Origin of the sequence: Rahnella sp. JUb53, from assembly GCF_004346065.1 — a bacterium.
Lineage (GTDB): Bacteria > Pseudomonadota > Gammaproteobacteria > Enterobacterales > Enterobacteriaceae > Rahnella > Rahnella variigena.
Genome location: NZ_SLYT01000006.1, coordinates 288,358 through 341,241 on the forward strand (window position 1 = coordinate 288,358; position 52,884 = coordinate 341,241).

Sequence of the window (52,884 nt, forward strand, 5' to 3'; positions counted from 1 at the left end):
GCCTGAAGACCGAAGGCTTCAGGACCGAGAGAAGGCACCGCGAAGCGGCAAGATTTCCAGCCTGTCGCTGCGATACCTGAAACATAGCCAGCGAGCGGAGCGCGCAGTAAAAGAGCCGGAGATTCCTAAGAGGCGCGGCGATAGGCGCCTCTTAGGGCCAGTTTGGGTGGCAACCCAAGGTGTTGACCTTTGCCCGTATGGGCCGACGCCCATAACCTTAAATCCGATTTTAAAAGCGCCCCAGGTCGCTCACCTGCAAAACCTGATATCCGAAGAAGGGCGCACTTGCTGCGCCCTGGATTAACCCGCTATTCAGAGGTAGCCGCTCTTTTGTATGCAGGCCTTAACGGCCTATCAACAAACTCCATTGTGACTGGATTAAAGTAACGACTAGGCCAAATCGTGGAGGGAGGAACTCCAATTGCCTGACCGATCAGCAATTCGCCTTTTGGCCACGGGCGGGACAAGGCATTTGACAAAGTGGATGAACCCAACCCTGCCGCGCGTGATACCGCAGCCAAAGTGGTACCTTTTTTGCGCAGTGCCGCAATGATGTCGGCAGGATGCCAGTCCTGAAAAGGAAAAGATATTTTGGGTGGATAGTTTGTGGTCATTTCGCAGTTTCCGTTGCAAAGCGATGAGATAGCTATCACAAGAGGTGCAAATCTCTGGGGGGTGATAGCTCAGACGGAGTTTGCACTACCGGGCACAACGGATGCCGGCCAGTCCGGAGACTGCCCCCTCTGAGCCACCATTGAGACGTGCATATTACACGAAAGCGTAATATGCAACAGGTGTGCAAAGGCCTCGACATATAACGTAAAGTATATATATCGACGTTGTGACATCCGGGGTGCAAATCCCGGCCACGGATTTTGCCGTAGCAAATCCACTATAGCGTAAATAGGTAGCGTAAACCAAGCGGATAAAAACGGGCATAAATGTTGATTTAATTAGGGTTTTTAGCTGTTCAGCTAATAGCAAAAAAAGCCTCCCGCATCAGGGGAGGCTGTATCCATTGCTATCAGCGGGTTGGATGATTTACTTCTACCGCACGCAAATCAAACAATAATACTTCTGCCTGATCTCCGTCGGTAAAGGTCAGTTTATCTTCCTGACGAACCCGCGCACCGTCACCGGTTCTGAACTCAATACCGTTCACTTTAATGCTGCCGCGAGCCACATGGATGTAGGCATAACGGTTCGGGTCAAGATTAACTGTCGCCTGTTCCGCGCCATCGAAGAAACCGGCGTAAATCTTCATATCCTGACGAACGGTCAGCGAGCCTGCGTCACCTTTTGGCGAAACGATCAGGCGGAACTGACCACGTTTGTCCGCTTCAGGCACAGACACCTGCTGATAACCTGGTTCGGTGCCGTTTTCCGCTGGCACAATCCAGATTTGCAGGAAATGCACGCTGTCGTCGCCGGAATGGTTGAACTCACTGTGCGTCACGCCGGAGCCTGCGCTCATCAGCTGTACATCTCCCGGGACGATCACTGAGCCGGTACCCATTGAATCTTTATGCGCCAGTGCGCCTTCCAGCACGTAAGAAATGATTTCCATGTTGCTGTGCGGATGTGCGCCAAAGCCGCGTCCGGCTGCGACCTGATCATCGTTGATGACCAGCAGGTCTGAGAAACCGACCTGTTTTGGATCCCAGTAGCTGGCGAAAGAGAAGGTGTGACGGGAATGCAACCAGCCGTGGTCACCTAAGCCGCGTTGTTCAGAGAGACGTTGTTCGATCATGGTGTACTCCTCAGTGTGTCAGGGAGGAAGTGCGTTTGCGCTTCCGATGAACAGAGAATACACGTAAACTAATTTGCTCAACAATGCGGTGATTTGACTATCACTGTCACGTTTCAGTTGACAATAATGCGGCGTGCAAAAGAGAGGGAGAAGTGATGCAGATAGAAGATCTTCGTATTTTCGTCGCGGTGATAAAAGCCGGAAGTTTCACTGCCGCTGCCGAACAGCTGTTGTTGTCGAAACAGTACGTCAGCCGCCGCATGGCCGCACTGGAAGCGGGGCTGAATGCCCGTCTGCTTAACCGCAATACCCGCAAACTGTCGGTGACCGAATCCGGTCAGTTGTTTGCCGGACACGCACAGCGCATCCTCGACGATATAGCAGAAGCAGAACGGGCGGTGTCGCAAAAGCGCCAGGTGTTGCAGGGTTCTTACCGCCTGAGTATTCCGATGTCATTTGGTATCAGCCATCTTTCACCGCTGATTGCTGAATTTCTGGGGCAGCATCCGGCCATTCAGTTTCAGGTGGATCTGGTGGACCGGTATGTCGATCTGGTCGGTGAAGGCTTTGATATTGCGCTGCGTATCGGCAATCTGGCCGATTCTTCGCTGGTGGCACGCCGTCTAGGTGAGCTGAAACGGGTGATATGTTGCAGCCCGCAGTATCTGGAACGCATGGGGACGCCGCAAACGCCGGAAGACCTGCTGCAACATCAGTGTCTGCGTTATGGCCGTGAAGGGCAGACGGGCTGGGAGCTGGATCATAACGGCAAGCGCCGGTTATTCGAGGTGCGGGGGCCAATTGTCAGCAACAACGGTGAAGTGCTGCGCGATGCAGCCGTGGCCGGACTCGGGCTGGTGTTATTGCCAGAATTCATCGTCGGACCGGCGTTGCAGTATGGCGCACTGGTGCGGGTGCTGGACGATTTCCACCCCGGCGCGCTGGATCTGCATGCCATTTATCCGCAGCACCGCCAGCGCAGCGAAGTCACCCGCGTGTTTCTGGACTTTTTACAGGAGCGGCTTAAAGCGCAGCGCGTCTCTGCGGCATGATTTGCCTGATAAAGACCGCCCGGAACGAAAACCCTGCTCAGGCAAGTTGGCAGGATCAGGCAAGAAATAAAGAGAACTGTGGCTTGCTGCTGCGGGCTTTAAATCTATAGTAAATGGGTCATTAACATTTCAGGAGCTGACTGATGAAAACTGTTGGATTTGCGGCCTACGATCCTAAAAAACCGCTTGCCCCGTTCGCCTTTGAGCGTCGCGGCCTGCGTGATAACGATGTGGCAATGGAAATTCTGTACTGCGGTGTCTGCCATTCAGATTTGCATACGGCGAGAAATGACTGGGGCTGGAGCTATTATCCGATTGTTCCCGGCCATGAAATTGTCGGACGCGTAACGCAGACTGGCAGCCAGGTCAGCCGGTACAAGATTGGCGATCATGTCGCGGTTGGTTGCATGGTGGACAGCTGTCAGGAATGCGATCAGTGTAAAAAAGGCGAAGAACAGCTGTGTCGTGAAGGGAATACCGGAACGTACGCCGGTTATGACCGTTTCACCAAAGAGCCGACACAGGGCGGATATTCCAAGCATTTAGTGGTGCGCGAAGAGTTCTGCCTGCGTATGCCGGAGGGGTTAGATCTCTCCAAAGCTGCGCCATTGCTGTGTGCCGGGATCACCACCTGGTCGCCGCTCAAAACCTGGAACGTCAAACCGGGCAGCCGTGTGGGCGTGATTGGTCTGGGCGGTCTGGGTCATATGGCGGTGAAACTGGCGGTCGGTCTGGGTGCGGATGTCACCGTGGTCAGCCGTTCGAATGCCAAAGAAGCCGACGCACTGGCCCTGGGTGCTAACCGTCTGCTGGTCAGCGCGGACAGCGACGCCATGGCGCAGGCACACGATCATTTCGATTTAATCATCGATACCGTGCCGGTAAAACATGACGTCACGCCGTACCTGCCGTTGCTGGATGTGGATGGCACGCTGGTGCTGGTCGGGCAGGTCGGACCGATGGACGAGTTCAACACCGTTCCGCTGCTTTTAGGTCGTCGTCGCGTGGCCGGTTCGCCAATCGGCGGGATCCGCGAAACTCAGGAAATGCTCGATTTCTGCGCTGAGAAAAACATTCTGCCGGATTGTGAAATGATCCGTATGGATGAAATCAACGAAGCGTTCGAGCGCATGGAAAAAGCGGACGTGCGTTATCGTTTCGTGATTGATATGGCTTCTCTGGATGCCCCTGCGACAGTCTGATCAGCAGGATCACTGAGCAGTAACAGAAACAACATTGGCTCCTGAATAAGGAGCCATTTTTTTATGCAGAAACGGGCAGCGATCCGCGTCTTTTCAGCGGCACGGTGATGAAAATCAGGCACAGCACCACCAGTCCGATACCCGTCCAGCCCAGCGCAGGCAATCTTTCGCCGACAATCAGCACCGCCAGTACTGCCGCCACAACCGGTTCCAGCAGGGTGATGGTGGTCGCCATACTCGCCGGGATCCGCGCCAGCGCATAGCCGAAACAGACGTACCCTACGAACATCGGGATCAGCGCCATGTAAACGCCGACCGCTGCATTATTCCACGACGCCAGCAGCGGGCCGCCGGTGATAAACAGCACCGGCATCAGGAACAGGCCGCCAAGTCCGAAAGTGGCGCCCATCGCGGCGCGGGAGCTTATTCCCCGCTGCATGAGATGGCGTGCCGCCCAGGAATAGAGTGCGTAAGTCAGACCGGCAAGCAGCCCGAGCCCGATCCCGGCAATGACGCCGGAACCCTGACCGGTTGCCGCATGACCGGCACTTTCGGCCACGCACAGTAAAATCATGCCCGCTACGCCGATGGCAGCGCCAGTCATCCAGCGGCGTGAAAGACGTTGCCCGTCGAGCGAATACTCAATCAGCGCCGACAACAGCGGGGCGGAACCGATAGAAATCACCGTACCCACCGTGACACCGGCCAGATGCATAGAGGCGTAAAATGCCAGCGGATAAATACCCACCGCCAGTGCGCCGGTCAGTAACATGCGCCAGTTCTGGCGAAACCGGTGGCGGCTGGCAATAATGCCTTTGGCGGAAATCAGCGCCTGCAATAATCCGCCCAGCCCCATCGCCACCGCACCAATCGCCAGCGGGCTGACGTCTGGCGCAAAGGTCGCGGCGGTCCCGGTCGAACCCCATAACACGGAAGCGAACAAAACGGCGAGGATCCCCAGCATGCGTTCCCTGCGGGCGACGATCATGACGCCTCCATCATTTCAGCGGCCATTGCCATTGCCTGACGCACGCACCGGCCATTGCCTTCCAGTCCGGCACGGGAAATCGCGCCTTCCAGAAGAAACGAGAAATGACGCGCCATCAGTTGCGCTCTGGCTTCATCAGCCGGGAACAGTTCGCAAAGATGCGCGGTCACGATCGCTTCCACCTGTTCTTTGTGTCCGCGTACGGCAACGCGTCCTGGCGCACCGGCGGGGAGTTCAGCCGCGGCGTTCAGCAATCCGCAGCCCCTGAATCCGCGTTCGTAAGAAAACTCCGCGTGATCGTCGTAAGCCTGAAAAACGGCCAGCACTTTCTCTTTCGGCGTGACCGCGTTTTTCAGTCTGCTGGCGTAAAGCTGTAACCATTCGTCGTGGCGGATTTCAATGTACGTTGCCACCAGTTCGGCCTTGGATTCGAAATTGTTGTAGAGGCTTTTTTTCGCCACTCCGGCTCTTTTGATAATGGCGTCGATACCGGTGGCGGCGATGCCGTCGTTATAAAACAGTACGCGTGCTGCGCCCAGAAGGCGGTCGCGGGCGCTTTGCGGTGAAGAGTCTGATGCGGACATAGGCTTTCTCGTCACAATGAATTTGCGGTAGGTATACCAGTCTACCTACTTGTTGTAAAGTCAGTGAATGATAAGAGAAAGTGACGATTTTGCCCGTGCCTTTATTGTGGGAAAGGGACATAATCCGGCAAAAGCCGTGGAGAGACAGCAGGTTGGACTCATCCGGCGGGCAGCATTGTCGTTAACTTTCGGAGAGAAAAATGATTCATGAATGGCTGAACACCTTACATCTTATTGCAGGCATGTTATGGACTGGCGGGTTGCTGGCGCTGGCATTGGTCAGCGTGGTGTTTCGCAGTGCGGGAACCGGCGCAAACGACGGGCTGCGGGCGCTGGCCGTCACCGTGCAAAAATGGAACCGCTGTATTACCAGTCCGGCGATGATCCTGCTGTGGGTGGCGGGGATCTGGATGATTGTCAGTCACGGCAAGTTCCCGCACGCCTGGTTGCTGATCAAAATGGTGGTGGTGCTGGTGCTTTCCGCGCTGCATGGTTTGCTTTCCGGCAACTTACGTCGTCTCGCCAGCGGTCAGCCAGCTAAAGATTTTGCGCTGGTGCGCAAAGCCGGAACCGTGATTGTCATTGGCGTCATCATCATCGGCATTATGGCTATCATCCGGCCTTTCTAAGATTCTGATTTTAATAAAGTCAGGCAGATGACAGAGCAGGAAATCCACGTGAAAGCGTGGATTTTTTTATGTAGGGAGGTACAGATTATCAGTGGTGATTAATAGTCAGGTATGTTTTGTTACAATCTTGAATCTGGTGCAAGAATTGGCAGCGTATAAAATGATGTTTTGAAACACGCTGAGCTGTTGATTTAACGATGAAATGGTTAACAAAAAATGCGCTCTTGTTCTCAGTCAAAACCTGTATTGCGGCATTTTTAGCCTTATATATAGCCCTTGAACTCAATCTCGATAAACCGGCCTGGTCGATGGTGTCGGTGTACGTCATCTCACAGCTTTATTCTGCGTCAACCCTTTCCAAAGCCACGTACCGCTTTCTCGGCACCGTGCTGGGCGGCGTTTTTATCTTTCTGGTCTATCCGTTTACGGTAACCGATCCGGTGCTGTTCAGCCTGAGCGTGTCGCTGTGGGTGGCGTTTTGCCTGTATCTTTCGCTGCATGACCGCACGCCCAAAGGCTACGTTTTTATGCTGGCGGGCTACAGCGCGGCGATCATGGGATTTGCCGACGTCGATACACCGATGTCGATCACTTATACGGTGATTTCGCGTGTCGAAGAAATCACCGTGGCGATTGTGTGCAGTACGCTGATCCACATGCTGGTGTTTCCGGTGCGCATGCGCAATTTGCTGGAGAACAGCGTCAACAACTGGTACGAAAGTGCCAAAAAGCTGTGCAATGAATTGCTGACCGTCACCGCTAAAGATCCCCTGCCGGAGCGTGAACATATTCTGGTGCAGATGGCTAACTATCCGCTTAGCGTGGAAACGCTGATTACCCACTGCGTGTTTGAAGGGGATTCTGCCCGCAGGCTGATCCGCCTGGTGATGGCACAGTATCAGCATTTGTCGTATCTGATCCCCACGCTGACGGCCATCGAAAAGCGTCTGAATCTGCTGGCCGAACAGCAAATCCCGTTTCCTGATTTTGTCTCAGGGACGTTCAGCCAGTTCCTGCTGTGGCTGAACAGCGCCGAACTCAGCGGCAATGCGCAGGGCATTCAGGCGGAAATCCGTGCGTCGCAGTCCCGCATCAAAAATCTTTATGAAAGTGGTGAAATGACACCGGAAGAAGGGCTGCTGTTCACCGGCCTGCTTGAGCGTTTGCAAAACTTTGTTCACATCACTGAATCGTATTACGGCGTAACCGAGCGGGTAACGCAGTTCAGTAAAGAGAAAAAGCGCAGCAAAATAAAACTGGGGCTCAGAAAGCATATCGATGAAGGGATGATCCTGCTTTCGGCGTTTTGCGCCTTCACCGCCACCATGATTGGCTGCCTGTTCTGGATAGGCACCGGCTGGCGCGACGGGGCATCTGCACCGATGATGGCAGCGGTTATCTGTTCGTTCTTTGCCTCGCTCGACAGCCCGATTGCTTCGATGAAAGTCTTTCTGAAAGGGGTGCTGATCGCCATCGTCATCAGCGTAATTTACGCGGTGATCTTTATCCCGATGGCGATCACCTTCGAGTCGCTGATTATCTGTCTGGCACCCGGTTTGCTGGCGCTTGGGCTGGTCATTGCTAATCCTTCGACCAATTTTATCGGCCTGATTATCGCCACGCAGATCCCGGGTTTTATCGGCATGGGGCATGATTTTAAACCTGACGTACTGGTGATTGTGAATGCGGCGATTTCGACGATTGTCGGGATAATGATTGCGCTGCTGACCACCGCGCTTATCCGTAATAAGCGGCCTTCATGGACGGCCAAACGTGCGTTGCGCAAAGGCATCAAAGAGCTATTACAGTTCACCAGCGAAATCAAAATCAATGCGTCTTCGCTGCGTGGAAGGCAGCAATACGTCGCCAGTATGCTGGATAAAGTGAACATTATTTTGCCGCGCAATAAAGCGGATCCGTCACCTAAAGTGGCGCTGGGCGGGAATCTGATCACTGAAATCTGGCTGGGCGTGAATTGCTATGATTTTTATGCCCGGCATCAGGACGTATTGAAAAATCATAACGTTGAAACGGAAGTGCTGATGTATGAGATTAATAATTACATCAAAATGCGGCTGAAAAATATCTACATCGGACCGCCGGATTCGTTGCTCAATACGCTGAATCAGGCGCTGCTCAGGCTTGAAGCGTTATGTCGTGCGGACATCGAACTGTTCACGCCGCTGTTCCATCTGTTCAACATCCGTATGGCGCTGTACCCGACCGCACGCTGGCCGGAACTGGCGTAACCCGTACCGAAACTGCCCGCGCCGCTGCTCCTTAAGATGAACCAGCGGCGCGGGTTTTTATGCTTCGTTTTGTACCAGTGCAATCAGCGTGCAGGGCACCGGCGGGGTATTGCCGTCCCTGAGCACCACCAGCGTGTCGTTTTCCCGCACCGCAAACAGAGGCAGCACGCCGCTGTTTTTCTCCAGGTAATCTATCCAGCCAAAACTTTCATTCAGCTGCGTGGCTTTGATCACCGCACCTTTCGCCAGCAAAGAGCTGAGCTTCGAGTAGGTCGCGTCGCTGTTGAACAGCACTTCATGACGCTGAAAACGACTGTTTTCCTGCGAGCGGGCACCTTTGAGCGCGGGCCCGGAGCGCACGGCAAACACCTTTTCCCGGCCGAAAATATGGCCGAAATGATACACCGCCAGCGCATTCTGATGACGGTTAGGTGAAAGCGCCAATACCTGCGATACGCCGCTCAGATCGAGAAAGTTTTCTGCATGTTCTGACCACGCATTACCGTAATAGGCCGGAATGCCGTCCATCCGCGCCTGCCGGTAATATTCCCAGCTGCTGTCGGTGAGGCGCACCGGAATATCCTGCTTCATCAGCACTTTCGCCAGCATCCGTGCCACGCTGTTCGCACCGACGATAAGCACGCCGCGCGGCGTTTTCTGCTGTACCCGCAGCGCACGGGCAATCGCCCGGCTGGTCAGGCTTTGCAGCACCACGGTGCCGATGATAATGGCAAAGACCACGGTCACCAGTTTGTCGGCCTGCGGATAATTCATCCGCTGCAGCGTCAGGGCAAACAGCGAGCTGACCGCCGCCGCCACGATGCCGCGGGGTGAAATCCAGCACAGCAGCAGACGGTCACGCCAGTGCAGGGAAGAACGCCACGTCGAGACGGCAATACACAGCGGGCGGGCGATAAACTGCACCACCAGCAGCAGGCCAATCAGCGGCCAGCCCATTTCCACCAGTGCATGAATATCGAGGCGTGCCGCAAGAATGATAAACAGCGCTGAAATCAGGATCGCCGAAAGTTCTTCTTTAAAGGCCAGAATGTCAGTGGTATCGACATCGCGCATGTTCGCCAGCCAGATGCCCATGACGGTGACGGTCAGCATACCGGATTCATCGGCAAGGGCGTTGGAAAGCCCGAACGCGGTCAGCATGACCGCCAGTACACCGAGGTTTTGCAGATAAGCGGGGATCCACACACGGCGCAGTGCGACGCCCAGCATGTAACCAAAAACTGAACCCAGTATCAGCCCGGCCGCGGCGGTTTCGCCCAGCGTCCAGATAAGGTGTGTCAGGGATTCGGCGTGTTCACGCAGGGTAATAAATTCAAACACCAGCAGGGTGAAAATCGCGCCTACCGGGTCGATCACAATCCCTTCCCAGCGCAGCACCTGGTTGATGGCCGCATTCGGACGCACCACGCGCATTAACGGCGCAATCACCGTCGGGCCGGTCACCACGGTTACCGCGCCGACCAGTGCGGCCAGTTCCGGCTCAAAACCAAGCAGCCACCAGCAGGCGAGGCTGATCACCGCGAACGTCACCAGCATCCCGATAGTGACGAGATTACGCACCACGCCGCCCAGCCCGCGCACTTCGTCCACACGCAGCGTCAGCGCGCCTTCAAACAAAATGATAGCAACCGAAATTGACACCAGCGGAAACAGCAAATTGCCAAACAGGGCATCAGGCTGGATGACATGCGTCACCGGGCCAAGTACGACGCCCAGTAACAGTAAAGGCAGGATGGCCGGGATTTTTAATAACCACGCCAGCCACTGCGCCAGCAAGGATCCCAGACCAATGATGACCAGCATCAGCGGGGCGGATAACAGCATAAAATTTCCCTTTTATTGAAAAGACACGAAAGACCAGCTGAAGGCCATAGACAAAGTTTTTTAATGAGCATAATCGGGCATCAAAAAGCCCGCAAATTTGCGGGCCTCTTTTTATTGCATAGAAACAAAATTATTGTATAGAAACTGATATGTTATTTTTTCTTATACACATCGGCATTGCCGTGAATTTTGTTTTTGGTGTTGCCTGAGGTTAATACGATAACATCACCGCCTTTTTTATCTGCCTTTTTGGACAGATCTTCCAGCGCGCCAGACTGAGACGTTTTATTCGAGGTGCTGACCGTACCGATTTTGGTGTACTCAGATTCTACTTTTTCGAAGTCGGCCTTTTTCATCAACTGAGCAGAAAAAGCGCTGGAAGAAATCAAGCCGGCCAGAGCCACTGCGATAACGACGCTAATTTTTTTCATGTATGCCTCAAATGTCAGAATGCCCGTTAAGGGAAGAAAATGTACTTGCCATAAGCGAATTTATAATTACCCTGTTGGCGACAAACCTTGCTGTAAAACAACGATTTATCGCTGACATTAAGTAATAGGCAAGGAAGTTAATAATTTCAAGGCTGAAATAAAATATTTAGCGATAAGTGCGTTTTTTGGCTTTTTATGCTACCTGATTTGGTACGGTGTCAGTCATTGCCCGCCAGCAGTCAGATTAATAAGGAAAGTATGTTTTCACTTGAATCTCTTGAAGCACTGATCAGAGCGCACGGGCTGCTGATTATGACGCCGCTGGCTATTCTGGAAGGGCCGGTAGTGACGGTCATCGCCGGTTATTTCGCACGTCTCGGTTATTTAAGCTTAACCGGGATTTTTGCTGTGGTCATGGCCGTGGAAGTGTTCGGGGATCTGCTCTTTTACTCGCTGGGGCGCTGGGTGATTGGCGCGGACGGCAAACCACCGCGCTGGCTTATCCGTCTCGGGCTGACGCAGGAACGGCTGGAAAAAGTGGTGAGCAGTTTTGAACGCAAAGCCGGACGATTGCTGGTGCTGGGTAAACTGACGCATTCCGCTGGCGCGCTGGTGCTGACCGCTGCGGGCATGGCGCGTATGCCGCTGGTGCCTTTTCTGTTCTATAACATTATTGCGGCCATCCCCAAGACCTTGTTTCTGCTGGCCATTGGCTGGTTGTTCGGCGATATCCTTGCCGAAGTGAATAACTGGCTCCTTTACGCCTCTTTCATCCTGCTGATTGTGGCGGGCGGGGTGATCGTGAACTGGCTGAAATCAAAACAATAAACGCGTTGATTTTCGTCTGCTTACAATTCACCCCAGTTTTTCAGCAAATTTACATTTCTCACGCAATCTGTTGCAAATCCACATACTCCAGTCCTTTCCAGCTATAGCGCCAACTGATATCAATTATCATTAATAATTTGATAATGCTTCTTGTTGCTGGAGTCGCCTTTGTTAGCCACCTTTATTATCGGTCTGCGTGAGGGTCTTGAAGCCGCACTGATTGTCGGCATTATTGCGGCCTTTTTACGTAAAAACGGCAAAAGTCTTTTTGCAATGTGGGTGGGCGTCGTGCTGGCGCTGGTGCTCTCCGTGATAGTCGGTATTGCGCTGGAAGTGACAGAGCGCGCTTTGCCGCAGGCCAGTCAGGAAGGGATGGAATCGGTTATCGGCGCGATCGCGGTGTTCTTTGTCACCGGCATGATCATGTGGATGAATACCCATGCTCACAACATGAAAAAAGAGCTGGAAAACGACGCCGCCGAGGCCATCAGCCAGTCCAGCGCCTGGGCGCTGGCCAGTATGGCGTTTCTGGCGGTGCTGAAAGAAGGTTTTGAAACCAGCGTATTTCTGCTGGCGACGTTCTCGGTGGCGCAGTCCGCGATGTGGGCCGCGGTCGGCGCAGTGATCGGCCTTATCGTAGCGGTGATCATCGGCTGCGGAATATATTTTGGCGGTATCCGCATCAACTTATCGCGTTTCTTCCGCTATACCGGTCTGTTCCTGATCCTCGTGGCAGGCGGACTGATCATCACTTCACTGCAAACCGCACACGAGGCGGGCTGGCTGAATATCGGTCAGCAACGTATCGCGGATCTCTCGTGGCTGGTGCCGCCGGGCACCATCCGTTCAGCACTGATCACCGGCGTGCTGGGCATTCCTCCTGATCCAAATCAGATCCAGACCGTGGCGTGGCTGCTGTATATCGGCATAGTTTCGGTGAGGGTGTACTGGCCAGCACATCGTCGTCCGGCACCGGAAAAAGCAGCGCGTCTTTCTCTGGCTTTCGCCGGTGTGATGGCGCTCGCCGCGCTGGGGCTGTTTCTGTTTTATCCCCCGTTTACCCTGCAATTGCCGGACAACGCGCCGCTGGTCAGCGACGCGCAGCAAACGCCTGCCGGTCAGGTGCAACTTCTGGTCACCGCCGGTAACGGCTATCAGCTCAGCCTGCAATCCGCCGCCGGGAAGATAACGCAGATAGCGCTTCCTGTGGAAAAAGCCACAACGGGTGAACGCGCAGGATTACCGACGCGTGAATGGAACACCAAAACGTCGCTGACGCCCGCCGGTGCGCCGGATGTCGTCTCGCTGGATCAGGTGGTGGCGCTTTACGGTAACCGTATTCCCATCGGGCTGAATCCGGCCATGCATCCGGGGCCATATCAGGCGCAGTGGACGGTGCATTGCAACGTTCAGGCGTCTGCTGCCGGTGACAGGTTACTCGACGCCAGCGGGCAGGCGGAAGAAGTCATCACGCTTTCGGGCAGCGGCCTGCAATCGCCGCGCACGGTCACGGTGCGCACACCCACTGCCGATGTTTCTGCCTGCAACTGGCAGGTGAGCAATGCGTATCAGCAGCACGTTTCTGACGCTCTGCAACAACGACAAACTTATCAGGACACTTATCGTTTCCGGGCTTACATGCTGCCTGCTTTGCTGGCGGTGCTGGCCCTGATTTTTGCTGTATCTGCACTGCGGGTTTTACTGCAATTCCGTCATGAACGGTCATCTGTCAGCCGGGAATATGACCTGTCATTCGGTTCCCAACCACACAAACATTTGCCAAAAAATAAAGGATAAGTAATTCATGCGTAAGAAGAATTTTAAGAAAAAAGAATCGCTGATGACCGCCGCGGGCCTGACCGCAATGTTGATGTTTTCGCTTGATGCGCCAGCCAGTGCCTCACAGGCACCGGTGACGAATGGCGTTTCGCAGGTGAATATCACCATGACCGGCGACAAGGGCGGCACCTGTGTGGTGGAACATAATTCGGCAAAAGCCGGTCCGGTAACATTTAACGTGGTCAATAAAACCGCGACTGCCATTACCGAACTGGAACTGCTGAGCAACAACCGGATTCTGGGCGAAAAAGAGAACCTGGCGCCGGGGCTTCCGGCGGTCAAATTCACCCTGACGCTGGATGGCGGCAAATATCAGATTTACTGTCCGGGCGCAGAACATGAGATGACGGATTTCACCGTGACCGGTAAAAGCGCCGCGCAACCGGCGGGCAGCACCGCAACCATTCTGGCGCAGGGCACCAAAGATTACGCCACCTACGTCAATGGCGTGGTGGATGCGATGGTGGTGGCGGTTAACCGCCTGAAAGCCGACATCGATGCTGGCGACCTGGCAACCGCTAAGGCAGATTACGCCAAAGCGCGTCCGTTCTATGAGCGTATCGAATCAGACGTGGACGGTTTTATTCTGCCGGGCTTTAAGGCGACAGATAACGCCGGCAACCTCGATTACCTGATCGACATGCGTGCTTCAAATCTCGATCCGAAAGCGGGCTGGCACGGTTTCCACGCCATCGAGCGTGACCTGTTCGGTCAGGGAAAAATTACCCCTGAAACCAAACAGCTGGCGGCTGAATTGCAGAAGAACGTCGCACAACTCGATACGCTGACCAAAGCCCTGACGTATAAACCGGAAGATCTGGCTAACGGCGCAGCAGACCTGCTGGAAGAAGTGCAGAACACCAAAATCAACGGCGAAGAAGAAGCGTTCAGTCACTTTGATCTGGTGGATTTCGCCGGTAACGTCGAAGGCGCACAACAGGCGTTTGCCTTCCTGCAACCGGGTCTGGAAAAAATCGATCCGGCGCTCACGAAGCAGGTCGCCGCGCAATTCGCAGCTGTTCATACGCTGCTGGAAACCTACCGTGATGCCAGCGTCCCTGGCGGATACAAATATTATACCGCTGAACTCAAAGCCTCTGACGCTGCGAAGCTGAGCCGTGCTATTCAGGCGTTGCAGGAACCCCTGTCTAAAATCGGTGAGAAAGTGGCAGCTAATAAGGGAGCTTGATGAATGAGTGAACAACGCGAACCGGCCAGGGAGGCCGGTAAGTTTTCCCGCCGTGATGTACTGAAAGGCGCGGTAGCCGGTGCCAGCGCCCTGGCGATCCCGACCGTTGCCCACGCCCACGGTCAGGCGGTGGCGGCACAGGATCCTGAAGACAGAATCGACCTGTCTCGTCAGTATCCGTTCTATGGTGACGGCGGGCAGGTGGGCGTCACCACGCCGCCGCAGCGCCATATTATGTACATGACTTTCGATCTGACCACCACCAGCCGTCAGGATTTACAGGTCTTGCTGGCACGCTGGTCATCGGCGATTGCGCAGTTAATGAAAGGCGGCATTATCGGTCAGGTGGAACCGGCGCGTGACAGCGGCGTGGGAATGGACACCGGAGAGGCGATGGATCTCGGTCCGGCGTCACTGACCGTTACCGTCGGACTAGGCCCGCGCGTGTTCACCGACACCTTCGGGCTGGCGAAACAAAAACCACCCCTCATGCGCGAGCTGATGAAGCTGCCTAGTGATGATATGCAGCCGGAACTGACCGGTGGCGATCTCTCGTTGCAGGCTTGTGCCGACGATCCACAGGTGGCGTATCATGCCATCCGCGATTTAGTGCGTATCGCCAAAAGCACCGGCGCGGCGGCGACCCGCTGGACGGTGATGGGCTTTGGCCGAGCATCTGCCGGTAAAGGCCAGTCCACGCCGCGTAATCTGTTCGGTTTTAAAGACGGCACCCGTAACATCACCGAGAAAGCAGATTTTGATAAATATGTCTGGATCAACGATGGCGGTCCGGCGTGGCAGCAGCAGGGCAGTTATCAGGTGGTGCGGAAAATCAAAATTCACATTGAAAGCTGGGATACAGACCGGGTCAGTGACCAGAATAACGTGTTCGGACGCCATAAAGTTTCCGGTGCGCCGCTGACCGGCACCAAAGAGTTTGATACCCCGCACTTCACCCAAAAGGATGCCGATGGCAACTTAGTTATTCCGGCAACGGCGCATATCAGTCTGGCGGCACATGAAAACAACGGCGGGATTAAAATCCTGCGCCGTTCTTATAATTACACCGACGGGCTGAATAATATGGCGCAACTTGATGCCGGATTGTTGTTCATCAGCTATCAGAAAGACCCGGCGCAGTTCGAAGCCTTGCAGACAAAACTCGGTGCATCGGACGCGCTGAATGAATACATCTCGCATATCGGTTCAGGGATCTTCTTCGTGCCACCGGCACCGAAAGAGGGCTCTTATATCGGGGCGGAGATGTTTGAGGTGTGACGGTGGAAAAGGTTTTACGCTGCATGGGTTGAGGGCAGCGTAAAACCGGTGTTGCACTCTGAGGGGCCGGTTTGTGCCAAAAGCGGACATTGATATGGGTTGCAATAAGCAAAATGCTAAGATAATTTTCTCATCTGAGATGCAGAAACTTTGTCCGATTCACAGAACCTCAACAACTTCAAACTCTTCTGCGACCAGCTCCATATCATCACAAAAAACGCACCAGTCGCTTCGAAGCCAATCTGATAAGGGGGTCATGGGCAAACCGTGAGAAAAATCATGTTAACGAGATAATTCATTGCTTTTCCTAGAATTTACCCCAGCTAAATTTTGTCCCTGTGAACGGTTGAAGATATTCCCACTTCGGCTCTTGTTGTGCCATGGTTAGCACGATTGGCATCTGTTGATACAACTCCCTTTCAAGAATACAGTCTGATTACTGTATTTAAATACAGTGTTTATTTTACTTTCTATGAGGGATTAATATGTCAGATACAGATCCGAATTCAGGACCAGGCTGGAATGATCATGATACGCCTTATGGCACTATTCATAGTTATAATGACCCTGGCACATTGGGCACCGGTGGGAATGCTGGTTCACATACCAACATCGGCCCAACAACAAGGTTGAGCATACCTTCGACTAAAACGTACAATGGTATCTATATGTCCATGTGCGCGAATAACCTGATGGCACATGAGGGGTTTGTAAATGCCATCTATGCTGACTCAAAAGGAAACCCAACAGTCGGAATAGGTCATTTACTTGCCAATATTGATGCTGCTTTAGGCATGCGATTTTCGAAAACGTATCATCAGTCATTAGGCCACGGGGACAGCACCAATATTGAAGTGGCAGCTACATCTACGGATGTCCGAAATGGTTATAATCAGGTTTTGAATCATCCTGGCAGCCGTGCAGCCGTGCATCTCAGCAATGATGATGCGATACAAGCCTGTATTGCGGATGTACAAGAAACTGAGAAAGGGTTGCGGGGATTGTATGCAAACTATGATCATTTTACCGATAACGCTAAAACTGGACTTGTAGATATGGGATTTAACTTGGGTATTCCACGCTTACGTAATGAATTCCCAAAATTTAATGCTGCGGTGAATCGGGGAGATTGGGGGACTGCCGCGACTGAATCGCATCGTACGGGAATTGGTGATAAGAGAAACGCCGATACTGCACACAATTTCCAACAGGCACTTGCTGGTCATTAATAAGAAAAAGGCGCTAATCAGCGCCTTTCTTCATCAAAGTGGGGAGTTTTCATTAATCTCCTGAATTGTCCACACCGGGTTGCTTTTGGAAAGAATCTCGTAAGTCGTGGACTCCCCCCATGTACCTTGGGTTACAAACTTGCCCAGTGTGATAAAATCGATAATCTTCCCGTCTTTATCCTTAAAAGTTCGGTGATTGCTTATCAGGTAGCCATCAGCAGATTTCGTAGAAACCATGCGTCCATTATTATCAGGTTTCAAATCCGGTTCTTTCTGTCGTATGGTTTTATTTTGGTAAAGTGATTTAACTTTAGCGACTTCTTCATTGCTAATCGCAATTGCAGCGGACGCAGGGAAATGATCTACTATTTCTTTCAGAGTCGGGGCTTGCGAAGCCGGTTTAATTTCAGTTAATCCATGATCTTTGGCGTAGGTCGTGAGATAGCAATTAGTCAATGAGCCTCTGGCCATATCAGTAAAGCGGTCGGGCAAATTCGGCAAGTCGGTCACCGTCTTACCCGCACGGCGAAGCGCGATAAAATCTTCGCAGGTATTTACCTCTTTCAAAGAATTATCACTTAATTTCAGCGATATAGGTTGACTATCTTCTTGTAAAGGTTCACTAAAAACACTACCGGAAACGCATGCAAGCAACACACCCACGATAATTTTATTATTCATAATCCCTCTTTAAACACGAAATGTAAGGTGCAAAGACACAATATACTTTACATCGAATTCTGATACCCGCTACCCCCAAAATTCATGGCGCGCTCAGAATACCTGTTTTATTTGTATGGCTGATTTTTATGCCCAGTTAGTAATTCCTCAATCAACTGAGAGATAAAATGCGTACTTCCGCTCCTCGCTCTTAGCAGACCTTCAGCATCAGGTGTTTGTCTGCTGTGTACCAGGAACGGACGTTATGCTAAACATTGATGAGATGATTCGGTTGGAGCGTACGCTTAGCCAGTTTCTTTTGCAGAATGATAACGACGATGGGGAACCCTGATGCGGATATTGCACAAACCCCCAGCAACGTGTTCATATTTTGTGGTGCTATGGCGTGCCCAGGTAATAGAAAAGCAGACAGAAAAAATGCGACAGTTGTGATCAGGTACATTATTGATGACTGCAATGAAGAGAATCCCGCTCGCTGCCTGTCATCAGGAAACTGAATGCTAACCGCCGAGGAGGAAACCAGACGACTGTAAGATGCACCGAGAAATAAAATAATAAATAGCGCCGGATGCGAATAGCCCATAACAGGTATTAGCAAAGCGAGTAAAAAAACGAAAGTTGACCCTGTAGCCAGACTCACAGCAGAAAAATGCGGAGTTAACGCGCCTGTCATTTTTGTTGACAGGTATCCTGCAACGCCCCCGGCGAAAAATAGCCATGGCAGCAGGTATTGAGAGGCCTCCAGTTGCTGGGTCATTAATGGTACCAGAACAGGAATGACCAGCATCGGGCTAAACTGTACCAGCGCATTACTGGAAGCGAACAGTAAAGTATTAACGTCGATAGGCATTGCGTGGGGTGTGTCGAAAGAGACTGGATCCTTAGGGATGATGGAAACAATCAGTGGCAATGCCAACAAACACAGCGTACTGATTAACCACAAAGCGACATGCCAGCCGTAATGAGCACACACAAATAGTATCGTGGGCGTTCCGACAATGCTTACCATCGAAAAAGATGCAATGACCGTCGCCAACATTTTTCCTCGCAAGTTAGCCGGGGCGAGATTTATCAATATACTGATACCCACCCCCATTGTTGTGCCTCCTACCAGTCCTGCGCAGAATCGTAATGCAAGAAGAAGGCTAAAGCTGGAGGTAAATGTCGTCAAAAGTGTCAGTAGGCAGAGTAGTGCCATATTGGCGATTAAAAAACGTTTCTTATTAAAACGACCAATCCAGTAAAAGGCGATAATTCCCGACAGGACCGCCCCGGAGGTATACATGCCGGATACGTAGCCTGAGAATGATACGGGAACGGCGAAGTCTGCTGCCATAAAAGCAAAAACAGGGTTGAACATCATATATTCCAGTGCATTTGTGAACTGGATAAACGCCATGACAACCGCTATCCGGATGAGGGCTTTATGATTAAACGTTGGTGTGATCAATGACATAGCAAGCGACCTGTAGATGAAAGATATCTGAGTTTAACTGCTATCAATGTTGTTCAGTAGATGGTAAAAATGGCACTTATTTTTATCATATATGGGATAATTCATGCGCCCAGCTCTTGATTTTAATACCCTGAAAGTTTTCATTGCGGTGGTTGAAAGAGACAGTTTTGTTGGGGCATCTAAAGTCCTTGAAATGCCGACATCAAACGTGAGTCGTTGTATTTCTCAGTTAGAAGACAGACTGAATCTTCAGCTCATTGAGCGCAGCACCCGACATATGAAACTCACCCAGGCGGGGCACCTGCTCTATACCCGGACGAAGCCATTACTGGAGGCGCTTGAGCAAACTGAAACAGAATTAACGTTGCGGCAGATGCAGATCAAGGGGCCACTACGTATCTGTATTCCCAATGAAATAGGTCCTGCACTGCTGGGTTCTGTGATTGCCGATTTCGCCTGCCAGCACCCGGATCTGGAAATTAGCTGTGTCACAAATTTGTCTGGTCTTGAATCCCTGCGAGACGATCTGGATTTAGCCATTATTGTGAGCCGTGGCCAACTGGATGACAGTGATTACATAGCCCGTCATCTGGTAACTATTCCTTGCACCATCGTTGCAGCCCCCTCCGTTATTCAGCGTTATGGCACCCCTTCTCGTATACAGCAATTTGAAACATTACCCTGTATTACCACGGTAAATGCACTTAAAGGTGCTCCCTGGCAGTTTGTGAATAAAAAGGGGGTATTCGAGACGATTAAGGTTAAAGGCCATTACCGGGTAAACAGCGGAGAGATGGCAGGACGCGCAGCGGTAGCGGGTGTAGGTTTTGCTATTCTATCAAAACAGGCCTGCCAACCCTACATCGACGATGGACGGCTGATCGAGATTAAGTTTGAACAACCGCCAGCCCCACTTCAATTGTTCGCACTTTATTCAGACAGGCGTTATTTGCCCGCTAAAACACGAGCGCTTATTGAATACATACATCAGAATTTGAGCAATACATCCTTAGCGACCTGAGGATACATTAAACAGCCACAGAGAGTCCCGGAGTTACAATGGTCTCTAAATGCGGAATGTCTGCTGTTCGCTCATAGCTGCCCGTCAACTTTGTGCCAGAAGCGGACAATGTCGCTGGTTTCCTGACCCACAAAATCATTATTAATACCCAGCCCTTGTATAATATAAGTCACATAGCACCTAGAGTAAGGTAATGCGTGGCGTTCGCCTGAATCGCTACCCGGGCGTAATAGGCGCTTATATGCGCTATGTGAGGCAAGATCCGACGTATAGGTTGGTTGTGTCTGTAGAGGGGCATTTTCACTCCTGACGGGCGCAGTCAGCTGCGCCCGTTATTTAGTCAATCATCAATGATGATTACTTCGCTGCATCACGTAGAGCCTTTTCAATAAAGGCGACTGAACTCTCAAGCGCCTGTACCGCTTCTGGCTGCAACGTGGAGAAGAAATGCCAGGCGTGGAACATGCCCGGCCAGACTTCCAGATTTACGCGTACGCGGTTATCCCCCAGATGAGTTGCCAGACGCATCGCGTCGGTCAACATCAGTTCGTTTTCACCTATCTGAACGAGCACCGGCGGCAGGCCCGTTACATCAGCAAACACCGGTGATGCCATTGGATGGTTAGGCAATGCATCGCCGAGGAACGTACGTGCGAGAAAATCAAGACCCGCTTTGGTGTTCAGAGGATCAAGGCCTTCTCTGTTGGTCATAGAGACACCCGTGTGCTCAAGGTTAGCCCAGGGTGAAATAGCGACCCCGCCGGCTGGAAGTGGCAGGCCCTTGTTGCGTGCAGCAACCATAACGGTAACCACCATCGCGCCGCCCGCAGACTCGCCTGCCAGCACGATTTTACTGGCGTCAAATCCCTGTTCAATCAACCACTCATATGCACGAACGGTATCGGTAACGGGCGTAGGGAAAGGATACTCTGGTGCCAGTCGGTAATCTGGCATGTAAACCCGGGCGCCCAGCATGCTGGCATAGTTGCCACCAATACCGTGATAGCCAGCAGATTCACCGACAATGTATGCCCCACCGTGGATGTACATGACGATGGCATCGGTTTTAAGATTTTCAGGAGTCACCAGCGTTCCCGGCACGCCCCCCATATTGACCTCAGTAAAGCCAACACCTGCAGGTGCAGGATTTTTAGCCAGCATACGGGTATAGGCGTCACGCACTTCACTCATTGGCGTTACGGTATCTTCACCCGTAAGGATTGGTCCCAGACCGGCCAGGCTTTCTGACCATTCTTTTACGGCTTTCTTTGTTTGTTGATTCATCATCGGTATTCCTGTTTGTATTTGCGCTAAATTGGAACAGGAATATATAATATAACAACATTTAGGGAATTTGCTTCCCATATAAGGGTACAACAACGACCATATTGGATGAGAAAATATAGTATGGAGATCAACAGCATTGGTGATATCGCCGCGTTCGTCGCGGCTGTAAAAGCCGGGAGTTACACACACGCCGCAAGTTCCCTTGGGCTTACACGTTCTGCGATTGGTAAAAGTATCGTCCGGCTCGAAACGCGTATGGGGGTTCGTCTTCTTAACCGTACCACCCGAAGTCTGAGTCTTACCGATGAAGGGAGGGTCATGTTTGATCGTTGCCGCCAGATACTTGAGGACCTGGAAGAAGTCGATGCCGCCATGGCCATGCGCAGGGGTAAGCCAACGGGGACTCTCCGGCTGAGTGCGCCGCTTTCTTTTGGGCAGCGACATATCCTTCCCATTCTGGATATTTATCTGAAAAAGTGGCCGGAAATTCGTGCCGAAGTGTCCTTTAGCGACAGGTTTGTTGACCTGATAGAGGAAGGCTTTGATATTGCCATTCGTATAGGTGAACCTCGCGATGACTCACGTATTCTTACCCGCACGATTGCTTCGCAGCATATTGTCACTTGTGCATCCCCCGAGTACTTATCTTCACGGGGCGTTCCGGAAACACCCGCAGACTTAACCAGGCATGACACTATTTTTCTTCTGAGTGCAGAAAAGAGACGCAGTTGGCGGTTTGCGACACCGGAAGGCACTTTTGTGTATGAAGGACCCGGGCGGTTAAACCTCGACAGTTCGGAAGCCATGCGGGCATCGGCAATTTCCGGATTCGGTATCGTTCACTTACCCACCTATATGCTTGGAGAAGATTTGCGTAGCGGTAAATTGATACCGGTGCTTGAGAAGTATCCTTTCCCTCCGGAACCTATTCGACTCATTTATCCCAGTAAACGACATTTATCCCCGCGAATCCGGGCCTTTATTGACCTGCTTGTGGAAAGCTGGGAGCAAGGTTTACCTTGGGAATAAAGTATATCCAAACGCAGTTGTCCGGCAGCATTTTCAGGCACAATGTCCGCTCTTCGCTCATAGCTGCCCGTCAACTTTGTGCCAAAAGGGGACATTTTCAAATCTCGTTCTATTCATAAATGGGTACCCGTTCTTTAACCCTCAAAGACTGTATTTTTTCATTTTTATACTTGTTTTTAAGAAAACTGTTGACCATGGAGAACGATCGTTCTACCCTCATCTCATGAATAAGAAGCCAACAGATACCCGCGAAAAAATCCTGACTACCGCTGAGCAATTGATTTATAGGAATGGAATTCATGCCACAGGCATGGACCTTCTGGTCAAGACCTCAGGCGTAGCAAGGAAAAGTATTTATCGCTATTTCGCGAACAAGGATGACGTGGCAGCAGCCGCGTTGAAAGAGCGTGATGAACGCTGGATGCACTGGTTCAGAACTGAATCTGATAAAGGTGATACTCCTCAGAAGCGCATTTTGAATATGTTCAGTGTGCTCAGGGGCTGGTTTGATTCAGAAGGCTTTCGTGGTTGTGCTTTTATAAATACAGCCGGAGAAGTTGGTGATCATAACGACCCCATTCGTCAGATAGCAAAGCTGCATAAACAAAAATTGCTGGATTACACGCTCGATCTCACGGAGCAATTAAACATTGAGCAACCTGTCGTTCTGGCCAAACAGTTGCTGATTCTGATAGAGGGCGCAATCACCATATCCTATGTGATGGGCGATAGCAGCGCCGCCGACAGTGCAAGGGAAGTTGCGGAACGTTTGCTGGAACAGGTCTCTCCTTAGGCCTGAGTAACAAAACTGTTTCTATTTATAGTTCCAATTTTACGGGAGGTTTTACCATGTCCGATACACACATTCGCCAGCCACTTCCACCTTTCACTCACGAATCGGCGACTGAGAAAGTTCGGCTCGCTGAAGATGGCTGGAACAGCCGCGATGCCGAAAAAGTATCGCTGGCGTACTCACTGGAGACCAAATGGCGGAATCGAACAGAGTTTGCAAATAATCGTGAAGAAGCCAAAGAATTCCTCACACGTAAGTGGAACAAAGAACTTGAGTATCGTCTCATTAAAGAGTTGTGGACGTTCGGTAGTAACCGCATTGCTGTTCGATACGCTTATGAATGGCGTGACGACTCAGGTAATTGGTTTCGTTCTTACGGGAATGAAAACTGGGAATTTGAAGCAGATGGCCTGATGCACCGTCGCTTCGCCTGTATCAATGACATGCCTATCAAAGAAGGTGACCGCAAGTTTCACTGGCCCCTGGGCCGTCGACCGGATGACCATCCCGGTCTGTCGGAGTTGGGTCTGTAAATTTGACGGTTATCTCGCCAGAAGCGGACCTACAGGGGTTTTAGATGGCCACCTCAAGAAGTGGCCAACTTTTATCGACCACTTCACTAATGATCCAGATAGAGGTAGTGCATCCAACTGGTCATACGCAGCAGTACTTTACGCATCACTGAAACATGGGCGAAATGGTCTGAGTACACGGCCACTTGTGCGTAAATACCATCAGGCAAAACGTCAATTTCATTGTTTGGCGCCAGTTCAATGATGGCAATCACGCTGTCGCTGCCCGCGACGTTACTCAGTGACTGAAGGGCGCCCTGAGCCTGATATGCCCCTCCTGGTACTACGGGAAGAATACTGGTTAATTTTCCAGAAAATACTTGCCCTGGGAGTGCATTGAATACAACTTCAGCCTCATCGCCAGCCTCCAGTCGTAGCAGCGAGTTTTGTCTGAACTGAGCTATGATTTGCCTTTTTTGCTGAGGAATAAATATCATTACCGGGCGCAGCGGAAGGGAAGCCGCATAAGTTCCAGGTCGAATCAATACCTGAGTTACATAACCGTTACTCGGGGCTCGAACGACGGTTTGCTCAAGATTATATTTAGCTTCTGCTAGCTGAGCTCTGATACTCACTATTTGCGATTGCTCCCCGTTCAGCACACTGTCTAACTGACTTCGAATCTGTGACTGCTCGGCAACCGATCCTTTCACAAGCGCATCCTGAGCCAGGTAGTTTTGCCGGGCATTATCAATATCGCTTTCAGAAAAAGGGTTTACACGCGCTTTGCTCCCGGTAAGGTAACGTTGATAGTCTTTATATAAACGATCGCGTTCGGCACTGACGCGAGATGTATTAGCTATAGCGCCCTCTAATTGTCCCTTGAGTACCTGATTATTGTGAATAGCCGTCACCAGATCAGCTTGTAATTTATCAACACGAGCCTGGAAGCGGGCTGGGTCGATCCTGAAAAGAAGGTCTCCTTTTTTCATTAACGTATTTTGTTTATTGGTTACCTCACTAACAATCCCCGTTACCTGAGGAGTAATAGGAATTGAAATAACCGCTTTCTGCGCCAAATCTGTATAGGGATGGTTGTAATTCATCAATAAAATGAGCGCGCCAATTAAAAAAACGCCACCTAAGGCCGCAGTGGGTATTGTCCATTTATTTACGGGTATTTTGAAAATCTTAAATATTGCCCACGCAAAGGCGACATAAGTCAGGATAATGAGTAAATCCATCGTGTTACTCCAATGGAGGAATGTTGGTGTTTACCAGTTTTTGTTCTAATTCCGTAACCCGTTGCTGCAACTGGGTCAAGGAAGCTTCCTGAGTTTGCATGCCCCATCCGCGTTCGGGACGATACAATGTGGCCCATATCCATAAAAACGGCCAAATAACATGTAGCGTAAATAAACTCACCCAGCCTGCCACGTGGATAGCATCAGCATGAGGATGATTTCTGGATTTGGCAATGAGATAAGGAATATCATGAAGAATAATAATCCCATAGAAGATAATGAGGAAGACTACAATAAGGACACCCAACGCAAAATAATTCAGGAACATAGCGGCCTGGAACCTTAATAAGTGGTGTTGAGTAAATAATAGACGTTAAATAACATTGCCGCCTTTTTTTTCTGTGCATTAATACACTATACTGAATGTTGACAGAGTACTTAAATTTAAATCCATGAAATTAATGCTGTTTTATTAAAGATGGACTGCTTTCCATAGTGCTTTCTCAGCACTTATTTGAAGAAAAAACATTTAATATAACTATATTCCACCAGCAAAGGGTTTTAAGGGAGCCAAGTATGGTGATGCGGTTCGCAATTTATCAGTTCAAAATGGTCATCTTATTAATACTATTACTGGTAAACGCGAAGACTTTTTCCGCCGGTGGGGACCTCATCAAGAAACGGGCCGATGCGGTTCTTTCACTGATGACCTATACGGTGGTGCCTGATATCACCGCCAGCGACCTCAATATCCGCAATACATCCAACGAGAGTACGGCGCTCTCTCTCACCCAGATCGGTGGCGGAGCTACGTTGAGTGAAACGGTCCCCATCTATCTGGAAGGTGTTCTGGGATATAGCCGATACGATCCGCAGTTTGTTGTCTCCAATGGCAGCGAGAGTCGTAATATCCCGGTCAAATGGAATAGCGTGACTGCCACCGGGGGCATTGGCTGGGACATCAGGCTACTCAAAGATAAATTGGGGGGTAACCTGGTATTACGCCCCATCGCTAACTTTTCGTTAGGTACCGTGGCGAGCGATTTACGCATCGGCGCCCGGGCGCTTGAACGCCAAAGGGGCGGTGAGTACGACTTCCTCGACGGTGGACGCCTTAATGCCTACGGATTGGGCGGAGCAATGATGCTTGACTACGAACTGTTCTCTAAGACCCAGGATATTGACCTGGAATTACGCTATTCCTATCAGCATTTGCAAAGTTTCGCCAATAGCCCGGACGTTGTCAGCGGCAACGCCGACGCGGAAAATATCGGGCTATATCTGCGCCGTAGAGCACCAATAGCCGACTGGACGCTATTGGGTAAACCAGTACGGTATGTAATGGAAGGTGCACGTACAGAATACCTTGGAAATCAACGAGGTCAGTTGGGTTTTGATAGCTTAAATTCGTTAGGACTGGGGCTGGAACTCGACAGCAGCAAGTATGATATTGTGATCAGCCGTACACGCGTGGTCGCACGCTACATGTTCGGAAATAACACCTCGGGTTACGGTATCGGCATGGCATTCAGTTTTTGATTGCGCAACTTCGTTTTCCACTATTTTTCAATAAACCGCGCAGGACTACCGTACGTCCATGCCGCAAACGCGGCTCACCGAAACTCCACTGATATTGAGGAATGAAAATGAGCAAATTACTGAGCGGAAAAATTGCACTGGTTACCGGCGGCACCAGCGGTATTGGTCTGGCAAGCGCAAAAGAACTGGCTGAGCAGGGCGCACAGGTGCCGCTGGGGCGTCTGGGTGAGCCGGAAGAAATTGGTAAAGTGGTGGCGTTTCTGGCTTCCGATTCTGCCAGCTTTATCAACGGGACTGAGCTGTTCGTAGACGGCGGTATGGCGCAGGTGTGATGCGCGATTAATACCAGGATAAAAAAAACCGGCCAGCGGTAATCCACAGGCCGGTTGTGCTTTTTCAGAAAGCGTATCAGAACATCAATACCATCCACGGATAGGCAATCAGCATCATGCCGCCGAGGAAGATTGCGCCGAAGATGGTGCCCAGACGCCAGTAGTCTTTGGTTGGCAGATAGCCGCTGCCGTAGTAAATCGGGCTCGGGCCGGTGCCGTACGGGGTGATGATCCCCATTACACCCAGCGATGTCACCATCATCAGGCAGTAAACCGGCATGTTGATGCCCGGAATGGCTGCGGCGATGGTCAGCATAGCCGGTAACAGCGCGGTGGTGTGCGCCGTGGTACTGGCGAATAAATAGTGCAGCAGGAAGAACGCAATCAGCAGCATGACGGCCGCCACCTGCGGGTCGAATCCGTTGAGCAGTTGTCCGCCTTCTTTACCCAGCCAGGCGATAAAGCCGACGCGGGCCAGACCATCCGCCAGTGCCACCAGCGTGGCAAACCATGCGAAAGTGTTCCAGGCCGGTTTATTACTGGTGATATCGTTCCAGTTCAGCACGCCGGTCCACAGCATCAGCACGACAACCAGCAGCGCAGCCATGGCAGGTTCAATCCACGATGCAGCAAAAATCCACATCAGCAGGGCAGAACAGACGAAGATCAGCAGCAGGATTTCGTTGCGTGACAGCTTACCCAGTTTGTCGAGTTCGCTTTTCGCCCAGCGCGGTACTTCATCATTGATCTTCACTTCCGGCGGATAGAACCAGTAGGCCAGCAGCGGCATGGTCAGGATCAACAGCACGCCCAGTGGCAGGAATGCCAGGAACCACATGCCCCAGGAGATGGTAAAGCCGGTGATGCTTTTGACTAACGCCAGCGCCAGCAGGTTCGGCGCAAGTGCAGAAAGAAACATCGAACTGGTGATACAGGCGGCGGTAATCGCTACCCACATCAGATAAGAACCGATTTTACGCGCACTCGGGTCATTGGGCTTGGAGCCGTATAACGGTGGCAGGTTGGCGATGATAGGGTAAATCGTCCCGCCGCTGCGCGCGGTGTTGGACGGCGTGAAGGGCGCCAGCAACAGGTCCGCAAAGGTAATGGCATAACCTAACGTCAGACTGCGGCGACCGAGATATTTCACCAGGATCAGCGCCAGACGGCGGCCAAACTGCGTTTTGTCATACCCTGCGGCAAACATAAACGCGCCAAAAATCAGCCAGACCGTTGAGTTACCGAAGCCGCTCACCGCCCATTTGAAGGCTTCGGTGGGCATCTTAAATTTAGGGTTAGCTATTTCTTCGGGACTGAATAACAGCCACTGGCTGAACAGGGCGATGACGACCACACCGGTCAGGCCAATTACCGCGCCCGGCAGGGGTTCGAAGATCAACCCGACAATCACGCCGACGAAGATGGCGAAGAAGTGCCATGCATAAGGTTCAAGCCCCGCAGGCACTGGCGTCAGCAGTAACAGCACCGCCACCAGCACCGGCAGGAATAGCATAATCAGATGTTTTTTTTGACTCGCGGCAGGCGGTGCGGCCTTGGCGGGATCATTCAGCGTGGATGTGGGTTTCATAAATTTTATCTGCCCGTAATTGAGAGTGAGCCTGATGCCCCGGTTATCGTGTCTTGGTTCAACGAACCCTTTATTATGCTTTATCAGAAATGTGTTGAGCGGTACGTAACGATGATGCAGCCTTTGTGAAGCAATTAAGACATTACTATTATTCTTAAGATAAATGACACGAGCCATTCACTTATATTTAAATGAATGTCATTACAAAAATTGTGGTTATTTATTTCCTGAAAGAGTCCGCTTATGTGAATGTAGAGTAAATTTGAGTAAACGCCAACATTCAATCCAACTTGCTGATTTTGCAGGTGAGATTTTTTATGTTAATCTAAAGTTGATTTTTGTCAACTCATCATTAACACTTGAAGGTGGTATTGGTTTTCATGTCGGGTAAATAAACAACTCCTGCTTCCAGCACGTTTATAACGCCAATTTCATCGCCTGATGCAAATAAATTAGCCAACAGATTTCTATATTCGCCTGCTTCGGATTGCTTAATTAATCGGTAGTTTTCTAACGATAAGTAATGCGGCCACGGAAAAATTCAAGACTTACATATTTCGGAGTTGATCATAATGAATAAGCTGACCCCGGTTCTAAATCCGCTCACGCTTCCTAACGGCGCGGTACTGAAAAACCGTCTGCTGATGGCACCCATGACCACCTGTACCGGCTTTTATGACGGTACCGTCACCAGTGAACTGGTGGAATATTACCGCGATCGTGCCGGCAGCATTGGCACTATCATCGTCGAATGTTGCTTCATAGATCGTATGGGCCCGGCGTTCCCCGGCGCTATCGCTATCGACAGCGACAACAAAATTTCCGGTCTGAAGAAAATTGCCGATGCCATTAAATCCAAAGGCTCGAAAGCGATTTTGCAGATTTACCACGGCGGCAGAATGGTGGAGCCGGAACTGATCGGCGGCCGTACGCCTGTCGCGCCAAGTGCTATCGCTGCTCCGCGTGAAGGCGCAACCCAGCCGAAAGAACTGACCGGTGAAGAAGTAGAAACCATGATCACCAAATTTGGTGATGCCGTTAACCGTGCGATTAAAGCAGGCTTCGACGGCGTGGAGATCCACGGCGCTAACACCTATCTGATCCAGCAATTCTATTCGCCGAACTCCAACCAGCGCACCGACCAATGGGGCGGTGACCGCGACAAACGCGCCCGTTTCCCGCTGGAAGTGCTGGAAATCACCCATAAGATGGCTGAACGTTTCGCCGACAACTCTTTCATTATCGGCTACCGTTTCTCGCCGGAAGAGCTGGAAGTGCCGGGCATCCGCTTCGACGACACCATGTATCTGCTGGAAAAACTCGCCGCGCGCGGGCTGGACTACGTGCATTTCTCTGTCGGTCAGTTGCTGCGTCCTTCCATCGTCGATACGCAGGATCCGACCCCGCTGATCACCAAATTCCGCGCCATGCGTTCTGAAACACTGGCCAAAGTGCCGGTAATTGGCGTCGGCGGCGTGATCAACAAAGCCGATGCCGAGAAAGGGCTGGAATACGGTTTTGACCTGATTGCCGTCGGTAAAGCCTGCATCGCCTATCCGGACTGGGCCGATCGCATCGTTAATAACGATCATCTCGAGCTGTTTATCGACAGCCACAAACGCGAAGAACTGAATATCCCTGAACCGTTGTGGCGCTTCTCACTGGTTGACGCCATGATCCGCGACACCAGCGTTACCGGCCGTAAATACAAAGCGGGCGTTTATCAGGAGAAAGTCGAAGCCGAAGCGCTGAAGCTGAAAATCAGCGTTACGCTCGACACCGACCGTATTACCGATATCGCACTGGTCAAAGACGATTCGCTGGACGTCGATTTCACCACCACGTTCGAGAGCCTGCGTACCCGTATGCTGGTCGCCAACAGTCCACACGTTGATGCGATCACCGGCGCGACCACCCAGAGTGAGGCGCTGAAAAAAGCCGTTTCCCGCGCACTGGCGACCTCCAGCAAAGAGCATGTGATTGAAGAAGGCGGCAATCCGCAGGCGCCGCAAAACTTTGACGTTGTGGTCATCGGCAGCGGCGGCGCAGGTCTGGCCGCGGCGATTCAGGCGCATGACGAAGGCGCGCATGTGGTGATTATCGAGAAGATGCCGACCATCGGCGGTAACACTATCAAAGCCTCAGTCGGGATGAACGCAGCAGAAACGCGTTTCCAGAAACTGAAAGGTATCGAAGACAGTAAAGAGCTGTTTTATGACGAAACGCTGAAAGGCGGCAAGTTCAAAAACAACCCGGTCTTGCTGCGTGAGTTTGTGGAACTGGCACCCGAAGCCGTCGAATGGCTGGCAGCGAAAGAAATTGAACTGAACGACATCACCATCACCGGCGGGATGAGCATCGACCGTACGCACCGTCCGGCGGATCGTTCCGCTGTCGGTGGCTTCCTGATCAGCGGTCTGGTGAAAAACATCAACAAGCGCGAAATCGAAGTGCTGCTTGAAACGTCAGTCGCGGAAATCCTGTCTGATAATGGCGTCGTGACAGGTGTGAAAGTGGTGGATGAATATAACGACAGCCGCATCCTGAATGCGAAAAGCGTGATAGTCGCCACCGGTGGTTTCAGTGCTAACCGTGAGATGGTGGTGAAATATCGCCCTGAACTCGATGGTTTTGTGACCACTAACCACGCGGGCGCGACCGGCAGCGGTATCGCCATGCTGCAAAAACTGGGCGCAGACACCGTGGATATGGGCGAGATTCAGATCCACCCGACGGTTGAGCAAACCACGTCCTATCTGATTTCCGAAGCTATCCGTGGCGGCGGGGCGATCCTGGTCAGTCAGGCCGGGAAGCGTTTCTACAACGAGATGGAAACCCGCGACAAAGTGTCTGCTGAAATCATCGCCTTACCGGAAAAAAGCGCGTGGGTTATTTTCGACGAACAGGTGCGGTCGAATAACAAAGCGGCCGATGAATATATCGCCAAAGGCTTTGTGATCAGCGCACCAACGCCGGAAGAACTGGCGGTGAAACTGAATATGGATCCTCAGACACTTTCTGAAACCCTGCTGCGCTACAACCTGTTTGTGGTGGAGAAAAAGGATGAAGACTTTGGCCGTACCACCGCGCTGCGTCATCCGCTCAATCAGGGACCGTTCTTTGCCATCCGCATCGCGCCGGGCGTGCATCACACCATGGGCGGTGTGACTATCAATCCGGATACCGCCGTGCTTGATGCGCAAAAACAGGTGATCACCGGTGCCTGGGCCGCAGGTGAAGTGGTCGGCGGTATCCACGGCGCGAACCGCATCGGTGGTAACGCTGTCGCCGACATTATTATCTTCGGCATTCTCGCCGGTAAGAATGCGGCGGCGCTGGCGAGGCAATAATCGTCAGAATGTGAAAAGCTATAAATGTGAAAACCCACGTGTGAGCGTGGGTTTTTTTATGGAGAAGGGATGCTTCAGCCAAATGTCTCACGCACGGCCTGAATAAAACTGCGGATTTTCACAGTTTGCCTTAATCCTGCCGGTGTCAGCACATGCATAGGTCGTGAAGGCCCGTCGTAATCCGGTAACACCTGCACCAGTCGTCCCGCCCTGATTTCTTCACTCAGCACATCTTCCGGCCCCAGCGTGACGCCATATCCGCTCACGGCGGCGTGCAGCAATGCCCGCCAGTCATTGGAGCGCAGACGGCCTGCAGGCTGGATTTCCTGCATTTTCCCGTCCTGGTAAAATTGCCAGCGGCAGGGTGCCTGCGGTGACCAGATACCGTAAACCAGACAGGAATGGGCGGCGAGCTCCGCCGGTGTTTCCGGCACGCCATTTTGCGTGAGATAACCGGGGGAGGCGCAGGCAATCAGCCGGTAGGGTCGCAGCGGATAGGCAATCATCTGGCTGTCGCTGAGTTCACCAATTCGCAGGATCACTTCGTAACCTTCTTCAACCGGATCGACCATCCGGTCACTGAGCGTCAGCTCCACCTGCGTTTCGGGAAATTGCGCCAGATACTGCGTAATAAACGGTGCCAGCGAGGACGTGCCAAAAGTCACGGGCGCATTCACGCGCAACGTGCCGGAGGGCGTGACTTTCATTTCCAGCGCGATAGCATCCGCCGCTTCGGCCTCAGAAAGCACGATCTTACAGCGTTCATAATAGCTGCGCCCGATGTCTGTCAGGTGCTGACGCCGCGTCGTGCGGTTAATCAGCGCTGTTCCCAGACGGGATTCGAGGCGCGCGATATGTTTCGCCACCATCTGCGGGGAAATGCGTAATGCTTCTGCCGCCGCTGCGAAAGAGCCCAGATCGGCAGTTCTGACGAACACATTCATGCTGGTTAAACGATCCACGATTCCCTCTTATTTGTTGTTTGTTTATGCCTGTGAAGGCGATTTATCAATAATGAGTGTGGAATTATTCTTAACCTATCGACAACAAAATGAAAGGTGAGAATCATGAAAATAGGCATTATTGGTGCAGGGTTTGTGGGCAGGGCGGTGGCTAAACTGGCGATCAAGGCCGGACATCAGGTTATGCTCAGTAATTCACGCGGCCCTCAGACGCTGTTCAGCCTGAAGCCGATGATCGGCTGTGAAATTGGTACCGCGGCAGACGCCGCTTCTTTTGGCGATATTGTGCTGATTGCCGTGCCACTGACGGCTATCGGGCAACTGCCGGTGGCGGAAATCGGTGGAAAACCGGTAATCGATGCAGTGAATTATTACCCTGAACGCGACGGTCAGATTGCTGAACTTGATGATCAGACGACGACTACCAGCGAATATCTCGCCGATTTTCTGCCACACTCCAAAATCACCAAAGCGTTCAATGCGATTCAGATGACGGATCTTGAGAGCGACGGTTTGCCTGCTGGCGATCCGCAACGTCGCGCGCTGCCCGTCGCCAGTGATGATGCGGAAACGAAAAAGGCAGTGATTGCGCTGTATGACGCCTTTGGTTTTGACGCTGTTGACGTCGGCGCACTTACAGAAGGTTGGCGCTTCCAGCGAGGCATGCCGACCTATTGTGTGCGGATGACGGAAAATGAATTAAAGGCAGCGCTGGAAAGGGCGGTAAGACCGAAACCCGCGGGCATATAAAAGAGGGGGCTTTACCTTGCTCGTCCCGCTTCGCAGGGGGACGAGCTGATCGCGCTGTCAGTCAGTTGTCGAAGAAATAATCCCGCTGCCGTATTGCAACGAACTCATCAGTGCAGACGCTGAACCGGCAATATTGACCGCAAACATGATTATTCTTATGAAGATGATGAAGAAGCGATGTTACCGGCAAATGGATGGGGGATAATCAGGTGAAATGGCATAAACGTTATGTATAGAATTCATGAATAAACTTCACTGTATTTATGCAAAGGGTTTGTTTTTCTTTTACAAACATGAAGATTATGTTGTCACATAAAACATATCCTCAATATTATTGTGATGCTGTCACCACGAAGGCGTTTACCTTTTTATTCTGCGTTCGTGAAAGGCAGTGATGGTATTCATCATCAAAATGTCAGCGGAGAAAATATTTAACTTTTGAATTAAATTAATTGATGACACTGTGTTTAAGCGAATAAAATAGAGTGCCGATCTACTCTCTTAAAGAGTATAATCACATTTTTATTTAGTGCGGGACTCTAAAAATAATGCATTTTGAAACAAAAAGAGATATCCTCAACGCGCATATTAAAATAATATTTGACTCTCTTATTCCATATTCGACCAAACTGGCAGTGATGGATAACAGTGAATTGTTGTATACTGATGATAAAAATATCTCATTTGTCTATTTAGTGAAGTCTGGACATTTCCTCGTCAAAGACCTCTCTGTAGGAATGAGCATTAAAACAGTATCAGCACCTTATATTTTTGGTATGGCACAAGGGTTATATCCGGAACAAATGGGTCTTTTGGCTATTGAGCATATTTCAGATGGTGTGATTTATCGGTTAGAAAGTGAGCTGGCCATTGAAATCATCTCAAAAAAACAATGCTGGAGTTCTCTGGCGCATTTTCTGGCATTTCAGGTCGGTTTCCTGTCCAGCCGGTACTATGATATTTCGCATAGAAGTAGCTATCTGGTGATTAAGTCATTATTGCTCGAAATGAACAATGAGCCTGATGAAATAATCCAAAATTACAGTATTGAAAAATATATCTCCGAAAGATGTTATCTTGGCAGAAGTGGAATAATGAAGATTCTTTCTGATCTGCGTAAGGGCGGATATGTTGAAATAAAAAGAGGCAAGCTGATAAAAATTAATAAACTCCCTGAGAAATACTGATGACTTATGAGGGAATCACCGATGACTCCCTCATAAAATATTAATCGTAGCGTATATTAAATGTCGCCTTACCATTGGCTTTACCCGCAACCACTTTCTCCATCATCTGGTAGTATTCAACACTGAATAATAACGAGGTTGTACCCATCACGTCTGATGTGAAGGGGATATCTTTCCTCAACTCAACTGGCTGACTGTTATGCTTGATTCTTAGACTGATCCCTTCGGCACTGCCTGAGGTTTTATCTAATGCAATCAGTCCATTGGAAGGTTTTGCTTCCGGCTCTGTGCCATCAAATACAATACTGTATTGCATTTGGGCATCACAATTGAGATCAATTCTGAAATTTCGCTCGCCTACGCTGCTACCCGGCCCTTTGAAATCTTTAACATCAAAGCGCCCTAAATCAACGTGAATATTTTCATCGGAAAGTGTACACGCAGAGGGTGCGATTATGGTACTGCCAATATTAATGTGAGTAATATCACTCCCGCCGTCAGTCATTAATTTAGCATAACGCCCTGCGGATAAAATGCCTGCCGTTGTCTTACGGTCATTAGTTTTGATTAACTCTAGTTTGTATTGTGTATTAACCGGGATATCTCGTTGGCAACTCGTACTGTCACATTTCAAATCAAGATCCCAGGGAAATGAATGTTCAGTTAATGATAAACGATATCCGACACCCGGAATGTTTGTACTGTAAATGTTGTTTTTTAATAAATTGCCTAAATTAATTCTGGCATTTATTTTACCGCCCCCCTGACAGTTGAGTATCTTACTGACTCCTCCACTGGAAGGATCGGTCAATACTTGTTCATAAAGTACGTAGCCCGCCGGACGATTGTGCGGGATCACGATGTGTCCGGGGGTAAATGTCAATTCACGCGCTTGCTCAGTCGATGTGCATTGAGCTTGGCTCTGTACAGGAAAAAAGAAGAGAAAAAACACCCCTGTAGTCGTGAGTAATAATGACATTTTTGTCACTGGCTTTCTTGTTGTTCCTGGGTGTAACATTATTTATCTCCTAAACACATAATCCATTTACTTCAACCATTGAGAATTTTTTTACTTTACTGTCTTTGGGAAGAGCGGGAAGTTCAAACGCTGCCTGACATTGCTCATCCTCTTCATCTCCCCACTTTACGGTCACTATTCCTTTTTTTGGCATACCAATTAAATACACTAAGCCATTATCCGCAACAATACTGTTGCCACTGTTTTCACCTGCTGTGGCTGTCGCGCCGAAAGGAATTTCATGATTGTCAGGGCGTGATAATGTCATTAATACACGTTCACCTGCTCGGACATTAAAGTCAGCTAATACTAATGCACCATCAGCAGGGATGACATTATTCATCGTTGTGGCAATCTCTAAATTACTGCCCAGAGTATCAGTGTCGAGCCCAATTGCGTTGACCTTGTAGGGCTGTATATTTGGCACGACGGCATATCCCCGGCTGTCGGTTTTGATGCCGACACCATTTGTAATCGAAATATTTTCCTGATCAGGTATTCTGACCAATGCAATAGGCGCATCGGAAGATAATGGCTGGGAGAGTGTTACCCCATAAGGATGTGCCAGTATGGCCCCCCGGATGCCATAACTTAAGCGTCTGTTTGATAACGACTCACTGTAATTACTGCTCAGTTCAGCAGATGATCCTTTATAGACCGCATTAATGCTGCCGCCATCACTATCGTTTCCCACAGTGGAATTGATACCATAATTCAGGTTGTTGTCTTCAAGAAGGGTGCCATTGATTCCTGCCGTCTGGGTAATGTGGTTGGAACTGTCTGATGTCATAGAATATGTCGCCCAGGTTTGCGGCAATAAACTTTCTAAAGGTATCTGAAGGTTTAAGGCGAGTTGTTTATCCGGTTTGCCGTTTTCGCTCTGTGTATAGTTATAGTTAATGCTTAGCGTCGTAGCACCATAACTACCACTATAGGAAACTGAAAAATAATTATCGGGTTCCTGATCCCAATAGTTTTGTCTGTAGGCATAGACTGAAATGGAACCATAATCTTTCAGTGGTTGGTTGAAGCTTACTTCATACCGGTTATTTTTTTTGCCAGTTGATGAATTTGAATCATTACTGATAATTTCCAGCGCATCTTCAAAAGAGTAATAATTTTTATCCGGAAACATAAAAGCGGATAAATTAATTTGTGTTCCCGTGCTGATAAGAGATTTTGCATACTTTAAGCGGTATGTCTCTCCTGAAAAAACTTTACCGTCAGTGCGCGTTTCCGAATGTGTCGCATCAAAAGACACAGAACCAAATGATCCTAATCCGAGGCCATAGCCAAGCTGTTGCGCTGTATATTTATCGCTGTTAGTTATGCCACCGTATACGGTCATATCATGTGGTAAACCATAAAGCCCGGTAATTAAAGCAACATTAGGATCTTGAGCGGATCCACTGTCATTGTTATATTTTCCCGCCATCACTTCGTATTTCAAATGTCCTTCCCGCTGCATGACTGGGACTGAACCAAAACTTTGCGTAAATTTGCGTTCACGACCGTCAGCTTCCTTAACGGTAACGTCGAGGTCTCCACCACCCGTACTGGGGAATAAATCAGTTATCTCAAACGGGCCCGCCGGCACATAGGTTTGATAAACCACATAGCCACCCTGACTGACCGTAACCTGAGCATTTGCGGTATTCGCTATGCCGCGAATAACAGGAGCAAAGCCACTTTCCCGGCTTGACATCATTCTGTCTTCGGAGGCAAGTTCCACCCCGCGAAAGGCTAAACTATCAAAAACATCACTTTGGGTTGAATCGTCACCCAGAGTTAATTTACCTTTTAGTGTAGCAATATCCTTTTGCAGGTAAGTATTGATATTATTCCACTTATCACCACTGGAATTATGACTCCAGGTTGTATAATTCCTTAATCGCCATGCTCCGAGATTTACGCCATTGTGTAAATTAAGATACTGGTCGCCTTCTTCAGAACCCATATTTTTATCATGGGTCTGGGCACCGCTAAAGTCATAGCTGGTAAAAACAGTTGTCAGTCCCTGACTCCATTGTTCTGGATCAATGTAATCGGAAGGAATATTTTTCATTAAAATTTGTGGGATGTTAATCGTAACGCGTTGTTGTTTGAAATTAAATTTTGCGTATGCCCCTTCAATTTTCTTATCAATATCTACAATGATGCTATCGTCTTTAATGTGCGAAAATGCAGGAATTTCATCAATTTTAACACCTGCTTTACGGTATTGGCTCAATGGGATCTCTGGTTCTAATTCTCCTTTTTCATTCTCTACAAAATTAATTTCATGTTGTCCGATGCTTTGTTCATTTATAAATATTTCGACGTGATATATACCAGGTAACTGTTTACCCGGCGTATTGAATCGAGAAAGGTCTACCTGCTGTTCACCCTCGGGACCATCTAATTCAAGTGCGCTTGCGTCATAATATTTTTCTGCGCTTAAGGCCAACGTCGGGTTCAGGATGATCAATAATTCAGCACACGTTATGCAGGCTATTTTACTCCAGGAATATTTTGGCCTTTTTGCGGCTTTTAGGTAGAACAATGTTGACATGATCAATCCTTTAATCTTACAGCTGCGCCTTCCTGAGATATGAATAAAAAGGGAGCAATTCTTACGTCTGGTCAGTGAGACTTCTTAAGCAAAAACACAAAAAACAAAATGCCGTCCTCATCAGTAAATGTGGACGGCATGGAAGAATTAACTTAAAAATCAGAGTTTCGATGATTCTGCAGGTGTTGTCTGGCCCTGATCGCCCAGCGTTGTCCATGAGACCGTTGCCGCGCTTGACGAATTTCCTAAGTCATAAGTCAATGACGAAGCTGGCGAAAGCATTGCTTTGTTTTTAATCACCAGTTCGTTGCCATCAACCTTGAGCGAGGAAAATGTCAGGTAATACGGGGTCGGATTCGTCGCAACGAGTTGGTTTCCCTGCTTTTTGAACGTGATTTTTTGATAGGCACGGGTTGCTTTATCCCCGGAGAGCGCCTCAGGACGATAGATAAGTTTCAACGTTGACTTGACTGAAAAAACCATCGTATTCGAGTCTTTCTTTTCAGTCTCAGGTATGGACTTAATATTCAGCCAGAAGACGGACTCGTGATCTGCGGGCAGGGCGGCACCATTATGAATAATACGCAACACATTTTCTTCGCCGGCAGAAAGGCTGAAGAGTGGAGGAGTCACGATAAAAGGAGATTTAACTTTAGATTTTGATTTTTTCTTTATGGCATCTGTTGCGGAAGGGGTGTCTGATAATGATTCAACCCATGACTGGATCAGATAATTGTTGCTTTTGTCTGGGTTTGATATCTTTATGACTGAATCCTGCCTCTGCTCCTCATAAATAACACGTGTTGCGCCGATTTGAATACCCGCAAAAACGAATGATGATTGGGTTAATAGAATGAGAGGCAACAGGGCCTTTTTCACAAATGACATAAAGAGATCCACAAATTGAAAAAAATAGTGAGCCTTATTTAATGAGACATCCTTTTCAGGCTGTCTCATAAACGACCATTATTTACGGCTATCTGTTATTCGTACAGAACAGAAATATTGGTGGCCATAACAAACTGACCGACTGCGGCTTCACCTTTGGTAGAGCGAATATTTGCAGTGAAAGGCAGTTCTATTTTTGCATCGCTACTGGCCGGTGCTGCCACCTGAATCGGGGTATTAGGTGATATCTGGCTGCCATTACTGTCTTTCAGTTCAATAACGATGCCGTCATCCTCTCCATGCGATACAGCAAAGTCGCCCGTTGAAGCATATTCATCACCAGAAAACTGGAACTGAAAACTGGAATAACCTGATGGGCAACCTGTCATATTGACTTTGAAATTAACTGCCGGCGAAGTTGCACCTACAGTACTGAGAGTATTAGCTTCAATAGTCCCCAGATCGATATTGCTACTGTCCTGGCCAGTATTATTGACATCAATTGTGCAGACACTGCCTGCTAAATTTCCTTTAAAATTAACGGTGCCGGTTGCCGAGGCAGTTTCCATTAGGCCCAAAGTAAGTAAGATACTCAAGGGAATTGCGATGATTTTTTTGTTCATAATATATCCGTATATTGGTGATGTTTATTAATGTTAATTAATTATGCGTAGTGGAAAAATCTGCATCAAAAATCATTCATAATGAACATTTATACCATTAGGCATAACGAAACTACCCTGATTAACTATTTGGTTTACTGCCAATAAGTTTACAGTGAAATGCATATCAGCAGATTGTTCATCTTTAGAGATATTGGTTGCGATTAACTCTTTAGATTTGACGTTACGACCTTCACTGTCTTTGATTTCATAGAATACACCGGAGCCCATTGACTCCGGAGCAGTGTAGTAATTTTCATTGAAAGAGGAGCTGGCTCCAGCAAATTCAATTGAATAAGATGAACCACCAGTGCAATTTTTAAGGCTTATAGTGAACGGAACGGCAGCCGAAGTTGCGCCGCCATTAGCGGTCAGCGAACTAACCGAAATGCTGCCCATATCCACGTCGCCTACCGTAGAACCACTGTTATTCACATCCAGGATGCAACTACTTGCCCCTATTGAACCGGTGAAAAGTATAGTTGCAGCGGAGGCAGTATTAATACCGCCAATCATCATTAATGCTGCAATGGATACAGGAAGTAATTTTTTGTTCATATTTAATCCTTTAATTTACGAGTAATGCCCGACGTATCTATCCGTATAAGGAATGTTTACCTGTCTAAATATAATAAATACATATTATAAAGAGCTTGATAACTATAGGGACAGTTTGATGTTATAGCCATAGCAATTTCATAATTGTCCAAATTCGGATTTTAAATAGGAATTAAATAATCGTACGGAAAGGATGCAATTAAAAATGGGGGAGGGCGTGTCAATTAAGTTTATTAATTAGATGAAGAGAGGTAAATCCCACCTTTCGCAATGCCATGTAATAATAAGGCGGCGCTACAAAAGATGGGACCGACGTGTGTATTATTTAATCTCAGTGACGAAGTTCTCCCGGCTGCGACGGACTTTTTTCAGGTTCACCAGCCAGTCGCCTTCGTGAGCGCGGTAGCCCAGTGGCAATATGATGACGCTGCGCAGGTTCTTCTCTTTCAGACCGAGAATTTCATCCACGGCGACAGGATCAAACCCTTCCATCGGTGTGGCATCGACTTCTTCAAAGGCGGCAGCAATCAGCGCAGCGCCCAGACCGATATAGGCCTGACGTGCGGCGGCCTGGTAATTCGCTTCGGTACCGCGTTCAGCCACGATGCCCAGCAGCATCTGGCGGTAGTTTTCCCAGCCTTCATTTTTAAAACCACGCACGTCATTGGTCAGGTCAAACATCATGTTCACGCGTTCCGGCGTGATGTCGTCCCAGGCCGCGAATACCAGCAGGTGAGAACAGTCGGTGACCTGCGCCTGATCCCAGGCAACGGTACGGATTTTGGCGCGGACATCCGGATTAGTGACCACAAACAGTTCGAACGGTTGCAGCCCGCTGGATGTCGGTGCCAGACGAATGGCTTCGAGAATGCGTTCCAGTTTTTCAGTTTCTACCGTTTTGCTGGCATCAAATTTTTTGGTGGCATAGCGCCACTCCAGGCGTTCATTTAAGGTCGTCATATTTTATTTCCGTGAAGGTGTGCAGGCGTGAATATTCGCATGATCGCGCACCACAGTTTTATGGATTTGAGCCCTGAGCTCAATAAGATTTCGCCACGTTTTTCAGCGCTTAGCCAGCGCTTCCATAAAGTGCTCAGAGAAAGCGGAAACCAGAGGCGCCGGGCGGTTGGGCAATCGCAACAAATGCATCGCTCTGGATACCGGCGCGTAATCAGGCAACACGCGGCGCAGCCTTCCGGCATCGATATCTTCCTGCAACATCACGCAGGAATGCATGACGATCCCCAGCCCGGATAAAGCGGACTGACGGATAGCTTCACCAGAATCGACGGTGAGTCTCGGGGAAACCTGTGCATCAACCAGCCCCTGCGGTCCGTTAAGCGACCAGAGATGATCAGCACGCCACTGGCTGAAACTGATGCAGTTATGAGCGGATAAATCAGCCGGAGTCACGGGTGTGCCGTGTTTATCCAGATACGCAGGCGATGCCGCCAGCAGCATTTCATACGGAGGAAGCGGCACGGCGATATAGCCTTCATCCTGCAAACTGCCAATGCGGATGGCTATCTGGAAGCGTTCCTCAATCATATCCACCCGCCGGTCGCTCAGCACCAGACAGGCATTCACGGCGGGATAACGCTGCAAAAAGGTCGACAATATCGGCGTCAGGATCCGTTGTCCGAACGAAACCGGTGCGCTGATACGCAACAGACCGGTGACTTCCTGGTTGAGATGCCGCGCCAGTGAATCCGCATCTTCCACCGTCGCGAGGATCTGCACGCCGTACAGATAAAAGCGGTGCCCGGCTTCTGTCAGCCCCTGACGGCGTGTCGTGCGGTTGATCAGCACGCAGCCGGTGCGTTTTTCCAGCATCTGGATATGTTTGCCTACCATCGCTGGCGTAATGCCCAGTTTATCGGCGGCTGCGGTAAAACTGCCGGACTCTGTCGCGCTGATAAAGGATTCAATACACTTTAAGTAATCCATTGTTTCGTCCGGTGAGAATAAAGAATTACATTATAAATTTTTATTATCGAATTAATAAAGCAGACATCACTTTATCTGCGCTGTCCACATGCCGATAATCGCCGCCATACCCGTAAAAATTAATGTTTAAGGAACGGCAATGCAGGCACTGGTTTTTGAAAGTACAGGCACGGCAGAAGTGTTACACATGCATGAAGCTGCGGATCCAATTCCGGCCGCTGATGAACTGCTGGTGGCGGTGACCGCTGCCGGACTGAACTTCGCCGATATTTATCGTCGTCAGGGGCGCTACCCGCTGGCAGGCAATTCACCGTATATCGCCGGTTATGAAGGTGCCGGGCGGGTTATTGCCGTCGGAGAAAACGTAAAAGGATGGAAAGCCGGCGATCGCGTCGGTTTCGCTGATGTCCCTCTGGCACATGCCAGTCACATTCGTGTCCCCGCTGAACACGCTATCCGTCTGCCGGAATGGTTGTCAGAATCTGACGCTGCAGCGGTGTTATTGCAGGGGCTGACCGCCGATTATCTGCTGCACGATGTGTTACCTCTGCGTGCAGGAATGCACGTCGCGGTACTGGCGGCGGCGGGGGGCGTTGGCCGCTTGTTGTTGCAGATGCTGAAACATCAGGGCATTCATGCGTTTGCTGTCGCGTCGAATCAGGACAAGCAGGCTGCCTGTCTGGAGCTCGGCGCAGAAGCCGCTGGCGGTTACGATACCTGGGCTAAAGAAGTCAGGGAATGGCAGGGCGGGGGGCTTGACGTCGTGTTTGATTCTGTCGGTACAACGCTCACCGAAAGTCTTGATTCGCTCAAAGACGGCGGGCGGGTGGTGTTGTTCGGTATGTCAGGCGGCGCGCTTTCTGCATGTGATCCCTCACGCCTTCAGCTAAATTCGCACGGCATACTGGGTGCCGATCTGTGGACGTATCTGACATCCGGTGAAGAGCGCCAGCGTCGCGCAGATCGTCTGTTTGCGCTGATCAAAGAAGGAAAGGTGACACTGCCGCCTGTAACCGAATTCGCATTATCGTCCGGTGCACAGGCTCACCGTTTGCTCGAAACCCGCAGTTTCAGTGGCAAAATCATTCTTAAACCCTAAAAGTCTGCTCCGGAGAATATTGTTAACACCGGTTGCCTGATGAGAAGAAAAATCCATGCCTTGCGTGGATTTTTTGTCTGTGTCTCCGCGCCTATTTTTTCTGAGAAAGTGTTCTAGAATTGAAGCACAACTTGTCTGGTAAATAGCTTCTTACTTTCTGATAAGACTTACTTAAAAGAACAATTATTCTCAAACATAAGTGGGTGCTGTTTATGGTTACGCGGCGTGACTTGATTACCTATACTTCATTTTCAATGGTGCTCTCCGCGCTGGGTTTCACGCCAGCCGTCTTTGCAGCACAAGGTTTAAAACTGGGAACTGATACACCTTTTAGCTTCGAAGGGCTCATCCAACAGGCAAAAGAAAGCGTCAAAAGTCCTTATGTTGCGCCCCAACAGGTGCCCGACAGTGCAGTGGCCAGCATCAATTACGACATCTACAGCAAGGTCATGTATAAGCCGGAATATGCGCTTTTTAATGAAGGCGTCAGTCGTTTTCCGGTGACCTTCTTTAGCGTCAGCAATTTGCATAAATTGCCGGTAAAAATGGCGGTGGTTGAAAACAAACGCGCCCGGGAAATCGTCCAGAGTGCGGATTATTTTATCTTCCCGGATAATAGTCAAAGTGCGCTGTCTGCCGTGAAAGGTAACGTTTTCAGCGGGTTTCGCGTGCTGGAGCATCGGCAACCCCTTAACAAGCCGCCAGTGAAAGACTGGGTATCATTTCTGGGGGCGTCTTATTTTCGTGCTGTGGGCGAACTCGGCCAGTTTGGGGTGTCTGCACGCGGCGTGGCAATTAACACCGTTTTTGGCGACACCAAAGAAGAGTTCCCCGACTTCACGCATTTCTGGTTCGAATCTCCGGAGAAAGACAGCGATCGTCTGGTGGTTTATGCACTGCTGGATGGGCCGAGTGTCTGTGGTGCCTACCGTTTTGACCTGCAGCGCACAAAAGGCGTGGTGATGGATGTCGACTGCGTCCTGTTTTTACGCCGTGACGTGGGTCGTTTGGGTATCGCCCCGCAAACTTCGATGTTTTGGTTTTCCGAAATGGCGAAAGGATCCGCTTCCGACTGGCGACCTGAAGTCCATGACTCCGACGGTTTAGCGATCCTGACCGGCAGTGCCGAACATATCTGGCGGCCACTGAACAATCCTTTGCAAATCAGAGTGTCAGCATTTAGTGACAATAATCCGCGGGGTTTTGGCCTCATGCAGAAACAACGTGATCCTGAGAGCTATCTTGGCTCAGCCGGATATGAGCGGCGCCCGGATTTGTGGGTTGAACCGAAAGGTGAGTGGGGCAAAGGCTCGGTACAGCTGATAGAAATCCCTACCGACGACGAGATTTTCGATAACATTGTTACGATGTGGGTACCTGAGCAGGAAGCCAAAGCCGGTAGTGAACATCAGTTTAGTTATCGTATGCACTGGCTGGCGGATGAGCCTTATCCTTCAAAACTGGCGCGCTGTGGGATAACCCGGCTGGGAAGAGGGGGCAATCCCGGCGCTTATACCGATCCTGCGGCACGCAAATTTATGGTTGAATTCCACGGCGACGTACTGGAGCAACTGCCCGCAGATGCACATATTGATGCGGTGGTCAGCGCATCACGCGGCACGCTGAAAGATATTAAGGTGAACAAACTCCCTTCAGATAAAGGCCACTGGCGGACATTTTTTGATTTGCACGTCGACGGCAAGGAACCGGTTGAACTCCGGCTCTACCTCAAATCCGGCGATAAAACACTGTCAGAAACCTGGATGTACCAGTATCTGCCGTTTACCTCATCACCAAAACCGATGCAGGGAGTTTGAGGGTTAAGACCACATAAAAAACGGGGATGCAGATTGCATCCCCGTTTTTATTACGTTCAGGATCAGAAATCGTAAGTCATGGAGACTTTCAGAGAACGCGGCTCGCCCTGATAGATATAGGTGCCGGTACTGTCGATATTTGACCAGTATTTTTCGTTGGTCACGTTATCCACCCCAGCACGCCAGACCATATCGTTCTGGTTGATTTTAGTCCGGTAACGCACGCCGAGATCCAGAACGGTGTACGAGTCAATTTTCTTCGTGTTAGCAGAATCAGCCCATTGTGAACCGGAATGATTAATCAGCGCGGTTGCGGTCAGGCCTTCCACCGGTTTGATGTCATATTCTGCGCCCAGCACCAGATTGTATCGCGGCACACCAATCGCATCTTTGCCGTTGTATGTGTCGTCTTCAGTTTTGGTCATCTTCGGATCAATCCAGGTCGCGCTGCCGTTCAGGCGCAGGCCCAGCACCGGTTCGCCAAACACGTTCAGCTCCACGCCACGGTTACGTTGTTCACCGTCCATGCCGTAATAGCCATCACTGTTCAGGATGCCGGAAGGTTTTTTGATTTCAAATAACGCCAGTGAACCTCCGATGCGACCAAAATCTGTTTTTACGCCCACTTCATTCTGTTTTGAATGCGCAATCCCGGTGGTTGTACCGTAGTTTTTCGCGGTATCCGGCGCAACATCGCCCGGCTGCAAAGACTCGGTGTGGTTGGCGTAGAGGGAAAGTACCTGCCACGGTTTATAGACCACGCCATACGTCGGCATCCAGCGACTGTCGTCGTAACGCGTTGAAACGTCTTCTGCGCCGGTGGCATTGCTGTAGTTACGCACAACCACTTTCTGATGACGGGCACCGACGGTGAACAATACGGTGTCATCGAGCACACCCATCGTATCGCTGAGTAAATAGCCCTGAGTGCGGTTACGTCCGGTCGTCAGCGGATCGTTGTAATTGCCGCCTGACAGATTAGGTGTCGGGTTCGGGACATTCGGGGTGTCATAAATATTGGTGTTTTCTGCGTTGGCACCGTAGGCCATACGCCAGGCGGTGTTATTGCGTGATGTCAGCGCGGAATAACCGAAGTTCACTTTGTGAGTGATAAATGCGGTATCGAAATTGCCGCGAATGCCTGCCATACCGCTGAAGTTGTTGATGATGCGGTTAGTGTCCAGACGGCCAATCGTCGCCGTTCCATCTTCATCTTTCAGCGCAGGGGACGCGTAGTCGCCGGTTTCCCGCGAATGCTGTGCGCCAACACCGCCATAGACGGTCCAGTTATCGGTGACATCGTATTCCGCTTTTGCCATCCCGAACTCAGATTCAATGTTGCTGTAAATCCAGTCCTGACTGTAGTTGTGACTGTTAGACGGCACTTTCGGAATGAAATCTACACCGCTGATATTTACGCCAAGGCGGGCGTCGTGGAAGGTCTTCTTCTGATAGCCCATATCCACGGAAGTGCGAAGACGATCGCCGCGATAATCAAGCCCGAGTGACGCTGCCGTGGTGCGTTTTTTCTCGCCATCAATATCGGTTTCACCCTCGCGGTTAACGGCATTGAGACGGACACCAAACTGGTTGTCATCGCCAAAACGACGCCCCAGATCCAATGTGCCGCCGACCTGAGAAGAGGAGGTGTAATCAACACCGACGCGGGTCAGTGGCGTGTCGTCCGCATGTTTAGGTTCGAGGTTGATCATGCCGCCGACGCCGGTCGCTGCCGCGCCGTTCATCAATCCGTTGGCACCTTTAAAAATTTCCACACGGTCGATTAACGAGGCATCCATCACCTGACGGGGAACGACGCCCGGCAGTCCGCCATAGGTCATGTCATCGCCATCGAGTTCAAAACCACGGATGCGGTAGGTTTCAGCAAAGTTGCCGTATCCCTGCACGTTCTGGACGGTGGCATCATTACGCACTACATCAGCGATGGTTTTTGCCTGCTGATCCTGCACCAGTTTCGAGGTGAAGCTCATCACGTTGAACGGCACATCCATCGCATTTTGTTCGCCGAGCATACCGAGACGGCCGCCATGCGCCACCTGTCCGTCGAGATAAGCCGGAACCAGATCATTTCCGCCTGGTTTGAATTCATTATCTGGCGCGCTGACGATGGTCATGGTATCGCCTGACGCTGCTGTCGAAGAGGTCGCCGGAGCAGGGGCGGTCGCCGCCATCGCCGGTATACAGGTGACGCTGACAAAGAGTGCCAGCAGGCTCGGTTTGAACCCTGTGAATGTAACTGAATCGCGCATAATGTAACCCTGATGTAAAAAGGACTGAGAATCATTATTATTTGGATTTGCGATTATGCTTGCGGCAATTTGGGATGCAAGGAAAATCTTAGGGGACTAACTTTTTTGGCTGGAATCGCCCCGTACATCATAAAAAAATCCACGGCATCGCGTGGATTTTGGTTAATGCCGAGGTTTTTAGTTTTGCTGAAGGAGCGTAATTGAATCTATTTCTTCTTATTAAGCATCGCCTGTAAATCGGCAAACGGGTTATAGGTGGCAGCGCCAACATCATCTTGTGCATCCTCACCGGCCACCACCGTTGAACCGTACTGGTCGGCTTCGGTGTACTTTGAATGCTCGTGGTCATGGCAATACAGACACAACAACTCCCAGTTACTGCCATCTGCCGGGTTATTGGTGTGATCGTGATCGATATGGTGAACCGTCAGCTCACGCAGGTTTGAATACACAAACTCCCGCGAACAGCGGCCGCACACCCACGGATAGATTTTGAGTGCTTTTTCACGATAGCCGCTTTCCAGCCGCTGGTAGTTTTTTGGGATCAGTGCCATTGAGATGTTACCTGTTACAAAGAGAAAATTTTATGAGAATGCCTCTAATATATCGCGTAATGAGGGAGAGGCGAAATGAAAGAGGGAGTCGGGCGCCTGCAGCCTGATCATAAAAAGAAAAACCCACGACAATGCGTGGGTTTTAAGTCAATGCAGAAACTAAAGTGCGGTTTAGACGTTGAACTGTGATTTTGTTTTTATTGTATTTATTTTTATTGTTTTATTTTATTTTTAATTTATTTGTACTCATGTTTATACTCATTTTCTAATTGGCTCACATTCGTAATGCGAAGGTCGTGGGCTCGGCTCTTATTATCAGTACTATTTCAAACACCAGATCATCGCCGTTCTGAAGTCCGTCGAAGCCGGACGCACCGTTAAAGACCTTTGCCGCGCCTGAGGCCTCGTACTACAACTGGAAAGCAAAGTTCGGCGGTATGGAATCCTCTGGTATCAAAAGATGAAAGACCTCGAGGATTAAAACCTCAGGCTGAAACAGATTTTTACGGACCTGAGTCTCGAGTGCCGCGCACTGAAAGATGTGATTGAAAAAAAGCCTTAAAATCAGCGATAAAGCGTGAGCTGGTCAGCTATCTGACCGCGCAGTTTGCCATGAGCTTACGTCAGGCATGCAGGACATTGTCGCTGAGCAGGACGGTATTTCGTTATCAGCCAGATACGCGACGTGATGAGCCGGTGATTATGGCGCTGACCGTGGCGGCTGAACGCTATCCACGATACGGATTTAAAAAGCTTTTTCAGGTGCTGCGCAGACAGGGCAATACATGGAACCATAAAAGGGTTCACCGTGTTTACTGCCTGCTGAAACTGAATTTTCGCCGTAAGGGAAAACAGCGCCTGCCGGTGCGTAATCCGGCTCCGCTGGCGACGCCAGAGGCGATGAACCAAAGCTGGTCCATCGATTTTATGCACAATGCGCTGGTGTGCGGCAGGCGCTTCAGGACCTTCAACGTGGTGGATGATTTTAACCGCGAAGCACTGGCGATCGAGATTGACCTGAATATCCCGGCGAAGCGGGTCGTGAGAGTGCTGGACAGGATCGTGGCAAACCGCGGATATCCGCTGAAAATGCGGATGGATAACGGTCCGGAGCTGATCTCGCTGACGCTGGCACAATGGGCAGAAGAACATGGTGTGATGCTGGAATTTATCAGGCCCGGCAAGCCCACGCAGAATGCCTTTATCGAACGGTTCAACCGTACGTACAGGACAGAAATACTGGATTTTTATCTGTTCAGAACGCTGAATGAAGCACGGGAAATTACAGAGCGCTGGCTGGCTGAATATAACAGCGAGCGCCCTCATGAATCCCTGAATAACCTGACGCCGGAAGAATACCGGCTGATAACTGAAAACCCGGAAATCTCAAAAAGTGCGTGGAACTAAAACGGGTGTACTTACAGAGCTTGTTAGGTTTACTCCATCCAAGGTGAGATTAATTCCTCTCCAATCAAGAGTTTCTCTAATGCTACTTGGAATGGCCTACGAAAAAGAAAACTGGAATTAATATATTGTTGTTCGATATCATTGGGGTCTTTAGGGGAGGTTTCTTTACCAGCTCTAATCTCCCATGAAAACCAGTTCCATGGGCAAAAATATATCTTTTGATAACCCAGTTCGCTGAGCTCAATAAATGGACACTCACCCTTGTAAGATGTTTTAGAAACAATAATAGAAGGGTTTTCTAATGTTTTCGCATCATATTTAATAGTTACTTCCACTTTTTCTTCTTTACTTAGTTTCAGCTTGGCAGATTGCTCTGAGACTGATTTCACAAATGTTTTTAGAAGAAAAAAATAACTGCTTTCCAGCCCCAGATCACGAATTGCAGATAATCTTGACTTATGATTTTTAACTGCTCTTAAGAAGTCTTCGTCATCAAAAAAATCTACACTGAAGCTTATACATTTTCCCATGGAAGACCCTTCATGTTGACTAATAACATCTGCATAGATGCTAAAGGCTTCTTCAGGATCGGAAGTTTTTAGGATGTTATTCATCCCATCAATAACCTCTTCAATATCAAACAGTGTAGATTGAAGGCGCTTCTTGTTTTTGAAGAACTCATCATGCAGGTCTGCATACCCATTATCTAATGGTAATAAAAAGTCATGCTCAATTTGCTCTGGGTCAAGTTTTATATAATTGGTTGCTCCTAGAAACATACGATTACGTTTAAAGTCTGATTGCTTAAGAGCATGATCGATTTTATTAAGTGCTAAACACTTGTTTAATATTTCAAATTTATTATTATCGAGTATCTTTTCCCCCCTAAGCTTTAGAATTGTCTTACCTTTAACTTCATTTTCTTCGAAATTATCTGAAACATCTTGTGAAGTCATCAAAAAGCTTTTTGCTTCATCTTCTTGACCGGAAAATACAAGCAAAAAGAATTCTCCATACGTTTCACCTGAGTTATTAATGACATAGTCTTTATTGATGCTGATATAAGTATTACCATCTTGTATGTATTTGACTTGAACAACACCAAGTTTTGGCGGTTCTTTGTCCATAAAGTTTTGGGAGGTGATCTTTCTCTGGATCAAGTAATCTGCACCCTGAATGTCAACAGAGCGCTCTAAAACCCAAAATCGTTCTAGCAAAAATGCCTTTGCTCTGGCTTCACCAAGACCCCCATTTTCCATTGATTTCAACCAAGGCTGACTGCTGCTCAATGTTTTCTCCTTGAAACCTAACGCCGCCTTAAGCGGTGAATAATTTTTGGCTAAAATGTGAAGCGAAACCGAGCCAACTGTTACGAATCTGACTTTAAGGCCTTGTTAGCAATCTTGTCGCGATTACAAGCGTACAATGACTCCATAATAAAAATGGAAATATTTCTGATTATATTCTCAAGAGAATCATCAATAACTAAGTATCCAGTCTTCTTGACTTGTGTTTCATGATTTTTAAAAACATTGAGAATCATGTTAATCGACAGCAAACAATCATCATTACCGTTATAGTGTTGCGCTAGGCTCTCAATTCTACGATTTAGTGAGCGTTTGGCTTTGTCATCATAAAATCCATTTGTATGAGCTATTTGATTCCTTATTAGATTCAAAAGGCTCCACATAATTTCTAGGGATCTAATATCGAAAAATATCTTACTCCTACCATACAACTCTTTTTGAAATTCCTGAACAATATCAGCCTTATATATGCTTTTTACTAAGCACACTTCGATTGTTTCCGAGCCTTTTATGAACTTATTGTGAGGATTTAACAAATCTATGTAGATATTTTTTAAACTATCTTCGATTAAAAAGAAGTAGTTTAAAAAGGTTGATGAATTCAAACCTCTTAAAATCATTTCTCTATTAGAGAGTGAGTGTTTTTTTGCATCTTGAGTAAATAACTCTGATGCAAAAGTCCTGTTTTCATTCTCTTGAACTGATTCTCCTGGATCAATTTGGGCACCTAAACAAAAAAATCGATACGCTTTTCGCTTTTCTTCAGAACCAGCAGGGAGACCTTGAACCATCCCATCAATATCTCTATCCATGTCTGCTTTTGTCATGCCTTCATAAGTTTCAGGTAACAAACTACATTGAGACACGATTGCAGTAACTGTAATTAATGAGTACCTAGATAAAAATGAATCATAATAAGGGAAAATACCTTCTCTAGGCTTCAATACATCGATAAGACAACTTTGCAACAATGTCATAACTATTCGTTCCCACCTATGATTGCTAACAGTTTATGAGTGCGCATGCGTGTTTACCTCGTTAGGCCAGTGAAAGCGCGCAAAATATACTATTTGTATGCAAATAACTTATCAGCTTTCGAAAAAATACACCATTCGGAAAAACGCGCATGCGCATTTTCCAAATGAATAGACCCGGGTTTCGTAGACACTTTTTTGCCTCATAATGGAGGCCTAATGAAGGAGTGTTTATGTCAGTCAAAACGTTCACAGAAGAATTCAAAATTGAAGCCGTAAAACAGATCACTGAGCAGGGGTACCCTGTGTCTGAGGTCTCCTCTCGACTTGGTGTATCCACTAATAGTCTTTACGCCTGGGTTAAGCGCTACCAGAAGCCCGAGCCGCAGCGTAAGCAGGACGATGCACTTCAGCATGAAGTAAAGCGCCTCAGGCAAGAACTTAAGCGAGTAACTGAAGAGCGGGATATCTTAAAAAAAGCCGCCGCGTACTTTGCAAGAACGTCAGGCTGAAGTACGCCTTCATTAAAAAAATGTCGTCCTTTTATGCTGTACGCAGGTTATGCCTGGTTCTTGGCCTCCATCACAGCGGTTATTACCAGTGGCTAAAGCGGCCTAAATCTTTGCGTACCCGGCAAGATGAACGGCAAACAGGCTTGATTAAACAACTGTGGCTTGAAAGCGGTACGGTTTACGGCTATCGAAAAATCTGGCTCGATATGAAAGATCTGGGTGAATGCGTCGGACGTAACAGGATCGCGCGCCTGATGAGGCTCGCTGAACTAGCATCTCAGACTGGATACCGAAAACGACGCTATTACGATGGCGGAAAGCCTTCTTTTGCCAGTCCAAATTACCTTGAACGCCAGTTCGTTGTCCCAACCCCAAATACGCATTGGGTGAGTGACATGACTTATAGTGTGCCCGGAGTTCAGGGCGAGCATGGACGCTCAAATGAACCACGAGTCTGTCTGGAATATTGAACCGGTAACTCACGATGAGAAACCCA

The 52,884-nt window shown here is 49.5% G+C and carries 43 protein-coding genes and 3 pseudogenes; 22 read left to right on the top strand and 24 right to left on the bottom strand.

What is annotated here, in order from left to right:
* Positions 1-308 precede the first annotated feature (308 nt).
* Both EC840_RS16290 and EC840_RS16300 read right to left on the bottom strand, forming a co-directional pair.
* Positions 309-614, bottom strand: coding sequence for a helix-turn-helix transcriptional regulator (locus tag EC840_RS16290; protein ID WP_112288767.1), 306 nt, complete (start codon positions 612-614; stop codon positions 309-311).
* A 410-nt stretch (positions 615-1,024) separates the two neighbouring features.
* Positions 1,025-1,750: a pirin family protein gene (locus EC840_RS16300; RefSeq protein ID WP_132966146.1), complete on the bottom strand. Its 726-nt coding sequence runs from the start codon at positions 1,748-1,750 to the stop codon at positions 1,025-1,027.
* A gap of 155 nt (positions 1,751-1,905) precedes the next feature.
* Between EC840_RS16300 and EC840_RS16305 the strand changes: the two genes are divergently transcribed.
* Together EC840_RS16305 and EC840_RS16310 are read left to right on the top strand one after the other, a co-directional pair.
* Positions 1,906-2,802, top strand: coding sequence for a LysR family transcriptional regulator (locus tag EC840_RS16305; protein WP_112288764.1), 897 nt, complete (start codon positions 1,906-1,908; stop codon positions 2,800-2,802).
* A 143-nt stretch (positions 2,803-2,945) separates the two neighbouring features.
* Complete coding sequence (locus EC840_RS16310) at positions 2,946-4,004, top strand: NAD(P)-dependent alcohol dehydrogenase (protein WP_129639956.1); 1,059 nt, start codon at positions 2,946-2,948, stop codon at positions 4,002-4,004.
* 61 nt (positions 4,005-4,065) lie between these two features.
* Here the strand turns inward: EC840_RS16310 and EC840_RS16315 are convergent, their stop codons facing one another.
* Together EC840_RS16315 and EC840_RS16320 are read right to left on the bottom strand one after the other, a co-directional pair.
* The gene (locus EC840_RS16315; protein WP_132966148.1) at positions 4,066-4,992 is read right to left on the bottom strand and encodes a DMT family transporter; all 927 of its coding nucleotides are present in this window, start codon (positions 4,990-4,992) and stop codon (positions 4,066-4,068) included.
* Positions 4,989-5,576, bottom strand: a complete 588-nt coding sequence (locus tag EC840_RS16320; RefSeq protein WP_132966150.1) for a TetR/AcrR family transcriptional regulator — start codon at positions 5,574-5,576, stop codon at positions 4,989-4,991. The genes EC840_RS16315 and EC840_RS16320 overlap by 4 nt, the downstream gene beginning before the upstream one ends.
* Positions 5,577-5,776: 200 nt before the next feature.
* Between EC840_RS16320 and EC840_RS16325 the strand changes: the two genes are divergently transcribed.
* Entirely contained in the window at positions 5,777-6,205 is a 429-nt protein-coding gene (locus EC840_RS16325) for a CopD family protein (protein ID WP_132966152.1), read from the top strand.
* A gap of 197 nt (positions 6,206-6,402) precedes the next feature.
* Positions 6,403-8,454, top strand: a complete 2,052-nt coding sequence (locus EC840_RS16330) for an FUSC family protein (RefSeq protein WP_132966154.1) — start codon at positions 6,403-6,405, stop codon at positions 8,452-8,454.
* Positions 8,455-8,511: 57 nt separating this feature from the next.
* On the opposite strand, the gene EC840_RS16335 is transcribed toward EC840_RS16330, so the two are convergent.
* Together EC840_RS16335 and yahO are read right to left on the bottom strand one after the other, a co-directional pair.
* The gene (locus tag EC840_RS16335) at positions 8,512-10,299 is read right to left on the bottom strand and encodes a sodium:proton antiporter (protein WP_132966156.1); all 1,788 of its coding nucleotides are present in this window, start codon (positions 10,297-10,299) and stop codon (positions 8,512-8,514) included.
* Between the two features lie 152 nt (positions 10,300-10,451).
* On the bottom strand, positions 10,452-10,730 hold the full coding sequence (yahO, locus tag EC840_RS16340; protein WP_132966158.1) for a DUF1471 family periplasmic protein YahO: 279 nt from the start codon (positions 10,728-10,730) through the stop codon (positions 10,452-10,454).
* Positions 10,731-10,988: 258 nt separating this feature from the next.
* Here yahO and EC840_RS16345 point away from each other — a divergent pair, with 258 nt between their 5' ends.
* The 5 genes from EC840_RS16345 to EC840_RS16365 all read left to right on the top strand — a co-directional run bounded on the left by EC840_RS16345 (position 10,989) and on the right by EC840_RS16365 (position 17,093).
* Positions 10,989-11,558, top strand: coding sequence for a VTT domain-containing protein (locus EC840_RS16345; protein ID WP_129639963.1), 570 nt, complete (start codon positions 10,989-10,991; stop codon positions 11,556-11,558).
* 168 nt (positions 11,559-11,726) lie between these two features.
* Entirely contained in the window at positions 11,727-13,355 is a 1,629-nt protein-coding gene (gene efeU / locus EC840_RS16350) for an iron uptake transporter permease EfeU (RefSeq protein ID WP_132966160.1), read from the top strand.
* Between the two features lie 7 nt (positions 13,356-13,362).
* A complete protein-coding gene (efeO, locus tag EC840_RS16355; protein ID WP_132966162.1) occupies positions 13,363-14,586 on the top strand; it encodes an iron uptake system protein EfeO in 1,224 nt (407 codons plus the stop codon).
* A 3-nt stretch (positions 14,587-14,589) separates the two neighbouring features.
* On the top strand, positions 14,590-15,864 hold the full coding sequence (gene efeB / locus EC840_RS16360) for an iron uptake transporter deferrochelatase/peroxidase subunit (protein ID WP_132966164.1): 1,275 nt from the start codon (positions 14,590-14,592) through the stop codon (positions 15,862-15,864).
* A 485-nt stretch (positions 15,865-16,349) separates the two neighbouring features.
* Positions 16,350-17,093 carry a hypothetical protein gene (locus EC840_RS16365; RefSeq protein ID WP_132966166.1) on the top strand — a complete coding sequence of 248 codons (744 nt, stop codon included), beginning with the start codon at positions 16,350-16,352 and terminating at the stop codon, positions 17,091-17,093.
* A gap of 33 nt (positions 17,094-17,126) precedes the next feature.
* Here EC840_RS16365 and EC840_RS16370 read toward each other — a convergent pair whose 3' ends face one another.
* Entirely contained in the window at positions 17,127-17,774 is a 648-nt protein-coding gene (locus tag EC840_RS16370) for a hypothetical protein (protein ID WP_132966168.1), read from the bottom strand.
* Positions 17,775-18,021: 247 nt separating this feature from the next.
* Positions 18,022-19,230, bottom strand: coding sequence for an MFS transporter (locus tag EC840_RS16375; RefSeq protein WP_132966170.1), 1,209 nt, complete (start codon positions 19,228-19,230; stop codon positions 18,022-18,024).
* A gap of 103 nt (positions 19,231-19,333) precedes the next feature.
* Between EC840_RS16375 and EC840_RS16380 the strand changes: the two genes are divergently transcribed.
* Positions 19,334-20,251 (top strand): LysR family transcriptional regulator, encoded by a 918-nt coding sequence (locus EC840_RS16380; protein ID WP_132966172.1) that lies wholly within the window; start codon positions 19,334-19,336, stop codon positions 20,249-20,251.
* Between the two features lie 357 nt (positions 20,252-20,608).
* Here EC840_RS16380 and EC840_RS16385 read toward each other — a convergent pair whose 3' ends face one another.
* Positions 20,609-21,535, bottom strand: coding sequence for an alpha/beta hydrolase (locus tag EC840_RS16385; RefSeq protein ID WP_243701079.1), 927 nt, complete (start codon positions 21,533-21,535; stop codon positions 20,609-20,611).
* 123 nt (positions 21,536-21,658) lie between these two features.
* On the opposite strand from EC840_RS16385, the gene EC840_RS16390 reads away from it, so the two are divergent.
* The 3 genes from EC840_RS16390 (at position 21,659) to EC840_RS16400 (ending at position 23,893) form a co-directional block, all read left to right on the top strand.
* Positions 21,659-22,567 carry a LysR family transcriptional regulator gene (locus EC840_RS16390; protein WP_112288738.1) on the top strand — a complete coding sequence of 303 codons (909 nt, stop codon included), beginning with the start codon at positions 21,659-21,661 and terminating at the stop codon, positions 22,565-22,567.
* Positions 22,568-22,790: 223 nt separating this feature from the next.
* The gene (locus EC840_RS16395) at positions 22,791-23,360 is read left to right on the top strand and encodes a TetR/AcrR family transcriptional regulator (protein ID WP_132966176.1); all 570 of its coding nucleotides are present in this window, start codon (positions 22,791-22,793) and stop codon (positions 23,358-23,360) included.
* Between the two features lie 56 nt (positions 23,361-23,416).
* Positions 23,417-23,893 carry a DUF1348 family protein gene (locus EC840_RS16400; RefSeq protein ID WP_120162495.1) on the top strand — a complete coding sequence of 159 codons (477 nt, stop codon included), beginning with the start codon at positions 23,417-23,419 and terminating at the stop codon, positions 23,891-23,893.
* An 86-nt stretch (positions 23,894-23,979) separates the two neighbouring features.
* Here EC840_RS16400 and EC840_RS16405 read toward each other — a convergent pair whose 3' ends face one another.
* Both EC840_RS16405 and EC840_RS16410 read right to left on the bottom strand, forming a co-directional pair.
* The gene (locus tag EC840_RS16405) at positions 23,980-25,116 is read right to left on the bottom strand and encodes an HlyD family secretion protein (RefSeq protein ID WP_132966178.1); all 1,137 of its coding nucleotides are present in this window, start codon (positions 25,114-25,116) and stop codon (positions 23,980-23,982) included.
* Positions 25,117-25,120: 4 nt separating this feature from the next.
* Positions 25,121-25,444 (bottom strand): DUF3302 domain-containing protein, encoded by a 324-nt coding sequence (locus EC840_RS16410; RefSeq protein ID WP_120162497.1) that lies wholly within the window; start codon positions 25,442-25,444, stop codon positions 25,121-25,123.
* A gap of 248 nt (positions 25,445-25,692) precedes the next feature.
* Between EC840_RS16410 and EC840_RS16415 the strand changes: the two genes are divergently transcribed.
* Both EC840_RS16415 and EC840_RS16420 read left to right on the top strand, forming a co-directional pair.
* Positions 25,693-26,655 carry a hypothetical protein gene (locus EC840_RS16415; protein ID WP_243701080.1) on the top strand — a complete coding sequence of 321 codons (963 nt, stop codon included), beginning with the start codon at positions 25,693-25,695 and terminating at the stop codon, positions 26,653-26,655.
* A 128-nt stretch (positions 26,656-26,783) separates the two neighbouring features.
* A pseudogene (locus tag EC840_RS16420) lies at positions 26,784-26,987 on the top strand (SDR family oxidoreductase); the annotation flags it as partial.
* A 76-nt stretch (positions 26,988-27,063) separates the two neighbouring features.
* Here the strand turns inward: EC840_RS16420 and EC840_RS16425 are convergent.
* Positions 27,064-28,575 carry an anion permease gene (locus EC840_RS16425; protein WP_129639975.1) on the bottom strand — a complete coding sequence of 504 codons (1,512 nt, stop codon included), beginning with the start codon at positions 28,573-28,575 and terminating at the stop codon, positions 27,064-27,066.
* A 572-nt stretch (positions 28,576-29,147) separates the two neighbouring features.
* On the opposite strand from EC840_RS16425, the gene EC840_RS16430 reads away from it, so the two are divergent.
* Positions 29,148-31,925 (top strand): flavocytochrome c, encoded by a 2,778-nt coding sequence (locus EC840_RS16430; protein ID WP_129639976.1) that lies wholly within the window; start codon positions 29,148-29,150, stop codon positions 31,923-31,925.
* A gap of 74 nt (positions 31,926-31,999) precedes the next feature.
* On the opposite strand, the gene EC840_RS16435 is transcribed toward EC840_RS16430, so the two are convergent.
* Complete coding sequence (locus EC840_RS16435) at positions 32,000-32,887, bottom strand: LysR family transcriptional regulator (protein ID WP_132966180.1); 888 nt, start codon at positions 32,885-32,887, stop codon at positions 32,000-32,002.
* 105 nt (positions 32,888-32,992) lie between these two features.
* On the opposite strand from EC840_RS16435, the gene EC840_RS16440 reads away from it, so the two are divergent.
* On the top strand, positions 32,993-33,637 hold the full coding sequence (locus EC840_RS16440) for an NAD(P)-binding domain-containing protein (RefSeq protein ID WP_132966182.1): 645 nt from the start codon (positions 32,993-32,995) through the stop codon (positions 33,635-33,637).
* 548 nt (positions 33,638-34,185) lie between these two features.
* Complete coding sequence (locus tag EC840_RS16445; RefSeq protein WP_132966184.1) at positions 34,186-34,824, top strand: winged helix-turn-helix transcriptional regulator; 639 nt, start codon at positions 34,186-34,188, stop codon at positions 34,822-34,824.
* Positions 34,825-34,864: 40 nt separating this feature from the next.
* On the opposite strand, the gene EC840_RS16450 is transcribed toward EC840_RS16445, so the two are convergent.
* The 7 genes from EC840_RS16450 to EC840_RS16480 form a co-directional block, all read right to left on the bottom strand.
* Positions 34,865-35,842: a fimbrial protein gene (locus EC840_RS16450; RefSeq protein ID WP_132966186.1), complete on the bottom strand. Its 978-nt coding sequence runs from the start codon at positions 35,840-35,842 to the stop codon at positions 34,865-34,867.
* Positions 35,843-35,852: 10 nt separating this feature from the next.
* On the bottom strand, positions 35,853-38,393 hold the full coding sequence (locus EC840_RS16455; RefSeq protein ID WP_132966188.1) for a fimbria/pilus outer membrane usher protein: 2,541 nt from the start codon (positions 38,391-38,393) through the stop codon (positions 35,853-35,855).
* Positions 38,394-38,552: 159 nt separating this feature from the next.
* The gene (locus EC840_RS16460; protein ID WP_129639982.1) at positions 38,553-39,350 is read right to left on the bottom strand and encodes a molecular chaperone; all 798 of its coding nucleotides are present in this window, start codon (positions 39,348-39,350) and stop codon (positions 38,553-38,555) included.
* Positions 39,351-39,376: 26 nt separating this feature from the next.
* A complete protein-coding gene (locus EC840_RS16465) occupies positions 39,377-39,904 on the bottom strand; it encodes a fimbrial protein (RefSeq protein ID WP_129639983.1) in 528 nt (175 codons plus the stop codon).
* A gap of 72 nt (positions 39,905-39,976) precedes the next feature.
* Positions 39,977-40,501: a fimbrial protein gene (locus EC840_RS16470; protein WP_129639984.1), complete on the bottom strand. Its 525-nt coding sequence runs from the start codon at positions 40,499-40,501 to the stop codon at positions 39,977-39,979.
* 321 nt (positions 40,502-40,822) lie between these two features.
* On the bottom strand, positions 40,823-41,461 hold the full coding sequence (locus EC840_RS16475) for a nitroreductase family protein (RefSeq protein WP_132966190.1): 639 nt from the start codon (positions 41,459-41,461) through the stop codon (positions 40,823-40,825).
* Between the two features lie 102 nt (positions 41,462-41,563).
* Positions 41,564-42,448, bottom strand: coding sequence for a LysR family transcriptional regulator (locus EC840_RS16480; protein ID WP_132966192.1), 885 nt, complete (start codon positions 42,446-42,448; stop codon positions 41,564-41,566).
* A 139-nt stretch (positions 42,449-42,587) separates the two neighbouring features.
* Here EC840_RS16480 and EC840_RS16485 point away from each other — a divergent pair, with 139 nt between their 5' ends.
* Both EC840_RS16485 and EC840_RS16490 read left to right on the top strand, forming a co-directional pair.
* Positions 42,588-43,547 carry a quinone oxidoreductase gene (locus EC840_RS16485; protein ID WP_132966194.1) on the top strand — a complete coding sequence of 320 codons (960 nt, stop codon included), beginning with the start codon at positions 42,588-42,590 and terminating at the stop codon, positions 43,545-43,547.
* Positions 43,548-43,777: 230 nt separating this feature from the next.
* On the top strand, positions 43,778-45,364 hold the full coding sequence (locus EC840_RS16490; protein ID WP_243701081.1) for a glucan biosynthesis protein D: 1,587 nt from the start codon (positions 43,778-43,780) through the stop codon (positions 45,362-45,364).
* Positions 45,365-45,426: 62 nt separating this feature from the next.
* Here the strand turns inward: EC840_RS16490 and EC840_RS16495 are convergent, their stop codons facing one another.
* Together EC840_RS16495 and yajD are read right to left on the bottom strand one after the other, a co-directional pair.
* Positions 45,427-47,634, bottom strand: coding sequence for a TonB-dependent siderophore receptor (locus EC840_RS16495; RefSeq protein WP_132966198.1), 2,208 nt, complete (start codon positions 47,632-47,634; stop codon positions 45,427-45,429).
* 206 nt (positions 47,635-47,840) lie between these two features.
* The gene (gene yajD / locus EC840_RS16500) at positions 47,841-48,188 is read right to left on the bottom strand and encodes an HNH nuclease YajD (RefSeq protein ID WP_112288719.1); all 348 of its coding nucleotides are present in this window, start codon (positions 48,186-48,188) and stop codon (positions 47,841-47,843) included.
* 337 nt (positions 48,189-48,525) lie between these two features.
* Between yajD and EC840_RS16505 the strand changes: the two are divergent.
* A pseudogene (locus EC840_RS16505) lies at positions 48,526-49,595 on the top strand (IS3 family transposase).
* 29 nt (positions 49,596-49,624) lie between these two features.
* Here the strand turns inward: EC840_RS16505 and EC840_RS16510 are convergent.
* Both EC840_RS16510 and EC840_RS16515 read right to left on the bottom strand, forming a co-directional pair.
* Complete coding sequence (locus tag EC840_RS16510) at positions 49,625-50,884, bottom strand: hypothetical protein (RefSeq protein ID WP_186368085.1); 1,260 nt, start codon at positions 50,882-50,884, stop codon at positions 49,625-49,627.
* A gap of 80 nt (positions 50,885-50,964) precedes the next feature.
* Positions 50,965-51,879: a hypothetical protein gene (locus EC840_RS16515; RefSeq protein WP_132966200.1), complete on the bottom strand. Its 915-nt coding sequence runs from the start codon at positions 51,877-51,879 to the stop codon at positions 50,965-50,967.
* Positions 51,880-52,109: 230 nt separating this feature from the next.
* Here EC840_RS16515 and EC840_RS16520 point away from each other — a divergent pair.
* Positions 52,110-52,792, top strand: a pseudogene (locus tag EC840_RS16520) (IS3 family transposase); the annotation flags it as partial.
* Positions 52,793-52,884: the final 92 nt, after the last annotated feature.

Coding starts and splice junctions, on each gene's coding strand:
- EC840_RS16480 (WP_132966192.1), bottom strand. CDS start 42,448: ATGGATTACTTAAAGTGTATTGAATCCTTTATCAGCGCGACAGAGTCC.
- EC840_RS16325 (WP_132966152.1), top strand. CDS start 5,777: ATGATTCATGAATGGCTGAACACCTTACATCTTATTGCAGGCATGTTA.
- EC840_RS16445 (WP_132966184.1), top strand. CDS start 34,186: ATGCATTTTGAAACAAAAAGAGATATCCTCAACGCGCATATTAAAATA.
- EC840_RS16310 (WP_129639956.1), top strand. CDS start 2,946: ATGAAAACTGTTGGATTTGCGGCCTACGATCCTAAAAAACCGCTTGCC.
- EC840_RS16415 (WP_243701080.1), top strand. CDS start 25,693: ATGGTGATGCGGTTCGCAATTTATCAGTTCAAAATGGTCATCTTATTA.
- EC840_RS16375 (WP_132966170.1), bottom strand. CDS start 19,230: ATGTCATTGATCACACCAACGTTTAATCATAAAGCCCTCATCCGGATA.
- EC840_RS16380 (WP_132966172.1), top strand. CDS start 19,334: ATGCGCCCAGCTCTTGATTTTAATACCCTGAAAGTTTTCATTGCGGTG.
- EC840_RS16395 (WP_132966176.1), top strand. CDS start 22,791: ATGAATAAGAAGCCAACAGATACCCGCGAAAAAATCCTGACTACCGCT.
- EC840_RS16365 (WP_132966166.1), top strand. CDS start 16,350: ATGTCAGATACAGATCCGAATTCAGGACCAGGCTGGAATGATCATGAT.
- EC840_RS16475 (WP_132966190.1), bottom strand. CDS start 41,461: ATGACGACCTTAAATGAACGCCTGGAGTGGCGCTATGCCACCAAAAAA.
- EC840_RS16450 (WP_132966186.1), bottom strand. CDS start 35,842: ATGTTACACCCAGGAACAACAAGAAAGCCAGTGACAAAAATGTCATTA.
- EC840_RS16440 (WP_132966182.1), top strand. CDS start 32,993: ATGAAAATAGGCATTATTGGTGCAGGGTTTGTGGGCAGGGCGGTGGCT.
- EC840_RS16305 (WP_112288764.1), top strand. CDS start 1,906: ATGCAGATAGAAGATCTTCGTATTTTCGTCGCGGTGATAAAAGCCGGA.
- yajD (WP_112288719.1), bottom strand. CDS start 48,188: ATGGCACTGATCCCAAAAAACTACCAGCGGCTGGAAAGCGGCTATCGT.
- EC840_RS16290 (WP_112288767.1), bottom strand. CDS start 614: ATGACCACAAACTATCCACCCAAAATATCTTTTCCTTTTCAGGACTGG.
- EC840_RS16370 (WP_132966168.1), bottom strand. CDS start 17,774: ATGAATAATAAAATTATCGTGGGTGTGTTGCTTGCATGCGTTTCCGGT.
- EC840_RS16390 (WP_112288738.1), top strand. CDS start 21,659: ATGGAGATCAACAGCATTGGTGATATCGCCGCGTTCGTCGCGGCTGTA.
- EC840_RS16465 (WP_129639983.1), bottom strand. CDS start 39,904: ATGAACAAAAAAATCATCGCAATTCCCTTGAGTATCTTACTTACTTTG.
- EC840_RS16470 (WP_129639984.1), bottom strand. CDS start 40,501: ATGAACAAAAAATTACTTCCTGTATCCATTGCAGCATTAATGATGATT.
- EC840_RS16430 (WP_129639976.1), top strand. CDS start 29,148: ATGAATAAGCTGACCCCGGTTCTAAATCCGCTCACGCTTCCTAACGGC.
- EC840_RS16485 (WP_132966194.1), top strand. CDS start 42,588: ATGCAGGCACTGGTTTTTGAAAGTACAGGCACGGCAGAAGTGTTACAC.
- EC840_RS16405 (WP_132966178.1), bottom strand. CDS start 25,116: ATGGATTTACTCATTATCCTGACTTATGTCGCCTTTGCGTGGGCAATA.
- EC840_RS16385 (WP_243701079.1), bottom strand. CDS start 21,535: ATGAATCAACAAACAAAGAAAGCCGTAAAAGAATGGTCAGAAAGCCTG.
- EC840_RS16345 (WP_129639963.1), top strand. CDS start 10,989: ATGTTTTCACTTGAATCTCTTGAAGCACTGATCAGAGCGCACGGGCTG.
- EC840_RS16460 (WP_129639982.1), bottom strand. CDS start 39,350: ATGAGACAGCCTGAAAAGGATGTCTCATTAAATAAGGCTCACTATTTT.
- EC840_RS16315 (WP_132966148.1), bottom strand. CDS start 4,992: ATGATCGTCGCCCGCAGGGAACGCATGCTGGGGATCCTCGCCGTTTTG.
- EC840_RS16335 (WP_132966156.1), bottom strand. CDS start 10,299: ATGCTGTTATCCGCCCCGCTGATGCTGGTCATCATTGGTCTGGGATCC.
- EC840_RS16455 (WP_132966188.1), bottom strand. CDS start 38,393: ATGTCAACATTGTTCTACCTAAAAGCCGCAAAAAGGCCAAAATATTCC.
- EC840_RS16425 (WP_129639975.1), bottom strand. CDS start 28,575: ATGAAACCCACATCCACGCTGAATGATCCCGCCAAGGCCGCACCGCCT.
- yahO (WP_132966158.1), bottom strand. CDS start 10,730: ATGAAAAAAATTAGCGTCGTTATCGCAGTGGCTCTGGCCGGCTTGATT.
- EC840_RS16300 (WP_132966146.1), bottom strand. CDS start 1,750: ATGATCGAACAACGTCTCTCTGAACAACGCGGCTTAGGTGACCACGGC.
- EC840_RS16410 (WP_120162497.1), bottom strand. CDS start 25,444: ATGTTCCTGAATTATTTTGCGTTGGGTGTCCTTATTGTAGTCTTCCTC.
- EC840_RS16515 (WP_132966200.1), bottom strand. CDS start 51,879: ATGACATTGTTGCAAAGTTGTCTTATCGATGTATTGAAGCCTAGAGAA.
- EC840_RS16400 (WP_120162495.1), top strand. CDS start 23,417: ATGTCCGATACACACATTCGCCAGCCACTTCCACCTTTCACTCACGAA.
- EC840_RS16330 (WP_132966154.1), top strand. CDS start 6,403: ATGAAATGGTTAACAAAAAATGCGCTCTTGTTCTCAGTCAAAACCTGT.
- efeO (WP_132966162.1), top strand. CDS start 13,363: ATGCGTAAGAAGAATTTTAAGAAAAAAGAATCGCTGATGACCGCCGCG.
- efeB (WP_132966164.1), top strand. CDS start 14,590: ATGAGTGAACAACGCGAACCGGCCAGGGAGGCCGGTAAGTTTTCCCGC.
- EC840_RS16320 (WP_132966150.1), bottom strand. CDS start 5,576: ATGTCCGCATCAGACTCTTCACCGCAAAGCGCCCGCGACCGCCTTCTG.
- EC840_RS16495 (WP_132966198.1), bottom strand. CDS start 47,634: ATGCGCGATTCAGTTACATTCACAGGGTTCAAACCGAGCCTGCTGGCA.